Origin of the sequence: Vibrio sp. 10N.286.51.C3, from assembly GCF_003050065.1 — a bacterium.
GTDB lineage: Bacteria > Pseudomonadota > Gammaproteobacteria > Enterobacterales > Vibrionaceae > Vibrio > Vibrio crassostreae.
On sequence record NZ_PIGC01000024.1, the window covers coordinates 1 to 57,671 of the forward strand.

Consider the following 57,671-nt stretch of genomic DNA (forward strand, 5'->3'; position numbering starts at 1 on the left):
AGATCTAGCCAATGCAATCCGCGCACTTAGCATGGACGGTGTTCAACAAGCAAATTCAGGCCACCCAGGCGCACCTATGGGCATGGCTGACATCGCTGAGGTTCTTTGGCGTGGCCACTTGAACCACAACCCAGCAAACCCAGAGTGGGCTGACCGCGACCGTTTTATTCTGTCTAACGGCCATGGTTCAATGTTGATTTATTCTCTGCTTCACCTTGCAGGTTACGAGCTTTCAATTGAAGACCTGAAAAACTTCCGTCAACTGCACTCTAAGACTCCAGGTCACCCTGAGTACGGTTACGCTCCTGGTATCGAAACAACGACTGGTCCTCTAGGTCAAGGCATCACTAACGCTGTTGGTATGGCAATGGCTGAGAAAGCACTGGCGGCACAGTTCAACAAAGAAGGCCACGACATCGTAGACCACTACACTTATGCATTCATGGGTGATGGCTGTCTGATGGAAGGTATCTCTCACGAAGCATGTTCTCTAGCAGGTACGCTAGGTCTTGGTAAGCTGGTTGCTTTCTGGGATGACAACGGCATCTCTATCGATGGTGAAGTTGAAGGTTGGTTCTCTGACGATACACCTAAGCGTTTTGAAGCATACGGCTGGCACGTAATCCCAGCAGTAGATGGTCACGACTCTGACGCTATCAACGCAGCGATTGAAGCGGCTAAAGCGGATCCTCGTCCTACGCTTATCTGTACTAAAACTATCATCGGTTTTGGTTCTCCAAACAAAGCGGGTACGCATGACTGTCACGGTGCTCCACTAGGTGCTGATGAAATCACAGCAACTAAAGCAGCATTGGGTTGGGAACACGGTCCTTTCGAAATCCCAGCAGATATCGCAGCTGAGTGGAATGCGAAAGAAGCAGGCGCAGCGAAAGAAGCAGCGTGGAACGCGAAGTTTGACGCATACGCAGCGGCTTACCCAGAGCTAGCAGCTGAATTCAAACGTCGTACTAACGGCGAGCTACCCGCTGAGTGGGAAGAGAAAGCAAACGCAATCATTGCTGATCTTCAAGCTAACCCAGCAAACATCGCTTCACGTAAAGCATCTCAAAACGCACTAGAAGCGTTTGGTCAAATGCTTCCAGAATTCATGGGCGGCTCTGCTGACCTTGCGCCTTCTAACCTGACTATGTGGTCTGGTTCTAAGTCTCTTGAAGCAACTGACTTCTCTGGTAACTACATCCATTACGGTGTACGTGAATTCGGTATGACGGCTATCATGAACGGTATCGCTCTGCACGGTGGTTTCGTGCCATACGGCGCAACGTTCCTAATGTTCATGGAATACGCGCGTAACGCAATGCGTATGGCTGCTCTGATGAAAGTTCAGAACATCCAAGTTTACACGCACGATTCTATCGGCTTAGGCGAAGATGGCCCTACTCACCAACCGGTTGAGCAGATCGCTTCTCTACGTCTGACTCCAAACATGAGCACATGGCGTCCATGTGACCAAGTTGAGTCTGCTGTTGCTTGGAAACTGGCTATTGAGCGTAAAGATGGTCCTTCATCTCTAATCTTCTCTCGTCAAAACCTTGCACAACAAGATCGTAATGCTGAGCAAGTTGCTAACATCGCTAAGGGTGGTTACATCCTGAAAGATTGTGAAGGCAAGCCAGAGCTAATCATCATTGCAACTGGTTCTGAAGTTGAGCTTGCAGTTGAAGCTGCTGCACAACTAACCGCTGAAGGTAAAGCAGTACGCGTAGTATCTATGCCTGCAACTGACGCGTTCGACAAGCAAGACGCTGAATACCGTGAGTCTGTACTTCCATCTGACGTTACAGCGCGTATCGCAGTAGAAGCTGGCATCGCTGACTTCTGGTACAAATACGTTGGCTTCGGTGGCAAGATCATCGGTATGACAACGTTCGGCGAATCTGCACCAGCAGGTGAGCTATTCAAGATGTTCGGTTTCACTACTGAAAACGTAGTAAACACAGCGAAAGAGCTTCTTGCTTAATCATTGACTGATGGCCTTGTGCTAACAGTTAAATGAAGGAAAAAACCGAGCGCTGAGCTCGGTTTTTTGTATCTGGGATTTGTTTCTTCTAGGCTTATCTCTACAAGCAACAGATTAACCTGTCTTAACTAAACGGCGTTATTCAAGTAATGCCTTTTGGGTAGGATTCAGTTATCATCTGTTGCACGAAATTTTGGTTAGATGTACGGAACTATGCTAAAAGTCGCGATAAACGGATTTGGAAGAATAGGGCGTAATGTATTACGCGCTGTCTATGAAAGTGGCAAAAGCCAACAAATCAAAGTAGTAGCTGTTAATGAGCTTGCTCAGCCTGACGCTATGGCTCATCTATTGCAATACGACACTAGTCACGGCCGCTTCGGCAAGAAAATCTCCAACGATCAAGAGCACATCTATGTCCATCACGGCATTGGTGCGGAAGATAAAGGTGAGTTCGATACCATTCGTATCTTACATCTTGCTGGTATTGAGCTGTTGCCTTGGCGTGACCTAGAAGTGGATATTGTTCTCGACTGTACCGGAGTTTATGGTTGCCGAGATGACGGCCTAGCGCACATTGCTGCTGGGGCAAAAAAGGTACTGTTTTCTCACCCTGGTGCCAATGACCTCGATAACACCATTATCTATGGTGTGAATCACGATACCATTGAAGCGGACCACCGAATCGTTTCCAATGGCTCATGCACCACCAACTGTATTGTCCCTATCATTAAGGTTCTTGATGACGCCTTTGGCATTGAGTCCGGTACTATTACGACTATTCACTCTTCAATGAATGATCAACAAGTTATCGATGCGTACCACAGCGATTTGCGTCGTACTCGAGCGGCAAGCCAATCGATCATTCCTGTCGATACCAAGTTGCATAAAGGTATTGAAAGAATCTTCCCGAAATTTTCCAACAAATTTGAAGCTATATCTGTGCGTGTGCCGACGGTAAACGTAACAGCGATGGATTTAAGTGTCACAATTAATGCAAATGTGAAAGTTAATGACGTAAATCAAACCATTGTTAATGCATCCCAGTGTACATTACACAATATAGTTGACTATACTGAAGCGCCGCTCGTTTCCATCGACTTTAATCACGATCCCCATAGCGCAATCGTTGATGGTTCACAAACTCGAGTGAGCAACGGCCACTTAGTTAAAATGCTAGTGTGGTGTGACAATGAATGGGGCTTTGCGAACCGAATGCTAGATACGGTTCTTGCAATGCAAGCTTCTGAAGGCAAGAAGTAAGACCTAGAAGCAAATGTGCGGATTATTTATTTTTTAGCTTGAAATAAATACTAAGAGTCCACATATTATTGGTAGTGAAAGAATTACCAGTTGAATAATTTATAGGCTTAGCAGGGTTGCTGAGTTTCCAAAACTTTATATTTATTTAAATTTGAGAGGACAAATCATGTCTGTGATCAAGATGACTGACCTGGAACTTGCAGGTAAACGCGTATTTATCCGTGCTGACCTAAACGTACCAGTAAAAGACGGTAAAGTAACTTCAGATGCACGTATCCTTGCATCTCTACCAACTATCAAACTTTGCCTAGAAGCTGGCGCAAAGGTAATGGTTACTTCTCACCTTGGTCGTCCTACTGAAGGCGAATACAACGAAGAGTTCTCTCTAGCTCCTGTAGTTAACTACCTAAACGACGCACTAGACTGCGAAGTTAAACTAGCTAAAGATTACGTAAACGGCCTAGAGCTAAACGCTGGTGAACTTGTTGTTCTTGAAAACGTTCGCTTTAACAAAGGCGAAAAGAAGAACGAAGAAGCGCTTTCTAAGCAATACGCTGCACTATGTGACATCTTCGTAATGGATGCATTCGGTACAGCTCACCGTGCTCAAGCTTCTACACACGGTGTTGGTACTTACGCTCCTGTAGCATGTGCTGGCCCTCTTCTAGCTGCTGAGCTTGAAGCGCTTGGTAAAGCAATGGACAACCCAGCTCGCCCACTAGTGGCTATCGTTGGTGGTTCTAAGGTTTCTACTAAACTAACAGTTCTAGAATCTCTTTCTAAAATTGCTGACCAGCTTGTTGTTGGTGGTGGTATCGCGAACACATTCATCGCTGCTGAAGGCCACAACGTAGGTAAGTCTCTATACGAAGCTGACCTAGTTGAAACGGCTCAAAAACTAATGAAAGAGTGTGCTATCCCAGTAGCGACTGACGTTGCATGTGCTAAAGCATTCGACGAAAACGCAGAAGCTGAAATCAAGCACGTTTCTGAAGTTCAAGACGACGACATGATCTTCGACCTTGGTCCAGATTCAACTGCGGCACTAGCTGAAATCATCGGCAACGCTAAAACTATCCTTTGGAACGGCCCTGTAGGCGTATTCGAATTCAAAAACTTCGAAGCGGGTACAGCTGGTATCTCTAAAGCAATCGCTGAGTCTGCAGGCTTCTCTGTAGCAGGTGGTGGTGACACGCTAGCAGCTATCGACAAGTTCGGTATCAAAGCTGACGTTTCTTACATCTCTACTGGCGGTGGCGCTTTCCTTGAATTCGTTGAAGGTAAAGTACTTCCTGCAGTAGCAATGCTTGAAGAGCGTGCTAAAGCATAATTGATTTAGAAAGGCGAGATGTGAATCTCGCCTTTTAACGTTTGCTGCATATCACACTTTTTTGCTAGAATGACATAAGTTGTGAGCAAACGATTGCAAGTTTTTGAACTTAAGTTTTTTAATCTTAAAACGATAGAATAAATAGGACTATTTCCATGTCTAAGATCTTCGATTTTGTAAAACCTGGTGTAATTTCTGGCGATGACGTACAGAAAGTATTTGAAATCGCAAAAGAGAACAAGTTTGCACTTCCTGCTGTAAACGTTGTTAACACTGATTCAATCAACGGTGTTCTAGAAGCAGCTGCTAAAGTTAAAGCTCCTGTTGTTGTTCAGTTCTCTAACGGCGGTGCTGGTTTCTTCGCTGGTAAAGGCGTTAAACTTGAAGGTCAAGGCGCACAAATCCTTGGCGCTGTTGCTGGTGCAAAATACGTACACGCTGTTGCTGAGTCTTACGGTGTTCCAGTTATCCTGCACACTGACCACGCTGCTAAGAAACTTCTTCCATGGATCGACGGTCTACTAGACGCTGGTGAAGAGTTCTTCGCACAAACTGGTAAGCCTCTTTTCTCTTCTCACATGATCGATCTTTCTGAAGAGTCTCTAGAAGAGAACATCGAAACATGTGCTAAGTACCTAGAGCGCATGGCTAAAATGAACATGACTCTAGAAATCGAACTAGGTTGTACTGGTGGTGAAGAAGATGGCGTTGATAACTCTGATATGGACGCATCTGAGCTTTACACTTCTCCTGAAGATGTAGCTTACGCTTACGAAATCCTAAACGCAGTTAGCCCTCGTTTCACTATCGCGGCTTCTTTCGGTAACGTACACGGTGTTTACCAAGCTGGTAACGTTGTACTTACTCCAACTATCCTACGTGACTCTCAAGCATACTGTGCAGAGAAGTTCGGTATTGCACCTAACGCTCTAAACTTCGTATTCCACGGTGGTTCTGGTTCTTCTGAAGCAGAAATCCAAGAGTCTATCGGCTACGGTGTTATTAAAATGAACATCGATACTGATACACAGTGGGCAACTTGGGATGGTATCCGTACTTACTCTGCTGAAAACTTCGATTACCTACAAGGTCAAATCGGTAACCCTAAAGGCGAAGACCAACCAAACAAGAAGTTCTACGATCCACGCGTATGGCTACGTGCTGGTCAAGCTTCAATGGTTACTCGTCTTGAGAAAGCATTTGCTGACCTTAACGCTATCGACGTACTATAATTCTTTGAATTAGGTACTCTTTAAGTTTTAAAAACCCGCTCATTGAGCGGGTTTTTTTATGTCTGATAAAAACTTGTATTAAATATGTGAAAAACCTAGCGTGTGGTGAATAAATTTCCTAGGATTGAGTTATCGGTATTTGTATTTATTGGTAAGTTTCAATAATTCAAAAGCTTACATAAATATGACTTTGCAATCTGTCAAAGATAGGATATCGTGCCGAAAAACTGAACTTGGTTCAGTTTATAAAAAGGACTTGGCTTTAATTTACTTTGAACACAATGACTTAACGGTCATTAAACTGTTTATTATATTGTAGAGTAAATTAGGCTTAAGGCAGTTTAGCCCATAGCATATTATATAGAGGATGCACATTATGGCTGAGAGTTCGACAGCGGTTGAGACTCCACTTGTGGATGGTTTGTCTCAAGCAGAGCAGTGGTTAACAAATAATTCAGATTTATTTATCCAATATGGCGTAAATATCATTTCAGCACTGATAATTCTATTTATTGGTAACCTTATTGTTAAAGCAGTAGCGAATAGCGTGTCTAAGGTTCTTCAGAAGAAGAAAATGGACCGAGCGGTTGTGGAATTTATTCACGGCTTAGTTCGCTACCTATTGTTTGTTATTGTTTTAATTGCTGCACTAGGTCGATTAGGTGTTCAAACGGCATCTGTAGTTGCTGTTATTGGTGCGGCTGGTTTAGCCGTTGGTCTTGCATTACAAGGCTCACTATCTAACTTTGCTGCTGGTGTACTTATCGTTGCATTCCGTCCATTTAAGTCTGGTGACTATGTGGAAATTGGTGGTGTAGCAGGTTCAGTGGATTCAATTCAGATCTTCCAAACGGTTCTAACAACGCCAGATAACAAAATGGTAGTGGTACCAAACGGTAGCGTTATTGGTAGCCCAATTACTAACTACTCTCGTCATGACACACGTCGTATCGACCTAATGATCGGTGTTTCTTACGGTGCTGATCTACAAAAGACCAAAGAACTTCTGACTAAGATCTGTGAATCTGACGAGCGCGTGTTGAAAGAACCAGGCGTTCAAGTGGGTGTTCACACACTTGCTGACTCTTCTGTTAACTTCGTGGTTCGCCCATGGGTTAGCACCGCAGAGTACTGGAATGTTTACTTCGACCTGATGCAAGCAATCAAAGAAGGCTTGGATAAAGAAGGTATCGAAATTCCATTCCCACAAATGGATGTTCACATGAACAAAGTTGAGGGCTAATAAAGCTTCGACAAGTTGAATAAAAAGGCGGATAACTTAGGTTATCCGCCTTTTTTGTTGTCTTCAATATCATTCCTTTTACTCGTTAGTTGTTGTTACTGCTTAGCTTCTTTTCTTTGTATATCCCTATTTCGTGTTCTACTCGACGTCGGCCACAACGATGTTTTTAACATCGCATATAAGGGCTTTCTTACTTCTTGTCCTCCCAAAATAGCCAATAAACATAAACCGCCAGGAATCAGAATCATCATCAGTAGCGGTCGAAGTAGATAAGAGAAGCAAAAGATCGTGGGCAGAAAAATCAGCACTTGTCCCAGTCGGTTTAATATATTCATCATGTCCGTATCTCCAAAGTTAAATTGAGCGCGCTCATTTTATAATTGAGCGCGCTCAATTTGTCAAATTAGAGCACTAAGAGTATGATCAAGCTTGATTAGAGAAGGATGTATTTTCGTGAGTAAGAGAGAGATAACGAAACAGAAGATCTTAGCGTCTGCTTGGGAGTTGTTTGGGGAAAATGGTTATGACAACACCACAACTCGACAGATCGCTCGCCACGCGGGTGTGGCAGATGGCACGGTGTTTAGTCATTTTGAAACCAAGCTGACTATTCTTCGAGAAGGAATGCTATCACAGTTGGAAAAGATTGGTCAGGAGGTGTTAGCGGCTGAGCAAGATAAACGTGCTGTGGATATCGGTATCTCGCTAATTGGACACTACTACAGCTATTATTTTGATAATGTTGAGTTAAGTCGAGCGTTACTCAAAGAGGTCATTTGGGATCTAGACTATTACCGTACCTTTGATCAGGCACTCTTTCAGACTGTTAATGTCGATGCATCTATTTCTGAAAAAATGCCATTGATTATGGATAGCTATTTCATGACCTTGATAAATCACTTGAGCCAACCGGAACCAAGCCTTGAAGCTGCGCTGAGTGAACTTAACAGTAAAATTCGAGTCATTCTAGCGTAACTCATTATATTAATGAGTTACTGATGTCATCTTTGGCTTGGTCGACAGTCTTTGTTCTTTAATTGCTTACCAGTATTGCTCAACCAGTCCATTGGTAAGCACAGCAGCAATTGCGAACATCATAGTTGCTACAGCGATATCAATGCCTTTCTTAACATTCGGTTTAGATAGCGTTGGGCCTAGCTTTGCCGCGCCCAGTGACAAAGAGTAAAACCAAACAAATGAAGCCAAGATGGTTCCCATAGCAAAAGCAATTCTGTCGTTACCTTCAAACTGCCCGCCAATCGACCCAAGAATCACCACCGTATCTAAGTAGAGATGTGGGTTTAACACAGTAACCGCCAATGCGCCCAAAATAACGGTGCGCTTACCACGAGCCAGTATCTCTCCTTTTGACTCCTCGCTTGAGGGCGCTTTAAAGGCACTGCGTAGTGATAACAAACCATACACGGTTAGAAAAGCGATGCCGCCTAACGTGACCGAGGTGAGTAGCAATTCATTTTGCGACAGAATCGCACCGCCACCAAAGATACCCAATGAGATAAACAGAGTGTCGAGCAGGCTACAGATTGTTGCAGTGGTTAAATGGTGGTTGCGCTTTATCCCTTGATTTAGGACGTACGCATTCTGAGCGCCAATAGGGATAATCATGCTTGCCCCTAGACCAAAACCTTGTAATAAAACCCAAAAACTCATTTTAACCTCCACTTATTTAACGATATTTACGTGCTATATGGCGAAGATACTCCGACCCTTTAAATAAGTATAATTAATGATTTTAATCTATTATTAGAGTTGCTAATGTGGCATTGAGTTAGCTTAAAAAGGAAGCAAATTGATGCGTGGATTGGATTATAAGTGGATAGAAGCACTGGATGCCGTAGTAAAACAACGTAGCTTCGAAAGGGCTGCTGAGCAGTTATATATCTCCCAGTCGGCGGTATCTCAGCGCATCAAACAGCTGGAAAAGTGGTTGGCTCAGCCTGCCTTAGTGAGAGAAAGCCCGCCTAGGCCAACGCCTGCGGGTAAAAAATTACTGGGCTTATATCGTCGTGTTCGTTTGTTAGAGCACGAACTTGTGCCTGAGTTGATGAATGAAGAGGGAACTCAGCCACTATCGATATCCATAGCCACCAACGCTGATAGTTTGGCGACATGGCTGCTACCGGCTTTGTCGGATGTGATGAAATCTCGCCAAGTCGAGTTGAACCTCGCGATTCATGGTGAGTCGAGAACCATTGAAAAGATAAAAAGTGGCGAGGTGGCCGGTGCAATCAGTTTGGAGTCTCAAGCGATTCCAGGCTGCAGTGCCGATTATCTCGGTAGGATGGATTATGTTTGCGTGGCTAGCCCTGATTTTCATCAGCGTTACTTTTCAGAGGGCGTAAATTACGCCACGTTAAGCAAGGCGCCTGCGGTTTCCTATGATCAATACGATGACCTGCATAAGAAGTTTTTGCATGATCATTTTAACGTCCCGAGAGACAGTGTGATTAATCATACTGTCGGCAGCTCGGAAGCATTTGTGCGTTTAGCGTTGTCGGGTGTTGCCTATTGCTTGATTCCTCGATTGCAGATTATCGATGAGCTAGAGTCTGGTGATCTTATTGACATTACCCCTGGCTTTCTGCTGTCTTATCGCATTTATTGGCACCATTGGCAGCTCGAGAGTGGGGTGTTAAAAGAGGTATCCCAAGCGGTATTAAGTTTTGCTCACAATCACTTGCCTCAGTAAGCTGTTGATTTTTTCAGCGTCAAAGTTCTGTTAGAAGTGCGTGCTCTGGATTGGCTAAACGATAAATTGCTCTATGATGAAAGTACATTTGTTTAGCATAGGTCATACCTAATGAAGCTTGTACCAAAGATGTTAGCAACGTCTCTTACTCTTACTGCGGCCTTGAGTGCTGTGAGTTTTCCATCATTGGCAGACTCTCCATCCTTTCCTCATATTTCAACGACAGGCTATGGTGAAGTGATCGCGACACCTGATATGGCGACATTCTCTGTGAGAGTCGTGGAATCTACGATGACTGCTGAACAGGCTAAAAATACCGTTGATAAAGTCGTGACAGGCTTTCTAAATAAGTTGCATCAAGCTGGTGTTGATGAGGCGAGTGTTCACAGCTCGAACCTGTACCTATCTCCTCAATACCATTATCCAAAAGATGGTAAACCTGAACTGGTTGGCTACCGCGCCTCACGTAATGTGACCGTTCAAGTTAATGAGCTAGCGAACCTTAATGAATACATGGATATTGCTATCGGGCAGGGCATTAATCAGATCGATAACATTCAGCTGCAAGTTCGCGACCAAGCTAAGTATCAAGAGCAAGCGCGCTTAGAAGCTATTAAAGATGCGACATCAAAAGCCAAATCATTAGCGAGTGGTTTTGAGCGTGAGCTAGGTGATGTTTGGCGTGTTGATTACAACGCACAATCTTCTCAGCCTGTGCTCATGCGTTCAATGGCGATGGATGCGAGAACTGAATCGAACTCTTATGAAGACTCAACGATCACCATTCGCGATCGCGTTAATGTGATCTACCAAATCGAAGAGTAATGACATCGCTATAGAGGCTTTTGGATCATGATGATCTAATTACCTACGATAGGCCAAATACTAAAAAGGCTCTCATAATGAGAGCCTTTTTGTTTTTACTAATATCGAGTTCGATGATTAGTGAAGTAGACGAGCACGGATTGTGCCTTCGATCTCTTTCAGTTTAAGCAATGCTTCTTCTGAACGATCCGCTTCTACATCGATAACTACATAACCCATATCAGCCGCAGTCTGTAGGTACTGACCCGCGATGTTAATGCCTTCTTCAGCGAAGATGGTGTTGATCTGAGTTAGGATACCTGGGCGGTTTTCGTGAATGTGCAGCAAACGAGACGTGCCCGTGTGTAGCGGTAGAGATACCTCTGGGAAGTTAACACTTGATAGCGTAGAACCGTTATCAGAGTATTTCGCTAGCTTGCCAGCCACTTCAACACCGATATTCTCTTGTGCTTCCTGAGTTGAACCACCTACGTGAGGTGTAAGAATCACGTTGTCGAACTGCATCAATGGCGACTCAAACGGGTCTGCATTGGTTTTTGGTTCTGTTGGGAAAACGTCGATCGCTGCACCTGCAAGGTGACCAGAATCTAGAGCGCCACACAGAGCTGGAATATCTACCACTGTGCCACGTGCTGCATTGATAAAGATAGAACCAGGCTTCATGCGCTCGAACTCTTCTTTACCCATCATGTCTTTTGTTTCGTTGGTTTCAGGGACGTGTAAAGAGATCACATCACACTTATTCAGCAGTTCGGTCATGGTATGAACTTGCGTTGCGTTACCCAAAGACAGTTTGTTTTCAATGTCGTAGAAGTAAACACGCATGCCAAGGTTTTCAGCAATAATACCCAGTTGAGTACCGATGTGACCGTAGCCAATAATACCTAAACGCTTACCTCGGGCTTCGTAAGAGTTGTCTGCACTCTTTTTCCAGATGCCACGGTGAGCAAGAGCGTTCTTTTCTGGAATGCCGCGTAGTAGTAGTAAAACCTGGCCAAGAACAAGTTCAGCAACGCTTCGAGTGTTTGAGAACGGTGCGTTGAACACAGGGATACCGCGTTTTGCTGCTGCTTGAAGGTTGACTTGATTAGTACCAATACAGAAACAACCAACGGCAACCAGTTTTTCAGCTGCATCAATAACTTCTTGGGAGATGTTAGTGCGAGAACGAATACCAATGAAGTGAGCATCTTTAACTGCTTCAAGAAGTTCATCTTCCGGTAGCGAGCCTTTGTGGTACTCAATGTTTGTGTAACCAGCGGCTTGCAGTACTTCTACAGAAGAAGGGTGAAGACCTTCTAGAAGTAGAATTTTTATTTTTTCTTTTTCCAGTGAAACTTTGGCCATTGTTCTCGTCCTTAAAATGGAAAGGTTGGGCAAATGCGGCGCACGTGCTACAAAATGGCTGAAAGGGGAACAAATTCACCACTTTGTTAGGAGACAAACGTTTTCCCTGTGCGTCTTCTGAACAATAAAGTAACAAAAAAAAAATGTTTTGGGTAAGAAAATTACGGAATAAGACATAATTTTACAGCAATAAAGCAAAAAAAACGGCGCCCTAGGGCACCGTATGTAATGAAGTAACAGAAAAACTCAATCTTCCATTATTTATTCTTCGATTTTTGCACCTTCAGGCGTGCCAGTGATAACCACATCAGCGCCACGGTGAGCGAACAGACCAACCGTCACCACACCAGCAATACCATTGATGATATCTTCTAGTTGTTTCGGGTTTTCGATCGCCATGCCGTACACATCTAGGATCACGTTGCCATTATCGGTTGTGCAGCCTTCGCGGTAAACTGGGTCACCACCAAGCTTAACTAACTCACGAGCAACGTACGAACGTGCCATTGGGATTACTTCAACAGGCAGTGGGAATTTGCCCAACACATCAACTGCTTTAGTACCGTCAACAATACACACAAACTTATCAGAGATAGCCGCTACGATTTTTTCACGAGTCAAAGCAGCGCCGCCGCCTTTGATCATATCGCGTGAAGCGTTAATTTCGTCTGCACCATCAACATAGATGTCTAACTTGAATACGTCGTTGCACTCAAATACTTTGATTTCTAGTGCTTCTAGTTTTTCAGTAGAGGCTACAGAGCTTGAAACCGCACCTTTGATTTTGTCTTTCATTGTGCCAAGTGCGTCGATGAAGTGATTTACTGTTGAGCCAGTACCTACACCTACAATGCTGCCTTCTTCAACATATTGAAGTGCTGCCCAGCCAGCTGCTTTTTTCATTTCATCTTGAGTCATGCCATTCTCCTGAATAAGGTCTTGCGCTTTGAATTAATCGTTCGCGTATTGAAGTTAACGTTTATATATCGAGGTTAACGTTTGCGGCGCGATTATAGCGCTTTAATGGTTGTTTTCCCATTGCCAAGTTTTACTTGGAGTCACGATTTTAGGTAACGGAATGTCCCATTCTTCAATCGGTAGGGTATCAACATGTTGGCAATCATGAGCCAAACCAATAGGAGTTGCGCCTTCGCCCGTTTCGAACCACTTCGCCAAGGTGCGATCGTAATATCCGCCGCCCATACCTAAACGATGGCCATGAGAGTCAAAGCCGACAAGGGGCGTAAGAATGAGATCGAGTTGCTGGCAAGGTTTAACCAGCATTTGATTAAGTTGGGGTTCAACGATTCCGTACTTATTCAAAACAGTGGGTGTGGTTGGAGAATAATGTAGAAACAACAGGTGTCCGGCAGAGAAGGGGTGTAATACTGGTAAATAAGTTTGCTTACCTTGCGCCCATAACCATTCGATCAAAGGCTGGGTATCGAGTTCGCCATCGATAGAGATGTAGAGGGCAATATGTTGAGCTGACTGAATCTCATTGAGCTGAGAACACTGCTTAACTAAGTCTATACCGGATTGAGTTTGCTGGTCGCCAGATAAGGCATTGCGTTTGATACGGATCTGTTTGCGAAATTCGCTGCGTGTGAGCGTCTTCATAAGAAGGGATACCCCAAAGTGCCGTTGAGAATAGATGGCCCTTGAACCAGCGAGTTCAAGGCGGATCAGCAATGATTACCGTAGGCTTCTCGGCGGACCGAGCATGCTCAATAGCACTCAAGTACTAACCCTTAGGGATTGCTTATCGGCTCGGGGACGTGAATCCTCTGACAAACACTCCAGGGTAAATTTTGTGTACGCTATTGCTGTCCGTGCTTAACTTTACTGAGGACATCTGAAAGTGATGTCGTGAGCTGTTCCATTCGCTCGGTCAGTGCGTTTTGTTCATCATTTGCTTCAAACTTCTTGGTTTGTAATTCGTAGCAAATATTCAGAGCTGCGATAGTCAGCAGCTTCACTTCATTGGTTACCTTAGTACGTTCAGCCATCTCTTTCAATCGATTATCAAGATCGGCCGCCGCTGCAATCAATGACTCTTCTTGCCCTGGTGGACAATTCACTCGAGTCAGTTTTCCTAATATTTCAACGTCTACCGCTTGATTACTCATGATGGATGAACTCTTTAACGCGCTATTTTAAGGCTATTGCCCTTCGCCATTTTTTGAGAAAGAAAAAGTGCAAGTACCGATGAGGAAGCAATCTCCTCTGAGGGAGAAACTATAGGTAAACCGCTATTAAGATTCAAGCTTTTCAGAGTGACTGTTTGTAAATGAGAGCTTGAGCACACAGTAATTCAGCAAATTGAACAATTGGTAGTCAGTCATCCTTCAATTGCTGGGGATCGATGCTTACCAGAATTGGGGTGAAGTGGTACGATTATACTATCGATATAAAGAATAACTGAGCGAGCTATCTGATGAGCGAAACTACTTTACCTGATTACCTAACGGTTGCGACTGAACTTCAATCGGCAAGTTTAGCCGTAACCCCTGCTGAGATGCATGGTTTATTAACGGGTATGTTAAGCGGAGGCTTAAGCCTAGCAGATAAGAGTTGGCAACCGCTGATCTTTGATTACACCAACGAAGGTATGGGCTGGCCAGATAGCGCGTTAACGCTAGCGGAAGCGACATTGAAAGTAACGACCAGTGAAATCACAGGTTCAGGCATGGAATTGTCTATGTTGCTGCCTGACGAAGACGCAAGCGCAAGCCTGTTTGACTTGGCTGACGGTGTGTCTGATTGGATTAACCATTTCATCTCTGGTTTAGGTCTTGTTGGCGCTCAATTGAACAAAGCGTCTGAAGGCACGAAAGAAGCGTTGGCTGATCTTGAAGAGATGGCAAAGCTAGGCATTGATGAAGAAGATGATCTGGAAGAACAAGCACAACTTCTAGAGCACGTTATTGAGCACGTAAAAGCGTGTGCATTAACGATTCATGCTGAATTTGGTGCACGCCCATCTGAAGATGCGGCGCCAACCATTCACTAATCGTTTGTCGGTTTGAGGTTATGATGGCTCAATATGATGTTGTAATTGCTGGTGGTGCAATGGCGGGGGCGACGTTAGCCCTTGCTCTGAACCGCCTAAGCCAAGACTCGTTGTCGATTGCGGTGGTTGAGCCTTATCAGGTTGATCATCAAGCTCATCCTGGGTTTGATTCTCGTTCGATCGCTTTGTCTTATGGCACGGTACAGATCCTTGACTCTCTGCACCTGTGGCAGTCTATCGCTCCGGTAGCGACCCCGATTAAAGATATCCATGTATCGGATCGTGGGCATGCAGGGATGACGGATATCTATAGTGAAGAACTGGCTGTAGATGCACTTGGCTATGTAGTCGAGTTAGCCGATGTTGGTCGAATTTATCAGCAGAAGCTGGAATCAGAAGCGGCAATTACGATGTTGTGTCCGGACTCGGTAGCGAAAGTTGAGCGAAGTGAGTCACTGACAACTATCGAACTCAACAGTGGGCAAACCATAACGACTAAGTTACTGGTTGCGGCTGACGGTGCAATCTCAACCTGTTGTCAGCAACTCAATATCCCACTGAATGAACATGACTTTGAACAGGTTGCTGTGATTGCCAATATCGTGGCGAGCGAACCCCATCAAGGTCGCGCATTTGAGCGCTTTACCCATCATGGGCCAGTCGCTCTATTGCCGATGAGTGATAACCGTTTGTCTCTGGTTTGGTGTTTACCGCCGGAGCAAATCGATAAAGTTATGGCTTTTAACGACGACGAATTCCTTGAGCAGCTTCAGAGCGATTTTGGTTGGCGACTTGGCCGATTAGAGAAAGTCGGCAAGCGTGCGAGCTATCCACTGATTCTTCGTCACCGACAGCAAAATATCTCTCATCGATTTGCCATTGTTGGTAATGCTGCTCAAACGCTTCACCCCATTGCGGGGCAAGGCTTTAACCTAGGTATCCGAGACGTGGCTTCCTTGGCAGAAGAGTTGTGTACTCAGTTGGATGATGTGGGTCGTTACCGTGGTCTTGTTAACTTTAGAAAACGTAGAGAACAAGATAGAGACGCAACGATCACGTTGACTTCAAGCCTAGTTCACCTGTTCTCAAACGATTTTATGACCGCTCGCATTGGGCGTAATCTTGGGTTAGCCGTAATAGATAACCTTCCACCACTTAAAGGTCCACTTTTGCGTCATACGCTTGGCCTAGTAGAAAGATAAGGTAATAAATAATGATGCAAAGTGTTGATATCGCGATTGTTGGTGGTGGCATGGTTGGCTTAGCGCTTGCTGCTGCCCTGAAAGACAGTGACCTAAGAATTGCTGTCATTGAAGGTACAGCTCCCAGTGAAGGGCTTAGTGAGCTGCCTGACGTACGTGTATCCGCGTTGAGTCGTTCTAGTGAAGTGATTCTTCGCAACTTAGGTGCATGGCAAGGTATCGAACAAAGACGTGCAGCACCGTATCAAGCGATGGAAGTGTGGGAGCAAGACAGCTTTGCCCGTATTGAGTTTGACTCGACACGCTTGGCTCAGCCGAACTTGGGTCATATCGTTGAAAACCGTGTGATTCAATTAGCGCTGCTTGATCAGGTTAAGAAGCAAGACAACGTCAGCCTGTATATGCCTGCAACGTGTAAAACGATGGCGATTGGTGAAAGTGAAGCTTGGTTAACATTGGACAATGGCCAAGCGCTGACAGCTAAGTTAGTTGTTGGAGCAGACGGCGCAAACTCTTGGGTTCGTAAGCAGCAAGATATCCCATTAACACATTGGGATTACGGACACAGTGCGATTGTCGCGAACATCAAAACCACAGAGCCGCACCACAGCGTTGCTCGTCAAATATTCACACCTCAAGGCCCATTGGCATTTCTACCAATGCAACCAAGCCACATGAGCTCGATTGTTTGGTCTACGGAACCAAATCGTGCCGAGAAGTTGGTATCCATGTCGGATACTGATTTTAATAAGCAGCTAACGGCAGAGTTCGACTCAAAGCTTGGATTATGCGAAGTGGTTGGTGACCGTTTTGCATTCCCACTACGCATGCGTTATGCACGTGACTTTGCGGTAGAGCGTGTGGCTTTGGTTGGTGATGCTGCTCATACCATTCATCCATTAGCGGGGCAGGGCGTTAACCTTGGCCTATTAGACGCAGCAAGCTTAGCACAAGAGCTGTTAAAGCTATGGACTGCGGGTGAGGACATTGGCACCAAGCGTAATCTTCGCGGCTACGAGCGCTGGAGAAAAGCAGAGGCGGCGAAAATGATTGCTTCAATGCAGGGCTTTAAAGACCTGTTTGAAGGCGATAACCCAGCTAAGAAGCTGATTCGTGGTATCGGTATGAAGCTAGCAGGTCAATTACCGGGTGCGAAAGATGAGATCATGAAGCGCGCACTGGGTTTATCTGGCAATCTTCCTGATTTAGCTAAGCGTCCAGTGACTCATCGATAGTGACATAGTGTTCTGGTGATTTATCGAATCATCATTGATACGAAAAAAGGGTTGGCATAATGCCAACCCTTTTTGTTTTTAATTCTGTAGATAATCAGGTCATGCGTACGCGCAGCGCAGTTTCATGATTTCACTATTTATTTCTTTCACTGTTTGAAAGTGACGCTTTTCTGCTCGGTCTGGTAGCACTAGCTTACCGTTATCAAACTCAAATTTTCCTACGCCGTAAATGTAGATTCGTCCTTTGAAAAGTCGACTTACATGTTTAGCTATCATACTCGGTGTATAGCGCTTAAACAGTCTCATTTTTTATTATCCTTATATTTACCTAGCCTGCATATTATAGAAAAACTCCGAGATAATAATTGTGATAAGCATGGAGTAATATGCAGTAGAGTTGACGTTAATTAGATATTTGTGCTGTTCTAAGCACTTTCTTCAGTAAATATCTATTTTTACGTGAGCTCCTCCCCAAAATAATACTGAGTAGTGAACTGCCGTGAACTTTCCTGTTCGGTATTAAGCAGTCATAATGTTACAAGTATAAGAATAGGCGGGATTTTTTTGTTTGTGTAATCAAATTGTAAATTTCTGACAAAAAAAAGCCCGTCTAAAACGGGCGAATAGTCACAGATGCATTACACAAAAGTGGATACTGATGTTACTCAGTGGATTCACTTGTACTGATTTGCTTAATAGCTAGTCAGTAAATTTACAATAACGCAAATTTAACTTTGTGACTACTTATGCTTTTATTTTGAGTAAGTATTTACTGGTGATGTGTTCTTCTTATGACGAAGTTCACACAAAAAATGTACTCAATGAAATATTCAAATGAAGTTTGCGAAGCATGATCTGATCGAAACGATCATCGACTGATATCTGCGACGGTCGGTGCACATAGCGCCATAAGATCATTGAGATCCAACGCAACGCCAGCCATTCGAACACCCGAGCTAATGGTTACGGTCGAGTTGTTCTGAATGGAAGGATCAAAAATGATCGGCATGTGTCTCTTGAGAGCGAGCGGACCAACGCAACCCACTTTAAAGCCAGTGACCGCTTCAACATCAGTGAGCGACACGCAGGTCATCCGACGGCAATTCAGCACCGAGCGTACTTTCTTGGGGGCGACAGAACGATCGCCAGCAGTACAGGCCAGTGCATACTGATTACCCATATCCTTGAGCAGGATGCACTTGACCATTTGAGATGGGTCAATGCCTCGCTCTTGCGCGGTTTCTTCGATGCTGGTGGTGGGTTTACTTTGCATCAGCAGGCGATACTTCACCTGCTGTTGATCCAGCCATTGTGTAATCAGTGTTTCCACGTGGTTACTCGTCTTCGAGGCTGTAAGGCAGTGGCAGGATATTCCACACTTGATCAGGCTGCGCAGTCAATCGAAGCTGAACATCGTCATCCAGGTTGTTTGGCAATACCATTAAACCAATCGCTTGGTTATCAGCAAATTGATATACGTTTAATAGTCGGCCTGCGCCACGCCAGTTTTCACCTACGCTACGCTCTAGTTCAATAGGGTTCTCTAGTGTTAGCACTTCCCCAGTTGGGCCAGAAACAATACGCATCTCACGCTTGTTCATGCCGCGGTACTTAGCACGAGCAACCGTTTCTTGACCTGTGTAACAGCCTTTTGAAAAGCTGATACCGCCAATCGCTTGCAGGTTAAGCGCTTGAGGGATGTGCTCGTTTTGCTCAGTTTTCGATAGATTCGGCTGAGCATCAATAATTTCATGATATTGCCAAAGTGCTTCTGATACTTTCTCAGCAGAGCTGTTGGTGACTAAAGCTTCTGCAGCTTCTTCTGTCACAAGTAAAGCCCAGCGGTTGTCTGATACTAAAACGGCCGTACCGCCAGAAATCGCACGCACATTACCTTGGCTTTCTGAAATCGAATCAATGTATTGATTTGCAGACGCACCCATCACACCGATAACAACGTCAGACGTTTGCTCGATATCGACCTTAGAGAACACTGCGTACTTTTTGATTTCAACGAGCTCGACTTCAATCGCAGATTTAGGTTGCATGAGTGCGTAGCCACCGTTGTGGTGGAACAAACGAAAGATACTCCATACCTTTCCTTTTGCATCACAGTGCGCGCCTAATGTGGATTCATCATTAGGAAGAGTCACCACGTCGCACGTTACTTGACCTTGCAGGTACGACTTTTTGTCATCGCCTATCATGGTGATTGCACTCCAGTCTGACGCGTGTGTCATCATCAGTTCTGGAAGCGATTCATTTTGTGTATGAGCGAGTGGCTGAAATGTGTTTTTCCAATCCATTTTATCTTTCCTAAGAATTTTATTTGGCTCTATGTTAATCCGGTTCTGTTTCTTTGTCAGCTTAGGTTTTTTTTGTGAGCTGAGATAGGGACTGTGACTCACATAGTAGTTGCAGGGCGTATGACTTGTTACACTCCGAGAAAGAAAAATTATAGGTGAGGATAGCCAATGTACACTGCAGAGCAGAAAGCACGAATTAAATGGGGTTGCCGTCGCGGCATGTTAGAACTTGATGTAGTCATCATGCCATTTTTCGAAGAGTGTTTTGATTCATTGCAAGAGCAGGAACAGCGTGAGTTTGTTTCTCTACTAGAGTGTGATGACCCAGATTTGTTTACTTGGGTGATGGGACACGGACGCAGTGAAAACCTAGGTCATGCATCAATGGTTGATAAAATTGTCGCACACAACCTCAGCAAGGTTCGTTAAGCTCCAGCTTAACCCTTCATATTCCGCATTATTCGCAAAAGGCACTGTTTTCGGGTGCCTTTTGTTTTTCATCGTCCTATCTTCTATTCCACTTGCCGCCAGCCTTTATTGTTTAGCACTGCTGATCCATCTGTTTAAAACCAACCATCTGATTTTGAATAGTGCTCATGGTCGTTTTGATTATAAAGAAGATGGTGAGATCCGATTGAATGACCGACGTTATATTCTAAAGTCCGTGGATAAGATCTGGGCGCAGTTCTTTGTTAAATTGCAGTTTGAGTGTGGGTACTCGGTATTGCTTTGGCGCGACAGCTGTTGCGAGAATGAATATCGTCACTTTCTGGCAAACTTACAACGAGCGTGTTAGGTCAGCCAAAGTATTAGATAAAAGAAAGCATTAGACAAAAGAAAAGGGAGCACTCGGCTCCCTTTCGTTTAATTACTTTTCGCTGACGACTAATTAGCTAAGCACGCTTAACCCATAATTATGATTGGCGCTTTTCTGGCGTCAGAATCGTTGGGCCGCTGTCTTCTGCAAGTTCTGGATAGTCCAACGTGTAGTGTAGGCCGCGGCTCTCTTTACGTTGCATTGCACAGCGAACCATTAGCTCAGCCACTTGTAGCAAGTTACGCAGTTCTAATAGGTTATTCGAAACTTTGAAGTAGCTGTAGTACTCATGAGTCTCTTGCTGCAACATCTGAATACGGCGCAGTGCACGTTCAAGGCGCTTATCCGTTCGAACAATGCCCATGTAATCCCACATGAATAGACGTAGCTCGTGCCAGTTATGCTGAATGATAACTTCTTCATCACTGTTGGTTACTTGGCTTTCATCCCATGCAGGCAGTTCAGCACACAATTGAGATTGGTCGATGTTCTCAACGATATCTTTTGCTGCTGCCCATGCGTAAACCACACACTCAAGCAGTGAGTTAGAAGCCATACGGTTTGCACCGTGTAAGCCGGTATAGCTCACTTCGCCAATCGCATACAAGTTAGTCAGGTCGGTTTGACCTTGCTTATTAACCATGACACCACCACAAGTGTAGTGAGCAGCTGGTACGATAGGGATTGGCTCTTTGGTCATATCGATGCCCAAGTCCATCAAGCGAGTATGGATCATTGGGAAGTGCGTTGTGATGAATTCTTCAGGCTTGTGGCTGATATCAACATACATGCAGTCGGCACCCAAGCGCTTCATTTCGAAGTCAATTGCCCGAGCAACCACATCACGTGGAGCCAGCTCACCGCGCTCATCGAAGTCCTTCATAAAACGAGAACCATCTGGGCGGCGCAAGTAAGCACCTTCACCACGCAGTGCTTCCGTCAGTAGGAAGTTACGCGCTTCTGGGTGGAATAAACAAGTTGGGTGGAACTGATTGAACTCAAGGTTTGCCACACGACAACCCGCACGCCAAGCGATAGCAATACCATCACCTGAAGAAACATCTGGATTAGAGGTGTATTGGTAAACCTTTGAAGCTCCACCTGTTGCTAATACAACAAATTTAGCGCGCACGGTTTCAACGTGTTCTTGGTTACGGTTCCAAATGTAGGCACCGATCACCTTGTCTTTTGAACCACCAATCTTATCTTCAGTGATCAAATCCAGCGCATTGTGGCGCTCGAAGATCTCGATATTTGGGTGGTTGTTGACGTTATCTTGTAGTGAGGTTTGCATCGCCATGCCAGTTGCATCGGCAGCGTGCAGAATTCTGCGGTGACTGTGGCCACCCTCACGAGTGAGGTGATATTTTGGTTGGCCTTCGGTGCTGTTTTCATCTTTATCAAATGGAACACCACCATCAATCAGCCATTGCACACATTCTTTCGCATTTTCAGCAATGAATTGAACTGTATCTTCTTCGCATAACCCAGCCCCAGCAATTTGAGTATCCTCTACATGAGACTCAATACTGTCCGACTCATCGAACACCGCGGCGATACCACCTTGTGCGTAATACGTCGATCCTTCGCTGCGTGGTCCTTTGCTTAATACAATTACTTTTGCATGTTCTGCTACGCGTAAGGCTAATGACAAGCCTGCCGCACCACTTCCTACCACTAATACATCACACTGATGTTCACGGTTTGCGTTCATAAAACTTATTAAATCCCGGGCTATAGTCGAGTTGTCCACTCTCAATTGACTTTGTCTTGTTTTAGGAGTTTGGGTAAGACTGTTATAATCTCTCCAGAGTCATCCTTAAACGCTATGCAAAATCAATATATAGACAGCTATCTAGAAATATTTAATTGCTCAATACCATTGCTTTTGCTCAAGTTTCCCCAAATTGATAGGGATAGCTATTTTTATTACATCACATTGTGAAACAATAATGGCAAATAATTTTAAGAAAGTTGGAACTTTCGGTATTTGGCTTAGTCACAATAGTGCTCTTGTAGACGGTGGTGTCAATACTACATTTCGCATAATTAGTACCCATATCTGCGAAGGTAAGGGTTATAACAATAGGAGTACCCGCTCGAATGAACGAGCAGCTAACCGATCAAGTGTTGATTGAGCGAGTTCAGAGTGGAGATAAGCAGGCATTTAACTTACTAGTGGTTAAGTATCAAAACAAAGTTTGTAATCTTATCTCTCGATACGTGAATAATTCCGGTGATGTACCTGATGTAGCACAAGAAGCTTTTATTAAAGCTTACCGCGCGATACCTAACTTTCGTGGCGAGAGTGCCTTCTATACATGGTTGTACCGAATTGCCGTGAACACCGCTAAAAATCATATCGTTGCCCAAAGCCGTAGGCCGCCAGCAACCGATGTAGATGCAGAAGATGCAGAATATTACGAAACAGGCAGCGCGTTAAAAGAAATATCGAACCCTGAGAACTTAACGCTGTCAAAAGAATTGAAACAAGTCGTTTTTGGAGCGATTGAAGCGTTACCAGAAGACTTAAAAACTGCAATGACGTTGCGTGAGCTCGAAGGTTTGAGCTACGAAGAGATTGCAGAAGTAATGGATTGCCCTGTAGGAACCGTACGTTCGCGTATTTTCCGAGCTCGTGAAGCAGTGGAAAAGAAAATCAAACCTCTTTTGCAACGCTAGAACTTGTAATAATTATGGTGAAAATAATGGCTGATAAAGAAAAGCTTTCGGCACTCATGGATGGTGAAACGATCGATAAAGCTCTCATTGTAGATCTTGAATCTGATCAAGAAAGCATGGATACCTGGCAGAGTTACCATTTAATTGGTGATGTTATGCGTGGGGATGCGCCAGAAACTCAAGATTGGAACATTGCTAACAATGTGGCAGCAGCGCTTGAAGCTGAGCCTGCACATAGTGCAATGCCGAACCTGCACCAAGTGAATGTTGAACCTACTGTTGCTCCAATTGAAGAGCAGCCTAAACCTCAGCAAGCGAAGCGTCAGCTTCCGGCTTGGTTACAACAGTTTGGACAAGTTGCCGTAGCTGCGTGTGTTTCATTGGCGGTTGTATTAGGTGTTCAACAATATGGTGGCAGCGACCCTGCAGCTCCAGAGCAGTTGCCTGTACTCCAGACGATTCCATTTGCGGGTTCTGCGGAACCAGTAAGTTTAACGCGTGACTCCGTTGAGAAGCCGGCATCGGAAGCTAACTTGCAAGAGCAGCGTAAACGCGTTCATGCAATGCTAGAAGATTATGAGCTTCAGCTAAGACTAAACAGTGATGCATCGCCAATGCAAGATGCACATCTAGAATCGGACATTGAATGAAGAAAATCCTGGTCAGTGCACTGACACTGTTCAGCTTGATGTCTCCAACAGCCTTTGCAGAGGAAACCACTGCAAAGGCCTTGTTGCATCAAATGAACGAGGCCAGTCAGCATCTAAATTACGAACTCTCCTACATATTGATAAAGAAGAGCAGTATTGAACCTCTTGTTTATCGCCATGCAGTTAACGACGACCAACAACTTGCACACCTTGTTTACCTAAGCGGCCCTGTTCGTGAAGTCATTCGACGTGGCAATGAAGTTAGCTACATCGAACCGGGTACAGAGCCATTTACGATTCAGTCTGGCAGTATGGTTGCACCTGTTATTCCGATGATTAATAGAGATATCGAATCACTGAATCAGTACTACGACTTCGTAAAAGTTGGGCGCTCTCGTGAAGCGGGCAGCACTACTCAAGTACTGCGGGTCGTGCCGAAAGATGGCCTTCGCTATTCTTACGTGGTTTGGGTAGACGAGAAAACAAGCCTTCCTTTGCGTGCCGACCTTTTGGACCGTGATGGCGAAGTGCTTGAACAGTACCGCACGATCTCTTACGTGGTGAACGACAAGATTGCTGAGGCGATGGGTGGCTTGAACCAAGCTCAATTACCAAAAGTCTTATCACTGCCGGAAGGCTTAGTGAGTGAAACTAACTGGCAAGCGTCTTGGATTCCTGAAGGGTTTAAGTCAAAAGAGCTTAGCCGCTATCAAATGGCTGCGACCGATAAAATGGTTGAAAGTCAGCTTTTCAGTGATGGATTGTTTAGCTTTTCGGTTTATATCGCCGATAAAGACGAACATTCATTGAAAGGGCAATTGGTACGTCAAGGACGCAGAACCTTACACAGCTTAGTGATTGGCGATAAAGAAATTTCTGTGGTTGGTGATATTCCGCCAGCAACCGCCAAACGTATTGCTCAATCAGTTACGTTTAATAAATTGGAACCAGCGCAATGATGACCGCGCTGGCGACCGTTAGCTCGGTTGAACAAAAAGGTAAGCAATATTTTGTTCAACTGAGCTGCGAGCAACAAACCAGTTGCAGCAGTTGTTCTTCTCAAAAAAGCTGCGGAACAGGTATTGTGACTAAGGCTGTTGGCAATAAATCTTTGTTTTGGCAGCTTAAAACCAAAAGCTTAGTCAAAGCAGGACAAATCGTAGAAATTGGCTTTCCAGAAAAAAGCCTACTTCAGTCGGCGGCGATCGTTTATCTGATCCCACTTTTCATGTTGATGATTGGTGCTGGTTTTGGACAACTCTTGTTGCAACCCTTACTTCAAGGGGGCGAGGGCATTGTTATCTTAAGTGCAGCACTGTTTACTGCTGGTGGGATTGCCTTAGCGAAGCGGCTAGCCAAACCCATGGAAGACAAATCCAAGCAAGAAGTCGTCTTGATTCGAATCCTTGGTGAGTCTCTCGTCTAATTTATGATGCTTCTTGCCCTTAAATTGGGTAGAATCTGCCAACTTGATTGAAATGCCGCCACCAATGCTGACTGTAGATTGGACGTGTCGCGGCTTTCTTATTATCCCTATTCAAAGAGTTTAGTCACACCAAGCCTATGAAGCACATTCGTAATTTTTCGATTATCGCCCACATCGACCACGGTAAGTCGACCCTTTCTGACCGCTTAATCCAAGTTTGTGGAGGATTAAGTGAACGTGAGATGGCAGCTCAAGTCCTCGATTCTATGGATATAGAACGCGAGCGTGGTATTACAATTAAAGCGCAGAGTGTGACTTTAGATTACAAAGCTAAAGATGGTGAAACTTACCAGCTTAACTTTATCGACACTCCTGGACACGTAGACTTCTCTTACGAAGTATCTCGTTCTCTAGCGGCTTGTGAAGGCGCACTACTTGTAGTGGATGCAGGCCAAGGTGTTGAAGCACAAACTCTAGCAAACTGTTACACAGCAATCGAAATGGAGCTGGAAGTAGTGCCAATCTTGAACAAGATTGACCTACCAGCTGCTGAACCAGAGCGTGTTGCTGAAGAGATCGAAGAGATCGTTGGCATCGATGCGATGGAAGCGACTCGCTGTTCTGCTAAAACAGGTTTAGGCGTAGATGATGTTCTAGAAAACATCGTAACGGCTATCCCACCACCGGAAGGTGATCCTGAAGCGCCTCTACAAGCGTTGATCATTGACTCTTGGTTCGATAACTACCTTGGCGTAGTTTCTTTGGTTCGTATTAAAAACGGTAAGCTGAAGAAGAACGACAAGATTCGAGTAATGTCGACAGACCAAGTTTGGGGTGTTGACCGTCTAGGTATCTTCACGCCTAAGCAAATCGACACCACTGAGCTAAATACTGGCGAAGTAGGTTGGGTTGTTTGTGGTATTAAAGACATCCTAGGTGCACCAGTTGGTGATACGTTGACGCTTGCAAAAGGCGGCAGCACTGAACGTCTGCCTGGTTTCCAAAAAGTGAAGCCTCAGGTATACGCAGGTCTATTCCCTGTATCATCTGATGACTACGAAAACTTCCGTGACGCGTTAGGCAAGCTAAGCCTGAACGATGCGTCATTGTTCTTTGAACCAGAAAGTTCAGCAGCACTTGGTTTTGGTTTCCGTTGTGGCTTCTTAGGCATGCTTCACATGGAGATCATCCAAGAGCGTCTAGAGCGTGAATACGACCTAGACCTAATCACGACTGCACCAACAGTAGTGTATGAAGTTGTAAAAACAGATAAAACGGTTCTTTACGTTGATAGCCCGGCTAAACTGCCAGCGGTTAATGACCTAGAAGAAATTCGTGAACCAATTGCACGCTGTAATATCCTGGTACCTTCGGATTACCTAGGTAACGTAATCACACTGTGTGTAGAGAAGCGTGGCGTACAAGTAGACATGGTTTACCACGGTAATCAAGTTGCTGTGACGTACGATCTTCCTATGGCTGAAGTAGTTCTCGACTTCTTCGACCGTCTGAAGTCAACGTCTCGCGGTTACGCATCATTGGATTACAACTTCCAACGTTACGAGCCATCAAACATGGTACGTGTAGACGTATTACTGAATGGCGAAACGGTTGATGCTCTAGCGATCATTACGCACAAAGATATTGCTCAGTCTCGTGGTCGTCTACTGGTAGAGAAGATGAAAGAATTCATCCCTCGTCAGATGTTCGATATCGCGATTCAAGCAGCGATTGGTAACCACATCATTGCTCGTTCTACAGTAAAACAACTGCGTAAGAACGTAATCGCAAAATGTTACGGTGGTGATATCAGTCGTAAGAAGAAACTTCTTAAGAAACAAAAAGAAGGTAAGAAGCGTATGAAGCAGATCGGTAACGTTGAACTGCCTCAAGAAGCTTTCCTTGCAATCCTTCACGTTGGAAAAGACTAGGTATCAATCGCACTAACTATCTGCTGAATATTACTGGTTAAAATCGTTTATTTCTTTGTTGCAAAGATTGCAATTAGGCCCACTAGTCACTGCACTTTGCGCCTCGAACTAAACGATTTTTCCTGCGTAATCTTCCCAGCATTTAGTCAGCATGATTGATACAAATTAGAAATATTAAGCAGAGTGAAAGAGTTATGCTCTTTCACTTTCGTTATTTTTAAAGAAATGAAATTTAAGGGATATCAATGGCTAATACATTTTCGCTTATCTTAGTGATCGTAACTCTAGTGACCGGCATTGTATGGGCGTTGGAAAAGTTTGTGTGGGCGAAGAAGCGCCAGCAAAAGCTTGCTGACGTTGAAGCACAATCGAATGGCCTAGACGCTGAAACCAGCGCAAAAGTTACGGCTCAGCCTTGGTGGGTTGAGAACAGTGTGTCCATTTTCCCGGTAATTGCATTTGTTTTGATCTTGCGTTCATTCATCTATGAACCGTTTCAAATCCCATCAGGCTCGATGATGCCAACCCTTTTGGTTGGTGATTTTATCTTGGTAGAGAAGTACGCGTACGGTCTAAAAGACCCAGTATGGCGCACTCAATTGGTAGAAACAGGCAAGCCAGAACGCGGTGATTCAATCGTATTTAAGTACCCACCTCAGCCAAACATCGACTACATTAAGCGTGTTGTTGGTATGCCAGGTGACACTATTCGCTACAGCAGTCGTAAAGAGATCTGTATTCAGGCGAAGGGTACAAGTAGCTGTGAACCAGTGAAACTAAGTCACGTTGAAGAGAGCCAATTTATTCAAGATGGTGTGCCTCTGATTCAGCTGAATGAACAGCTTGGAGATGTTGAGCACCAAATTTTAGTTAACCCATTACGCCGTGATCGTGTGCAAGCATATCAGCCTCGCAATGGTGTTAACGAGTGGGTCGTTCCAGAAGGCCAGTACTTTGTGATGGGTGATAACCGTGATAACAGTGCTGATAGCCGTTACTGGGGCTTTGTCCCTGAAGCAAACCTTGTTGGTAAGGCCGTTGCTATTTGGATAAGCTTCGAATTCGAACGCGGTTCAGACAGTGTACTTCCAACATGGATTCCTACTGGTGTGCGTTTTAATCGCATCGGTGGGATTCATTAATCGATCAATTAACACATCGAGAGAGCATGAATTCTCCAATTGATAAACTAGAGAGAAAGATTGGCTATCAGTTTAATGATGCCGATCTTATCCACTTGGCGCTGACTCACCGCAGCGCCGCAGGTAAACATAATGAACGTCTTGAGTTTCTGGGCGATTCAATTTTAAGTTTTGTTATCGCTGATGATCTTTACCACCGTTTCCCTAAAGTAAACGAAGGTGATATGAGCCGCATGCGTGCAACATTAGTACGTGGTCATACATTGGCAGAACTAGGTCGTGAATTCGAACTAGGAGATTACTTAAAATTAGGTCCAGGTGAGTTGAAGAGTGGCGGTTTCCGTCGTGATTCTATTCTAGCGGATGCGGTTGAAGCGATCATCGGTGCTGTCTATTTAGATAGTGATACCGAGACGGTTCGCGGCATTATTTTAAGCTGGTACCGATCTCGCCTAGATGCTATTCAGCCTGGAGTATCTCAAAAAGATCCGAAAACTCGCCTACAAGAGTTTTTGCAAGGTCGAAGAAATCCTCTGCCTGTCTACACAGTGACTAATATTAAAGGTGAAGCACACAACCAAGAGTTTACGGTTGAGTGTGAAGTGGCAGGTGTGGATAAACCTGTTATCGGTAAAGGCACTAGCCGCCGCAAGGCAGAACAAGCGGCTGCTGAAACAGCATTAGAGCAACTAAGCAATGTCTGATAACAACCAAGATTTCGATATCGATGCATTCTTTTCATCTGATAGCAAAAAAACAGGCCTACCGGAAAACCAACACTGTGGCTTCATCGCTATTGTCGGTCGCCCAAACGTAGGTAAGTCGACGCTTCTGAACCATATTCTGGGTCAGAAGATTTCTATTACATCACGTAAACCACAGACGACACGTCACCGTATTATGGGCGTTGAAACTGAGGGTGATTACCAAGCGATCTTTGTTGATACTCCTGGACTTCATATTGAAGAAAAGCGTGCAATTAACCGCTTGATGAACCGTGCGGCGAACAGCTCACTGAGTGATGTGAATCTAGTATTCTTCCTTGTTGATGGTACTCACTGGACTGACGACGATGAGATGGTTCTGAACAAACTGAAGAAGACTGACTTCCCAGTTGTACTTTGCATTAACAAAGTAGATAACGTTCAAGACCGTACTAACGTGATGCAGCACATGATGGAAGTCTCTAAGAAGATGGACTTCATTGACGTTGTGCCAATCTCAGCGAAGCAAGGTAAAAACATTGATGTACTGCGTAAGCACGTACGTGAACATTTACCTAAAGCGACACACCACTTCCCGGAAGAATACGTGACAGATCGCTCGCAACGTTTTATGGCCTCTGAAATTATCCGTGAAAAGCTGATGCGCTTTACGGGTGATGAGCTACCGTACTCGGTAACGGTTGAAATTGAACGTTTCGATTACAACCCAGATAATGATGGCTTCCATATCAATGCACTGATTCTTGTTGAGCGTACAGGTCAGAAGAAAATGGTGATTGGTAAAGCGGGCGAGAAGATCAAAACGATTGGTCGTGAAGCGCGTATCGATATGGAAGAACTGTTCGGCCGTAAAGTTTACCTAGAGACTTGGGTCAAGGTTAAATCTGGCTGGGCTGATGATGAGCGTGCACTTCGCTCGTTAGGCTACATCGACGATCTATAATATATTGAACGTCACTTTCTGAGATTAAGAAAGTTGAACTGAAGATAAATCCAAGAGAGAGTGCGAACTCTCTCTTTTTGTATCTGTAATAAGGGTAAGTGATTGAGCGAAGGGTTACAGCGATGCTTTGTGTTGCACCGTCGACCATACAGTGAGTCGAGCCTGATCTTGGACGTCTTCAGTGAAGAGTTCGGTCGGGTGACGTTGATGTCTAAAGGCGCTCGCAGCAAGCGTTCCAATTTGAAAGGTGCACTACAACCTTTTACGCCGCTACTGCTTAAGTGGTCTGGTAATGGTTCGATGAAAACCTTACGCCAAGCTGAACCTATTAGCTTGGGGCTTCCTCTCGCCGGTATCAATCTGTATTCAGCCATGTATGTGAACGAGCTAATCGGTCGTGTATTGATGGCGGAAGTGCCGATGCCTGCACTTTTTCACGACTATCTTCATGCTTTAACAGAGCTGGCGCATAATGAGAATCCTGAGCCAGCACTGCGTCGCTTTGAGTTGGCTCTGTTATCCGCTATGGGTTACGGCGTCGACTTTTTACACTGCGCGGGCACTGGCGAAGCGATTGACCCGAGCATGACTTATCGCTATCGAGAGCAGAAAGGTTTCATCGCTTCGGTGCGTCGAGACAACCTGACCTTTATGGGCGATGAACTTATCGCAATCAGTGAACGTAGGTTTGTCACTAAAGAGCAGTTAAAAGCGGCAAAACGCTTTACACGCATAGCCTTAAAGCCGTATCTTGGCGGCAAACCATTAAAAAGTAGAGAGCTATTTATGCCAACAATAGCCCTCTCTAGAGCACGGAGTATTGGAAAATGAGCTCAATCCTTTTAGGCGTTAATATCGACCATATTGCAACACTACGTAATGCACGTGGTACTAAATACCCAGATCCAGTACACGCAGCTGAAATTGCTGAACGTGCGGGTGCTGACGGTATTACTATTCACCTGCGTGAAGACCGTCGTCATATCGTTGACCGCGATGTGCGTATTCTAGCTGAAACACTTCAAACTCGTATGAATTTGGAGATGGCAGTAACGGACGAGATGGTTCAAATTGCCCTCGATACTAATCCTGAGTTTGTTTGTCTGGTTCCAGAGAAGCGTGAAGAGCTGACCACTGAAGGTGGCTTGGACGTGGTTGGTCAACTTGAAAAGATCAAAGCGGCGACGGAAAAACTGTCTGCTGCTGGCATTAAAGTATCTCTGTTTATCGATGCTGACCGTGAGCAAATCGACGCAGCAAAAGCGTGTGGCGCACCGTTCATTGAACTGCACACTGGCCATTATGCCGATGCTAAAACAGAAGAAGACCAACAAGACGAGCTGAAAAAGATTGCTGCAGGCGCAAGCTACGCGGACGATCTTGGTATCACAGTCAATGCGGGTCATGGTCTGACTTACCACAACGTCGCACCGATTGCGGCTCTTCCAGAGATCTACGAGTTGAACATCGGCCACTCAATCATGGGACGTGCAGTGTTTGATGGTTTGAACAAAGCCGTTGCAGACATGAAAGCCGTGATGGAAACAGCACGCAACAACGCTTAGTTTTCTAAACAGTAAGTGTTAAGTCTTAAGCGACTAATTAGTAGAATTAATAGATAGAAGTTTGGTAATAGGGTAAACATGGCTGTTGTTGGATTAGGTACAGATATCGCAGAAATTGAACGTGTTGAAAAGGCATTGTCACGAAGTGGTGACGCTTTTGCTCAGCGTATTTTGACCGATTCTGAATTTGAAGTATTCCAGCAACTGAAGCAAAAAGGGCGTTACCTTGCAAAACGTTTTGCTGCCAAAGAAGCGGCATCTAAGGCGTTAGGCACGGGGATCGCGCTGGGTGTGACCTTCCACGACTTTGAGATTTCAAACGATGAGCATGGTAAGCCAGTTCTGAGCCTGCATAAAAAAGCGCGTGAAATCGCAGAGGCGAATGGCACAACATCGATTCATCTGACTATCTCGGATGAGCGTCACTACGCTGTGGCAACGGTATTACTCGAATCGTAAACAGATTATCGCTACTTTATATCTAGTGCTCTTGGCTCTAGACAGAAAAAAGCAGAGCTTGTGAGCTCTGCTTTTTTATTGCCTTGAGTTTGAGGCTAAATCAATCTAGTCACTAGTTGGTTTCAAGTAGTGAATGGCCGTCGCTTGAACCTTATCTAGCTCATCTTGAAGCTCGAAAAGCTCCGGCTCAATGTCTTCAACAGAAGTACCAGAACGCAGCTCTTTCTCTATCGTCGCACATACCGACTTTAGCCTTGGTACGCCACTGTACGAACTGCTGCCATGCATCTTGTGGATAATGTGTATCAGCTCTTCAACTGGGTAGTCACTGTCTTCTATCGCTTTGTCTGCTGCCTCATAAACCTCCGGAATAAAGTCGACGAGCATTTGTAGCATATCGCGTGCGAGGTCTTCTTTATTGGCGGCTTGTCTCATCGCAGCTTGCCAATCAATGATGATGTTTTTGTGTACGCTGGCTTCAGTTTCTGACACTGGGCCGTTATCGATTTCAGCAGAAACAGCAGGGTGGTCTGGATCTATTTTTTCTATGTGCTCAACCTCAGAGGTTGGGCTCCAATGAATCAGTACCTGCTGCAAAACATGTTCTTCAATGGGTTTGGTTAGATAGTCATCCATGCCCGCTTCGAGTAGTCGGTCACGTTCGCCAATCATTGCATGCGCGGTCACGGCAATCACAGGTGTGTTCGCATTATTAGCTAGCTTCTTAATGTTCTTACAAGCCGTCACACCGTCCATCTGTGGCATTTGAATATCCATGAAGATGATATCAAATTGAGTATCTGTCGCCTTGTCTATCGCCTGCTGACCACTGGTACAACTGATGACGGTTTCTACACGTTCTTTGAGCAGCGCAGTGATCAGTTTAAGGTTGGCAGGGTTGTCGTCGACCGCCAATACCGTAAGCGGAAGCTTCTCTTCTGAGTGTGTTTCAATCGCTGGTGCAATCAAGGTTGGCGCCTGATTCGATACCAGAGTTTGCAGTAACTTCTTGCGAGAAAGAGGTTTAGTGATGCATTGAACATCGACCTCTTTCATTAGTTGCTCACCCAACGCTAGCTCGGTACTTGGTGTACCAATAATCACGTTTTGGGCAATCTTCTTCGCACCGATCGCCCAACCACTCACGGTATCAAATTGATATTCTTGGTTGGCGGCTAGGTTAAGCAAAACGTAGTCATACGAGGTGGTCTCGTCTGGCATTACTGAACGATACGTTACCACTAAGCCTTCTTGAGTTAGGATTTGCTGAGTAATCGATGCCGCTTGCATGTTTGGTTCGATCAGCAGCAGTTGTTTGTCTTGTAGACACTGAGTCTCAATCAGCTCTGTCATTGGCATATCAGTCGTTGATAGTCTCAACGTAAACCAGAAGGTTGACCCTTGATGTAGACGACTGGTTAGGCTGATCTCTCCGCCCATTTGGCTGACCAGTTTTTGGGTTATAACTAGACCTAAGCCTGTACCACCATAACGACGAGAGATACTTGCGTCGGCTTGGCTGAAGGCTTGGAACAGCTGAGCTTGTTGACGCTCCGAAATACCAATACCCGTATCGCGAACCATGAATTGCAGCTCAATGTTGTCTTCGCTTTGTGAGCGAAGCTCAACGCTGATATCAATGTTGCCGCGCTCGGTAAACTTGATTGAGTTGCCGACTAGGTTGGTTAGGATCTGTTGAATACGCAGTGGATCGCCCACCACGCCTGGCGGAACTTTAGGATCGATCTTCAGTGTCAGCTCAAGGCCTTTCTCATGAGCGTTGGTTGCTTGAAGGTTTACTACTTCTTCAAGGCTAGCTTGGAATTCAAATGGGATGTTTTCTAGAGCCAGTTTACCGGCTTCAAGTTTCGAAAAGTCCAAGATATCGTTAATGATGCTAAGCAGGTTATTTGCCGATCGTTCAATGGTTTGTAGGTAATCGGTTTGGCTGTTCGATAGGTGAGTCTTAAGCATTTGACGAGTGAAGCCAATCACACCATTCAGAGGTGTTCTTAGTTCGTGAGACATATTCGCCAGGAATTCAGACTTAACACGAGCTGCTTCTTGAGCTCGTTTCTTCGCTATGTCTAACTCAACGTTTTGAATCTCTAATTGCTCAAGGGTTTCTCGCAAGTCTGATGTGGCTTGGTCGATACTGTGCTGCATCTCGACGTGATACTCTGACAACGATACCGCCATCGCGTTGATGCCATTTTTCAGTGAGTCTAGCTCACCATGCATTTTGCCTTCGATACGTACATCTAGGTGGCCTCGACGAATTCGGTCGACCATGTTTTTCATGTGTGTGATCGGCTGGGTTACGTCATGCATCAAGCGGAAAGCAAAGACACCAGACAACCCAAGCCCGAGAATCAGAACTAAGAAGGCAGAGAACACTTCTTGATATTGCTGCAATCGAAGAGAAGATAGGTCTAATTCAATCGCAATATAACCGATTGCTTGGTTGGCTTGAGACTGACCGTTGGCTGAATTGATGTATTGGCCTTCGGCTATGATCGGCGTCCGCAGAATCAGCGTGTTATCGAGCAGGTTCGATGAGCTTAAATGCGGGATCGGTTTATCTTTCGGATAGGTTAGGCTTTCAAAGTCGGGGTGGAAGTTTGAGGTTACAAACAATTCATGACGTTCATCAAACACCGCGATACTACGCACCAGCTTAGAATTCTTTCGATGCGCATAGCTAATAAGCTGACGAACAGACTCTCGACTTTCGAGCTTCATGCCTGATTCACTCGCAATCGCAAGTGGTTCAATGATGCTAGTACCAGTGTTAACCACTTGCCCCTCAAGGTCTTGATAGCGGTTAAATGAGAAAAATGCACTCAATAGCAACCCAATAATCAGGGTTGGAGCTAGAGTTAAGGTAATTACACGGGCTCTTAAGCCATATCTGGTCATGTTCTTTAATTACATCGAGGTCTGGATATGGGAAAATAACGCACACAATGGCGGTTAAGTGAACGGTAAGCTTAATCAAAGCCGTGACGTTCGACAATGATTCCAAGACATAATAGTGAGTCCTGGATACCAATTACTTATTAAAAGATACATTAGGCACAAGCAATGGCACGTTTTTTCCAACCAAAAAAGAAAACTCAACTCGAGACCAAGCATCAATCGGTTTTGGTTGAACGAATGGATCACAATGGCGCTGGCATCGCTTATCAGAAGAATAAACCGGTTTTCATTGATGGCGCATTGCCAGGTGAGCAGGTGGTCATTCAACTTACTGAGAGCAAAAGTAAGTTTTCGCGAGCAAAGCTCATCAAATTGTTGAAGCCGAGCGAGCAGCGTTTAAAGCCATTTTGTAAGCACTTTAATCAGTGTGGTGGTTGTCACCTTCAGCATCTCGGTTATTCTTCTCAGGTTGAGCATAAATCGCAATCTCTGACGCACCTGATGAGCCAATACCAAACGGCTAATACTGAAGTTGCACAACCTATTATTGGTGATGAAACCGGTTATCGACGTCGCGCACGTATCAGCCTATTTGTTGATAAGAAGACACAGCAGCTTCAATTCGGTTTCCGTAAGAAGCAGAGTAAGCAGATTGAAAACATCACCGACTGTGCCGTGCTTGATCCTCGCCTTAATGTATTGCTGCCAAAACTGAAAAATTTACTCAACACTTTCAACAGCCTTACGTCTTTAGGACACGTTGAATTGGTATTGGGCGATACTGGTCCTGTTATGGTGCTACGTCACCTTAAGCCTTTGGTTGAAAAAGATGAACAAGCGCTGATAGCGTTAGCAAAAGAAGAAGGCGCGACGCTGTACTCAATGCCTGAAAGCGATAAGTTGGTTCGTTTGGTTGGTGATGCACCAGCCTATAGCGAAACTGGCGTGACGTTACCGTTTGAGCCAAACCACTTTATCCAAGTAAACCAGAAAGTGAATCAGCAGATGGTGGCTCAAGCTATTGAGTGGCTAGAACCTCAAGCGGATGAACGGGTACTAGACCTGTTTTGTGGTCTAGGTAACTTCAGTTTGCCTATCGCAAAACAATCGGCGTTTGTGGTTGGTGTGGAAGGCGTTGATGAGATGGTTCAGCAGGCCACATTGAATGCCCAATTGAACCAGTTGAGTAACACCGAGTTTTACCAAGCGAACCTTGAAGAAGACTTATCTACACAAGCTTGGGCAAAAGAGAAATTTGATAAAATCTTACTGGACCCAGCTCGTGCTGGAGCGAGTGGTGTTGTTGATCAAATTTCAGCGTTAGGAGCGAAGCGTGTGGTTTATGTTTCGTGTAATCCTGCTACTCTAGCTAGAGATTCAGAGAGCTTAGAAAAGCAAGGCTACCAATTAGCCAAACTTGGTATGTTGGATATGTTCCCACACACCAGCCATTTAGAATCGATGGCTCTCTTTATCAAGGCTTAAAGGCCCGTAAATAAGGCTTAAAAATGAATGACAAAGGCGCAGGGACACCTGCGCTGATATCAATATGGTCGAACTAACTTGGAACCAGTTAGTCATATTGAATTGGGTATAAAACATAATAACTAGGAAGGCATGATGGTTGCGGTACGAAGCGCACATTTAAACCCAAGCGAACAGTTTGAGCTAGAAAGTTGGATTGCGTCACTGAATCAAGACGCAAAAACCTCGAATAAACTGATCAAGGTTTATCGTCACTGTGAAGAGCTATTAAAAGATCACGAGCAAGCATCGCTCTTGCTTTGGCGTGGCCGCGAGATGATCGAAATCTTGGTTACGCTGTCCATGGACCGTGCCACTTTAATTGCCGCGCAACTTTTCCCCGTCGTCTCAAGCGGCGTTTTTGAGCGCGAAGCGTTTGAAGAAAGCTACGGTAAAGAAACCGTAAAGTTGATTGATGGCGTTGAAGAAATGGCGGCTTTAGGCCAGTTAAACGTGACTCTTGAAGGCAGTGCTGCCTCGGGACAAGTTGATAATGTTCGCCGCATGCTACTGGCGATGGTGGATGATTTCCGCTGCGTAGTTATCAAACTCGCTGAGCGAATCTGTAACCTTATTGAAGTAAAAAAAGCGCCTGATGCTGTACGTCGCGCGGCAGCAAAAGAGTGTTCTAACATCTACGCTCCGCTCGCTAACCGTTTAGGTATTGGTCAGCTTAAGTGGGAAATCGAAGATTACGCATTCCGCTACCAGCAGCCAGACACCTACAAGCAGATAGCTAAACAGCTGTCTGAGCGTCGTATCGTACGTGAACAATACATCACCGATTTCGTTGACGACTTAACGGCTGAAATGAATCGTTCAAGCATCAATGCGGAAGTGAGCGGTAGACCAAAACACATCTACAGTATCTGGCGTAAGATGCAGAAGAAAGGCTTGGACTTCGATGAGCTTTTTGACGTGCGAGCGGTACGTATCATCGCAGATCAGCTTCAAGACTGTTATGCCGGTCTAGGTGTGGTTCATACCAAATACAAACATCTACCAAGTGAATTTGATGACTATGTGGCGAACCCTAAGCCAAATGGTTACCAATCGATTCACACGGTGGTTCTGGGCCCAGAAGGCAAGACCATTGAGATTCAGATCCGTACCAAGCAAATGCACGAAGACTCTGAGTTGGGTGTGGCTGCGCATTGGAAGTACAAAGAAGGCGCTTCGAGTGGACGCAGTGGTTACGACGAGAAAATCACTTGGTTGCGTAAACTTATCGATTGGCAAGAAGAGATGTCGGATTCTGGCGAGATGCTGGATGAAGTTCGTAGCCAAGTATTCGATGATCGCGTATATGCCTTTACACCGCGTGGTGATGTGGTCGATTTACCTATGGGGGCAACCCCGTTGGATTTCGCTTACCACATCCACTCGATGGTTGGACACCGCTGTATCGGTGCCAAAGTAGCAGGCCGTATCGTCCCATTCACTCATAAATTATCGATGGGTGATCAGGTTGAAATTATCACTCAGAAAGAGCCGAACCCATCTCGTGATTGGCTGAACCCAACCACAGGCTTCGTTCACTCTGGACGTGCTCGTGCGAAAATCAACGCTTGGTTCCGCGCGCAAAGTCGTGAGAAGAACCTAGAAGCGGGTCGTGACATTCTTGAGGTTGAATTAGCGAAGGTTGGTGCAACTCTAAAAGATGCCGACCAATACGCGCTAAGACGCTTTAACGTCAACACGCCAGATGAGCTTTATGCTGGTATCGGCAGTGGCGACTTGCGCATTAACCAAGTGGTTAATCACATCAATGCGTTGGTCAACAAGCCTACGGCGGAAGAAGAAGACAAGAAAGCGCTAGAGAAACTGCTTGAGTCGGAAAACAAACCAGCACAACAGAGTCGTCCAAAGAAAGACGCGGTAGTGGTTGAGGGCGTTGATAACTTAATGACGCACCTAGCTCGTTGCTGTCAGCCAATCCCTGGTGATGTGATTAAAGGTTACATCACTCAAGGTCGTGGTATCTCAGTTCACCGTGCTGACTGTGAACAGTTGAGTGAGCTAAGCCTGCACGCACCAGAGCGTATTATTGATACAGTCTGGGGCAATGGCTTCGTCGGTTCTTACATCCTAACGCTGCGTGTTGAAGCACTGGAGCGTAATGGCTTGCTGAAAGACATCACCTCACTGTTCTCGAACGAGAAGATCAGCGTGACGACAATGAAGAGCCGCATCGACTATAAACGTCAGCTATCGGTAATGGATTTCGATTTGGAAGTGACCAATATTGAAATCTTGAGTCGCGTGACCAGCCGAGTCGAGCAAATCAAAGATGTAATGAGCGTCAAACGCTTGGGCTAAAATTCTCGTCATACTTGAAGCTGATGGCGTTGTTGATTGCGCGCACTCGCTCAATCACATAGGCAAGCTATGCTCAGGAGTCTCGCTTGCTTGTCGCCTAGCCACAGTTTCAATTATTTAGAGAATTAGACAGTATCAAGAAAGGTGAGTGGTTTTAGCTGCTCGCCTTTTTTAGTTTTAACAGAAGTATTAAATTTAAAAATCAAAGACAGTGAATAGGAAGAAAACGATGAACCACCCGATTGAACAACTTGAACAGATTATGGCTAAGCTGCGCGATCCTGAAGGTGGTTGTCCTTGGGATTTGAAACAAAATTTTGAAACAATTGTGCCGCATACTATCGAAGAAACTTATGAGGTGGTGGACGCGATTCACAACAAAGATTGGCCGAACCTACAAGAAGAGCTAGGTGACCTGCTGTTTCAGGTGATTTTCTACAGTCAGCTCGCGAAAGAGCAGGGGCTGTTTGAGTTTTCTGATGTGGTTGATGGCATCAATGAGAAGCTAACGCGCCGTCATCCTCATGTATTTTCTAATACCGAGTTTGCCAATGATGAAGAAATTAATGCCAACTGGGAAGCTGAAAAAGCCAAAGAAAAAGCACAGGCAGGCAAAACTCAAGAAAGTATTCTAGACTCAATACCAAACTCTCTACCCGCACTTTCTCGTGCTACAAAGATTCAAAAACAGGTAGCGAAATATGGCTTCGATTGGGACTCTATTGGCCCAGTGGCTAATAAGGTTTTAGAGGAAGTCGATGAGGTGCTAGAAGAAGCGCTTCAAGTCACGCCAAATGAAGATTTGGTTGAAGAAGAGTTGGGTGATTTGCTGTTTGCGACGGTCAATTTGGTGCGACATTTGGGTAAAAATCCAGAGTCGGCTTTAAATAAAGCCAATCTGAAGTTCTCACGTCGCTTTAAAGGGGTGGAACAAAAAGTTCGTCAGCAAGATAAAATTTTGACCGATTTTTCACTACAACAGCTTGATTCCATGTGGGATGAAGTCAAAGTGGCGGAGAAAAGATAACCAAAGCTTTTATCATGAATTGATTTGAAGCAAAAAATAAAAAATAGCAGTGTGATAGATTTCACGTTGTGGCGATAAGGGGCTTCTGGTATATTTTCATCCCGTCCAGAAGTAGTCCATTTCCCTCATTCAACCAATTTCAGGTTAAACATGACGACAAATTACATTTTTGTTACTGGCGGGGTTGTATCCTCTCTAGGTAAAGGTATTGCTGCAGCATCTCTTGCGGCTATTTTAGAAGCTCGTGGTCTTAAAGTGACTATGATGAAGCTTGACCCTTACATCAACGTTGATCCAGGCACTATGAGCCCGACTCAGCACGGTGAAGTGTTCGTTACGGAAGATGGCGCTGAAACTGACCTTGACCTTGGTCACTATGAGCGATTCATTCGCACCAAGATGACTAAGCGTAACAACTTCACTGCAGGTCGTGTTTACTCAGACGTACTCGCTAAAGAGCGTCGCGGTGATTACCTAGGTGCAACTATTCAGGTTATCCCACACATCACTAACTCTATCAAAGAGCGTGTAATTTCTGGCGCAGCTGGCCACGATATCGCGATCGTTGAAGTTGGTGGTACGGTTGGTGATATCGAATCTCTACCATTCATGGAAGCGATTCGTCAGCTAGCAGTCGAACTAGGCCGTGAACGCGCAATGTTCATGCACCTTACTCTAGTGCCATACCTAGCAGCTGCGGGCGAAGTGAAAACTAAGCCGACGCAACACTCTGTAAAAGAGTTGCTGTCTATTGGTATTCAGCCAGACATCCTAGTTTGTCGTTCAGACCGCAACATTCCTTCGAACGAGCGTAAGAAAATTGCTCTGTTCTGTAATGTGCAAGAAAATGCAGTTATTTCTATGCGCGATGTTGACTCTATCTACAAGATCCCTCAGCTTATTAAAGCTCAAGGCACTGATGAACTTGTATGTAAGCGTTTCGGCATCACAGCTCCAGAAGCAGATCTGTCTGAATGGGAACAAGTAATTTACGAAGAAGCTAACCCAACGGGTGAAGTGACGATTGGTATGGTTGGTAAGTACATTGAACTACCAGATGCATATAAATCAGTAAATGAAGCGCTAAAACACGCAGGCTTGAAAAACCGCCTAAGCGTTAATATTAAATACGTAGATTCACAAGACGTTGAGTCTCGTGGCGTAGAAGTTTTAGAAGGCCTAGATGCAATCCTAGTTCCTGGTGGCTTTGGTGACCGTGGTGTTGAAGGTAAGATTCTTGCTGCTCAATACGCTCGTGAAAACAAAGTACCGTACTTAGGTATCTGTCTAGGTATGCAAGTAGCGCTTATCGAGTACGCTCGTAACGTTGCGAAAATGGAAGGGGCACACTCTTCTGAATTCTGTACTGAAACTAAGTACCCAGTAGTTGGTCTTATCACTGAGTGGACTGATGGCGAAGGTAAAGTTGAAGAGCGTACAGAATCATCTGACCTAGGCGGCACAATGCGTCTTGGTTCACAGCTTTGTCACCTAGCGAAAGGGACTAAAGCTTACGAATTATACGGTAGCGCGACGATCCATGAACGTCACCGTCACCGTTACGAAGTGAACAACAATCTTCGTCCACAAATCGAAAAAGCGGGCCTAAAAGTATCGGGTCTATCTGCGGACAAGAAACTGGTTGAAGTTATTGAGAACCCGAACCACCCATGGTTTGTTGCTGCTCAATTCCACCCAGAGTTCACTTCAACACCTCGCGATGGTCACCCATTGTTTGCAGGTTTCGTTAAAGCGGCTGGTGAGTTCCAGCGCGGCGAGTTAGAAAAGTAAAAAGGAATACAGGTAGCTGCGTAAGTTGTGCTGCTACCTTTAAATTTGACATTTATATATTCAACGAGAAGGAAACATTCAATGTCTAAGATCGTTAAAGTTCTAGGTCGTGAAATCATCGATTCACGTGGTAACCCAACTGTAGAAGCTGAAGTACACCTAGAAGGCGGTTTCGTAGGTATGGCTGCTGCTCCATCTGGCGCATCTACTGGTTCTCGCGAAGCTCTTGAGCTACGTGACGGCGACAAATCACGTTTCCTAGGTAAAGGTGTTCTTAAAGCTATTGAAGCTGTAAACGGCCCAATCGCTGAAGCTCTAGTTGGTACTGACGCTAAAGCACAAGCTGACGTTGACCAAATCATGCTTGACCTAGACGGTACTGATAACAAGTCTAAGTTCGGCGCGAACGCTATCCTAGCTGTATCTCTAGCTAACGCAAAAGCTGCTGCTGCTGCGAAAGGCATGCCTCTATACGAGCACATCGCTGAGCTAAACGGTACTGCTGGTCAGTTCTCTATGCCTCTACCAATGATGAACATCATCAACGGTGGTGAGCACGCAGATAACAACGTTGACATCCAAGAGTTCATGATCCAACCAGTTGGCGCTAAAACTCTTAAAGAAGGTCTACGTATCGGCGCTGAAGTATTCCACAACCTAGCTAAAGTTCTTAAGTCTAAAGGCTACAGCACTGCAGTTGGTGATGAAGGTGGTTTCGCTCCTAACCTTAAGTCTAACGCTGAAGCTCTAGAAGTTATCGCAGAAGCTGTTGCAGCTGCTGGTTACGAACTAGGTAAAGACGTTACTCTTGCTATGGACTGTGCAGCATCTGAGTTCTTCGACAAAGAAGCTGGCATCTACAACATGAAGGGCGAAGGTAAAACTTTCACTTCTGAAGAGTTCAACCACTACCTAGCTGAGCTAGCGAACAACTTCCCAATCGTTTCTATCGAAGACGGTCTTGACGAGTCAGATTGGGATGGCTTCAAGCACCAAACTGAACTTCTAGGCGACAAGCTTCAAATCGTTGGTGACGATCTGTTCGTTACAAACACTAAGATTCTTGCTGAAGGTATCGAGAAAGGCGTAGCTAACTCTATCCTTATCAAGTTCAACCAAATCGGTTCTCTAACAGAGACTCTAGCTGCTATCAAGATGGCTAAAGACGCTGGCTACACTGCAGTAATCTCTCACCGTTCTGGCGAAACTGAAGATGCAACTATCGCTGATCTAGCGGTAGGTACAGCTGCAGGTCAAATCAAAACTGGTTCTATGAGCCGTTCTGACCGCGTTGCTAAGTACAACCAACTTATCCGTATCGAAGAAGCTCTAGGTTCTAAAGCTCCTTACAACGGTCTTAAAGAAGTTAAAGGTCAATAATTCGTCCTATTTGGCACTGTAGCTGCGTTAACTGCAGAAGATTCACTAAGTCACATAGGAAACTATGCTCCATAGCTGAATCTTCTTTGTTGCCTTGCTACAGCACCAACTAGTTAGAATTATGCACTAATGCTTTTAAATGCCTCGCTTATGCGGGGCATTTTTTTGTCTGCAAAAAGGTGAAGAAAAGAAGCTCTAGGTTATATAGCTTTCTTTTTGATACCGAAAGTTCGTCATTCCCTAGACTGACGAAGGAAGGAGTAGGGAATCTCATTGTTGTCCTTACCTATCCCGACAATAATTCCCCGACTTATTGATTCCCTGACACCACATATCTCGCACCAATAAGCTCATTATGGTATATATGTGCCTTATTCTAGTTCCTTCTTTTTCAACCGGCGAAAGGTGTTATGCGAATTTTTGCTTTAGTACTGCTCATAGTGTTTGGCTGGCTACAACACACACTGTGGCTCGGTAAAAATGGTATTTCTGATTACTACGGTGTGAACAACGAAATCCAAGTTCAACAGCAAGTGAATGAAAAGCTGCATATTCGAAATGCAGAAATGTTTGCTGAAATTGACGATCTACGCCAAGGCTTAGACGCGATAGAAGAACGCGCACGTCATGAGCTTGGAATGGTCAAAGAAGGCGAAACGTTTTATCGCATCATTGGTGAGGAATCCCATTAATGTCGACTCAACTTCAAAGCGTGATTGCTGTTGTACCTGCAGCGGGCGTCGGTAGCCGAATGAAGGCAGACCGCCCTAAGCAATACCTCGAGATTCACGGCAAAACAATTTTAGAGCACACCGTTGAGAAATTACTGTCTCACCCTCAAGTCGCTCAAATTGTCGTTGCGATCAGTGATGATGACCCATACTACCCTGAGCTAGCACTCAACCAGAATCCACAAGTGATCAGAGTGTCAGGCGGAAGCGAGAGAGCAGACTCTGTACTCTCTGCGCTAAACTATATCGCTGAGCAGCAGCTTAGTGATTGGGTAATGGTTCACGATGCGGCAAGGCCGTGTGTTCAGCTAAGTGATATCGACAAGCTAATTTCCGGCGCGATGAGCCATGATGTCGGGGCTATTTTAGCGGCTCCAGTTCGTGACACGATGAAGCGAGGTGCTCAAGGGCAGATCGAGCATACCGTTGAGCGAGCGGATTTATGGCATGCACTTACGCCGCAAATGTTCAGAGCAAAGCCTCTGTGGAAGGCATTAAGTGAGGCGTTGCAACATGGCGCTTCAATTACTGATGAAGCTTCAGCCTTTGAATGGAAAGGTTTATCGCCGGCTTTAGTGGCTGGGCGCTCAGATAATTTTAAGATTACTCAGCCTGAAGATTTAGCGCTTGCTGAGTTCTATTTAAGTCAGAATAAGGAATAATGATGATTCGTATTGGCCATGGCTTTGATGTACATAAGTTTGGTGGTGAAGGTCCGGTAATTATTGGTGGTGTGAGCATCCCTTACGAACAAGGTCTTATCGCACATTCAGATGGTGACGTTGCCCTTCATGCTTTGTGTGACGCTCTGTTAGGTGCGATCGCAGCGGGCGATATTGGTCGTCATTTCCCTGATACTGATGACGAATGGAAAGGCGCGGATAGCCGTGAACTACTGAAAGATGTTTACCGTCGAGTAAAAGAACAAGGTTACGTGATTGGTAATGCCGATATTACTATCATGGCGCAAGCTCCAAAGATGGCCCCTCATATAGACTCTATGTGCCAAGCTATTGCTCAAGACCTAGAAACCAGCATTAGCAATGTGAATGTAAAAGCGACGACTACTGAGCGTTTAGGTTTTACTGGTCGCAAAGAGGGCATCGCATGTGAAGCGGTGGTCCTAATAACTAAAAGTGCGTAAGCACCAACACGAAAAGAACAGCATGTCAGATATTTTATCTTCATTGGCTTATCTAAACGGTAAACCAACTGCGAAAGCAAAACTAAAAGCAAAAGCCGAACACTTTGTCGTTAATGAAGACTTGGGTTTTGAGTTTACTGGTGAAGGCGAGCACCTAATGGTTCGTATTCGTAAAACTGGTGAAAACACGAGTTTCGTAGCAAACGAGCTGGCTAAAGCTTGCGGTGTTAAGTCGAAAGACGTGAGCTGGGCGGGTTTGAAAGACCGTCACGCTGTGACAGAGCAGTGGTTGAGCGTCCACCTACCGAAAGGTGAGCCTGACTTTTCAGCGTTCTTAGCACAATACCCAAGTATTGAAATCCTAGCGACAGCACGTCATAACAAAAAGTTACGTCCGGGCGATTTAGTTGGCAACCAATTTGAGTTGACCTTGTCTGAAGTAACGGATTGTGAAGATGTGGTAAAGCGTTTGGAAAAAGTCGCTCAAGTGGGCGTGCCAAACTACTTTGGTGCTCAGCGTTTTGGTAATGAAGGTAACAACCTATCTGAAGCTCGTCGTTGGGGCCGCGATAATGTTCGTACTCGTAACCAGAATAAACGCAGCTTGTATCTTTCTGCGGCTCGCTCGTGGATTTACAACTTGATCCTTTCAGACCGTATTGAGCAAGATGTGTTTGCATCGGCATTGGTTGGCGATATCGTGGTGAAAGACGGTGCTCAACTAACGGTAACGGCTGAAAACCTTGAAGCTGTAAAGCAAGATATCGCGAATGGTACTGCATTGGTGACTGTGGCTTTGGCCGGAGATAACGCTTTGCCAACAACAGATGAGTCTCAAGCTTTAGAGCAGAAACACCTTGATGCTGAACCGGATTTGATGGCTCTAATTCGTGGTAATCGCATGCGTCATGACCGCCGTGAAGCGTCACTGAAACCTACTGATCTAACGTGGGAAGTGAGTGAAGATAATGTCACTCTGAAGTTCTCTCTTGATGCAGGCTGCTTTGCGACGGCTATCGTTCGTGAATTGGTTGAAGAAGTACACGTAGAAAGAAGCTACGAGCAGTAATGATTCTGCTTGGCACTAAGTGACTTAATATTGGAATTTAAGTCACTTAGCACTGGAATATGAAGAAAGGATACAGAATGAAGATTTTACTCAGCAACGATGATGGTGTGCATGCTCAAGGTATTCATGAGCTAGCAGATGAACTACGTGATCTTGCTGAAGTTATCATTGTGGCACCTGACCGTAATCGTTCAGGCGCTTCAAATTCATTAACTTTAGAACAGCCTTTACGCGTTCAAGAGATTGCTGAAAATACCTATTCGGTACAAGGAACACCGACCGACTGTGTGCATTTTGCGTTAAACGAACTGCTAAAGAATGACATGCCTAATCTGGTATTAACGGGCATTAATCACGGTGCTAACCTTGGTGATGACGTGCTTTATTCAGGTACGGTAGCAGCAGCAATGGAAGGGCACTTTCTAGGCGTTCAATCGGTGGCGTTTTCGTTGGTGGGTAAAAAACATTTTAAGACAGCGGCAGCGATTGCTCGTCGTATTGTCGAACAACATTTAGCAAACCCAATCCCGACCAATCGCTTATTGAACGTGAACGTTCCTGATTTAGCCTTAGAACAACTGTCTGGTACTCAGGTGACACGCTTAGGTGCTCGTCATCACTCTGAAGATATGATTAAGCAAAAAGACCCTCGTGGTCACGATATCTATTGGCTCGGCCCTCCGGGCAAAGAGCAAGATGCCGGCGAAGGTACCGATTTTTACGCAATCGAGCATGGCTTTGTATCGGTAACACCGTTACAAGTTGATCTAACGGCACACGAGTCGTTAGGTGCGATGACAACATGGTTAGGGGAGAAGTAAGTGAGCAATCCACAAGCCGAGCGCTTAATTACTTTTCTGATTGAAAATGGCATCCGAGATCAAAAGGTTCTTGATGCTATTTACCAACTGCCGAGAGAGAGCTTTTTATCACAGGCGATGTACCATCAAGCTTATGACAATAATGCGCTGCCGATCGGACAGGGTCAGACAATCTCCCAACCATACATTGTTGCCAAAATGACAGAGCTGCTTGAGTTACAACAAGATAGCCGCGTTTTGGAGATCGGAACGGGTTCTGGCTACCAAACCGCGGTATTGGCTCAGCTTGTTGATCATGTCTATTCGGTTGAAAGAATAAAGTCGCTACAATGGGATGCTAAACGCAGGTTGAAGCAACTCGATTTCTACAATATTTCAACTAAGCACGGTGATGGTTGGCAAGGGTGGTCTTCAAAGGCGCCTTTTGATGCGATTATTGTTACCGCTGCTGCAGAGTCGATTCCTCAAGCGCTTCTGCAACAGCTGAAAGATGGCGGTCGTTTACTGATTCCTGTTGGGGATGATGAACAACAACTGTTGAAGATAGTTCGTCATGGCGATGAATTTTTGTCGAGTGTTATCGAAATGGTGAGATTTGTACCTCTTGTTCCTGGTGAACTAGCTTAATAACAAGACTAATGGTGTAGGTGGATAGAGAGTCGATGCGTTCGAAGTTGTTTAAAGGAAGTACTTTACTGCTTAGCTGTGCCCTTGTTGGGTGTGCAGCGAATTCGCCTGCGCCGGTTTCAAGCCTTAACAAGAATTATTCATCGATTGATCGTGGTAGTTATCGCGGTAGTTACTATGAAGTGAAAAAAGGCGATACGCTTTATTTTATCGCTTATGTGACTAATAAAGACGTTAAAGACCTCATTGGTTATAACAAGTTGTCTGCGCCTTACACTATCCACCCAGGGCAGAAGCTTAAGTTATGGCGTCCTAGTTACAACGCGCCAGCGTATGGTAAGTCAACGGTAGCGGTAGCAGCTGTTGCTGCGCCTGTCGCGGCATCGACAACGTCATCTGTGGCAAGTAAACCGAAAATAACGCCGCAAAAGAGTAAAAACTCTAAACCTGCTCCAACTCAAACTACCACCAAAGTGGCGAAAAAAGATCCACCAAAGAAGGTTGAACAATCCAAATCAAAGGAGTATGTTGGTTCTAAAGGTAAACAGAATGTTACACCGTCCACCAAACCAACAAGTGATAAAGTATCCAAATGGTTATGGCCAACTAAAGGGAGAGTAATCAAGAATTTCTCTGTAGGCGAACAAGGAAATAAAGGCATAGACATAGTAGGACAGCGAGGTCAGCCAATAGTATCTACTGCAGGGGGAACGGTTGTTTATTCGGGTAATGCACTACGAGGCTACGGCAATCTAGTGATTGTGAAGCACAATGATAATTACTTAAGTGCATACGCGCATAACGACCGACTATTAGTATCTGAAGGGCAAAGTGTGAAACCAGGGCAGAAGATTGCAACAATGGGAAGCTCTGGAGCCAGCAGTGTTAGGCTGCACTTTGAGATTCGTTACCAAGGTAAATCCGTTAATCCAAAACGATATTTGCCTTAAATACAATATGAACGATTAACGTATTGTATTGAGTGACATAGTCATTTAGCGACATATGAAGTTGTAATGTCATGCTAATTTCGCCAGGGGGAGGCGTTATGAGTATAAGCAATGCAGTAACCAAAGAAGAGTTCGATCTTGACCAAGCAACCACGGAACCGGAAGCTCTTGGAAAAGCAAAACGAACAGTCACTAAGAAAACCGAAGCGAAAGAAGAAGTTGAAGTTACGTCTAAAAGCTTAGATGCCACTCAACTGTATCTAGGCGAAATCGGTTTCTCACCACTACTAACCGCAGAAGAAGAAGTGCTTTACGCACGTCGAGCTCTACGCGGTGATGAAGCAGCACGTAAACGCATGATCGAAAGTAACCTGCGTTTGGTGGTAAAAATCTCTCGTCGTTATAGCAACCGTGGTTTGGCACTTCTCGATCTAATCGAAGAAGGCAACCTAGGCTTGATTCGCGCCGTAGAGAAATTTGACCCAGAGCGAGGCTTCCGCTTTTCAACTTACGCAACATGGTGGATTCGTCAAACCATTGAACGTGCGTTGATGAATCAGACTCGCACTATCCGTTTGCCAATCCATGTTGTGAAAGAGCTGAACATCTACCTACGTACTGCAAGAGAACTATCACAAAAGCTTGACCACGAACCAACAGCTGAAGAGATCGCTTCTAAGCTAGATAAGCCGGTTGGTGATGTGAGCAAGATGCTTCGTCTAAACGAAAGAGTGAGTTCTGTAGATACGCCAATTGGTGGTGACGGTGAGAAAGCACTGTTGGATATTATTCCAGACATCAACAATTCAGATCCTGAGGTTTCAACTCAAGATAGCGATATCAAGAACTCACTGATCTTCTGGCTTGATGAACTGAATCCTAAGCAGAAAGAGGTACTTGCACGTCGATTTGGACTACTGGGTTATGAACCGTCAACGCTAGAAGAAGTTGGTCGTGAAATCAGCCTGACTCGTGAGCGAGTTCGTCAAATCCAAGTTGAAGGTCTTCGTCGTCTACGTGAGATTTTGATCAAGCAAGGTCTGAACATGGAAAACCTGTTCAACGTTGAAAACGACTAAACGATATTCCACGATATCGAAATAAAAAAACGCTGACCTAATGTCAGCGTTTTTTAGTTTTAGCTTCTGGTTTAATTTTGACTTCAGCTAGAAACCACAGCGCTTGGCTATTTAAAATAGAGTGCTTCTTAAGTTAGAGTAGCTTCTTCAAGCGGTAGAGCTCTTCTAATGCTTGGCGAGGGGTTAGATCATCAGGATCAACATTCGCTAGTGCTTGCTCCACCTCACTCGGTTCAGGGATCAGGCTAAGTTGGTTCGCGATATCAACACCACTTGGCTTCGATGTTGGCGACTCCATACTTAACGCTTCTAACTGAGTCAGCTTCGCACGAGCATTCTTGATCACGGCTTTCGGTACGCCAGCTAAACCTGCAACCGCTAGACCGTAAGATTTACTTGCTGCACCTTCTTGAACCGCGTGCATAAAGGCAATGCTGTCACCATGCTCAACCGCATCTAAGTGTACGTTTGCTAAAGTTGGAAGTTGGTTAGGCAGTTCAGTTAGCTCAAAGTAGTGCGTTGCAAACAGTGTCATCGCATTGATTTGATTGGCTAGCCACTCTGCACTTGCCCAAGCCAGAGACAGACCATCGTAAGTACTGGTACCACGACCGATTTCATCCATTAGCACAAGGCTATTTGGTGTCGCGTTGTGCAGAATATTGGCGGTCTCTGTCATCTCAACCATGAAAGTTGAACGACCAGAAGCCAAATCATCGGATGCGCCAATACGCGTAAAGATACGGTCGATAGAGCCGATGGTTGCGCTTTCTGCAGGTACATAACAACCGATATGAGCCATCAATGCGATGAGTGCCGTTTGGCGCATGTAGGTCGATTTACCACCCATATTTGGACCTGTGATGATCAGCATCTTACGTTGATCATTCAGGTCGATAGGGTTAGCAATGAAAGGTTCGTCCATCACTTGTTCTACTACTGGGTGACGACCTGCTTGGATCTGTACACCCGCGGCTTCTGTCATGGTTGGACGACAGTAATCAAGAGTATCTGCGCGCTCAGCTAAGTTCTGTAGTACATCAAGTTGAGATACTGAAGAAGCGATGTTTTGTAGGCGCTCTAGATATGGCAGTAGCAAATCAAACAACTCTTCCCAAAGCTGTTTCTCGATAGCGAGTGCCTTCGACTTAGAGTTAAGCACTTTGTCTTCGTGTTCTTTCAGCTCAGGAATGATATAGCGCTCAGCGTTCTTCAGCGTTTGGCGACGAACATAATGTGGTGGCACAAGGTGGCTTTGCCCACGGCTCACTTGGATGAAGAAACCGTGTACGTTGTTGTAGCCAACTTTTAGCGTGTCGATGCCATGGCGTTCACGCTCTTCTTGCTCAAGCTTATCCAGAAACTCGGTTGCGCCCGCAGCAAGGTCACGCCATTCATCTAGCTCGGCGTTGTAGCCTTCAGCAATCACACCGCCATCGCGGATAACCACGGGTGGGTTCTCTTTGATTGCACGCTCAAGTAGCTCAGAAACCTCATCCACAGGAGAGGCATACTGAGCAAGTTGAGTCAGGTATGGGTGTTTCAGCTGCGTCAGTGTTTCAGCTAGCTCTGGTAAATATTCCATCGCTTGGCGAAGTCGTGCCATATCACGTGGACGAGCAGAACGAAGAGCAAGACGAGCAAGAATACGCTCGATATCACCAATCTGCTTTAAGGTTGGCTGTAGCTCTGTGAATAGAGCCAAATCTTTCATCTCACCAATCGCATCTAAGCGCTGATCGAGTGCAGAGATATTGCGCATTGGTTGATGTAACCAGCGCTTGAGCATACGACTGCCCATCGCAGTTGCGGTGTGATCAAGCACTTCAGCAAGAGTGTTATCTGTGCCACCGCCAAGGTTTTGCGTGATCTCTAGATTGCGGCGAGTCGCAGCATCGAGGATCACTGAGTGATCTTGCTTATCCATCGTCAGTGAACGGATATGAGGAAGGGCTGTACGTTGGGTATCTTTCACGTATTGGATCAAACAACCAGCCGCACATAGACCCAGTTTTGCGCTTTCTACGCCAAAGCCAACCAGATCGCGAGTACCAAATTGTTTATTTAATTGCTGCTTAGCGGTATCTAATTCAAATTCCCATACAGGGCGGCGGCGGTTGCCATTACGGCTCGCCATTAGATTTACAGGTTCGAAATCTTCAGGGAACAGTAGCTCACGTGGTGAGGTTCTCTGCAGTTCTGCGGCCATTGCTTCTTCGGTTTCTGGCTCGCAAAGTTGGAATCGACCGGAGGTAATATCCAGTGTCGCGTAACCAAACTTACCGTTGTGATGGTAGATGGCTGCAATCAGGTTATCAATACGCTCAGAAAGCAATGCCTCATCGGTCACGGTGCCGGGTGTGACGATACGTACAACAGCACGTTCAACAGGGCCTTTTGAAGTTGCTGGATTACCAATCTGTTCACAAATTGCTACGGATTCACCAAGTTGCACTAACTTTGCAAGGTATCCTTCAACGGCATGGTATGGAACACCCGCCATCGGAATCGGTTCACCATTTGATGAACCGCGTTTAGTCAGTGAAATATCGAGGAGTTGAGAAGCTTTTTTAGCATCATCGTAGAAAAGCTCGTAGAAATCGCCCATGCGGTAGAACAGCAGAATTTCTGGGTTTTCTGCTTTCAGTTTTAGGTACTGCTGCATCATAGGAGTATGAGACGTTTTTAACTCTTTGTTTTTAGTGGTGTTTTTTGTCATTTAATTATTTCAAATCAATTAGTTACGAGATTTCAGGAATCTCTACAAGTCCCACTAAGTATCAAAGGATTTCACTACAGCGCGGTCATTAGTGTAGGTAAAAGTGTAGTTTTTTTATTTCCTACACTAGATAATGAAATTGCCGCACCATACTGCGATAAGGGACCCCAATAAATGGCTGAGAAGAAGAGTATCAAATCTATAACGAATAAGACACTTGAGGCGTTAACTGCTAAGAAAGGTGTTTTGTCTGACACTGGTGAAAATCGTGGTCTGAGAATCGCTTGTGGTAAGACAGGGAGGAAAACCTTTACCTACCGTTATAGGAGCCCTGAGTCTGATGGAAAACTCGTTCAGATTAAACTAGGGACGTTTCCTGACATGTCTTTAGAGCAAGCTCGCATCAAGCTTCGAGAAATGAAGGCTATGAGAGATGGTGGGGTGTGCCCTAAGGCTGATTTGGAGAGGAAAGAAGCGGATAGGCTCAAGTTGGTACAAGCGGATAGTGTAAATCAAATTACCGTTAAGAACGTTGTAGACCACTATTTAGAAAAGTATATACAAGATAGGGTTACAGCTTCAGGAAGCATCATTGCAGGTGCTAGGAAACCCAAAGGGCAGAAAGAAGTTAGACGTACCCTGTATGTTGACGTAGTCAATGTTATTGGAGACCGTTCAATCATGACGGTTTATAAAAGTGACATAACTAACTTAATCCAAGGCATTATTGATAGGGGCTCGTCAGTGCAGGCGGGTTCGGTTTTACGTGAGCTTTCCAGCGCTTATGATTATGCTATTGGCATGGATTACCTTCCTGAAAATTTTGTAAACCCCGCCCTGCTAGCCATCAATATGTTTAAGAAAAGTAAAGTTAAGCTTACCAATGGTAAAGGTAAAAGGGTATTGGACCATTCGGAGTTGTATCGCTTTATGGAATGGTTGCCAAATTCGAGCTTCTCCAAAAATATTAAAGGTATTTTAAGGATGACTCTATGGACTGGATGTCGGACTGGAGAGATATGTAACTTAGAATGGACACAGATTGATTTTGATAGAAAGACCATTTATTTAGCGGAAACAAAAAATGGTAACTCTCGCTATGTCCAACTTCCTTCTCAAGCTATTCGATGGTTGCGTAAATGGCAAGAGACTAAATTGCACCCGAATTCTGCCTATGTTTTCTCATCTCAAAGAGGGAGTAGCCACGTAATTCAAAAGCAGCTCACACAGTACACATGGCGAATGCGTAGAGATGGTTTAATGATTGATATGCCTTTATGGACCCCTCATGATTTAAGACGCACAGTGCGCACTGAGTTAGCTCGTATGGGATGCCCTACAGAGGTCGCTGAGGCTGTCTTGGGCCACAGTGTTAAGGGTATCGAGGGGACCTATAATCTACACCGATATGAAGTGGAATGTAGGGATTGGCTCCAACGTTGGTCCAATGAATTAGACTCGATAGCAAATGCAAATAGCAACATTGTTCAGTTTCCTGAAGTCGTTTGATTTTATTTATCATGTGACTTTTCTTGGGATGTAAAGTCCGGCATATGCTTTAAAAATACGTCATAATTAGGTTCGTGTGTAGAGTTGTCTTTCGGGGGCGAGATTTCATTTTTTGAATGAATATTCACTGTGTTGACTTCATCTTGTAGCTGCTTTATTAACTCTTCTTTGTTTGTTAATTGCTCTTTTAGGCTCTCAATTTCTTGGTTGAGGGCTTCATTTTTTTCGGCATTTCCTTTCCTTGTTGTTGCTGTTTCAAAAGATTCAGACTGACCTTTATCTTGATTGTAGACCTCAATTAAATCGGCTAGTAATTCGGCTTGCGTGACCTTGTGGAACTTGGCTAACTTAGAGAATTGAGTCTTTAGTGTTGATGGAATATCAACAGAAAGGTTCTTTGTTTCTTGATTTTTCCTGCTTTGGGTTTTGTCCCAAGCATTGCGTAACTTTTGGATTTTAACCTTTCGTTCGTACTCATCTAACCAGAATCGGTGAGCTAACTTTTTAAAGTTTTCACAATAACTCTTGTCATTTAAAGAGTTGGTAGTCAACTTTCTATCTATACCGGGGTGGCGTTTAGCCATGTGTTGCTTGAACCATTTTGCTTGTGTTTTGTTGGATGGTTTTAACCAGTTTAGTGAAGACATATTAAAGCCTAATAAGCATGCATTTAATTGATAGTATAGCGGACTAATAACTGTAGCTTTGTGATATCTGACACAGTCAGTGTGACAGGTTTTATTTGATAATAAATACAGGGTGTATTTGTAGGGAAATGGCGTGAAAGATATTGCTTTCTTGTTGCGAAATGAAATGGATATTGCTGGTCCGGAAGAGAAGTATGCCGTGATTAGAATGCTACATATGTCTAAAAGGAATGAGGTCAAATCTGAATCTCTTAAGGAGCTAGCATCAGAGCTTTGTATTTCAGTTCAATCTTTGGTTTCTGCTGCGGACTATTTGGAATTGAATGGTTTCGTTAAGCTTAAAGGGGACTGGATAAAAAAGAAGGGAGGGGCAGATGTGTCGTATCAATTTACGTCTGAGTTTCCTCGATGTACAACCAATGGTAAGACTCAATCGAAACCCGTTTCGAATTATGTATGTAGTCGACTTGAGCTTTTGCTGAAATCGGATGCACTGAATGGACTATCCTCTAGAGCTGCCGTGAAGCTGTTCTTGCTGACACTGTTGGCACATTCTGATTGCAATGGTGTTGTTCGTGATATGTCACTGAAAGATTTTGAGCGATTGTTGGGGCGCTTTTCAAAGGACCGACATCGCTCCCAATTAGCACGATTAAAACGGGATAAATTCATTCTCGAATATGATGCTGGAATGTCAGGGAGTACACTTTTTGGTAAGCTGAAAAGTGAATATCTAGTCAATGTGTTTCACCCTGTTTTTTCTGATGCCCAGCTAATCCCAGCTAACTTCCACCGAATCTTTAAGGCGTTGCCTGATGGCTTTTATATGGCTGAGCGCTTCTCGCGATTGGCTGTGAAATTGAGAGGAGAAGTGTTCGTTACAAAGGAGAGTATTGATGTTGATGGTGGCTTTCATTTACTCAAATCTGACTACGCAAAAATACAATGGATACAGATGAAGCTGGAGCCAAAAAATGAGCGTCTTTTTTGGTTAGCTTCGATGCAATCAGATGCTGCTTTTGATGGTGATGTTAAAGGGTTTCAGTTGCAGCGATATTGTTTGAAGTTGGCATTTTTGATTTTGAGAGATAGCGAAAGTAGAGATGTAAATGAGGAGCTATCCAATCGAATATTGGTTGAAGAGTTATTCTCTGAGAAATATATCAATGAAGTATCCAAAGCTATTGGTGTGAAATTTACAGGGACGCTGATTGAGCAAATGGAGCAATTCAAAGAAGTGAAGAGTGAGTCAGGTGATGTGAAACTCATTATCACTCAGGTGTCTGCAATTACTTGGTTTGTTGGTCGCTTTATCTTGGATGGTTATAAGCAATTGAAGTCACTGTTAGATAGGGAGGGCATACGCCTATCGCATGACTGCTATCTTGAACTATACGAGAATGGCGGGAAGAATGCGCTGTATATATTTAACGGGAATGGTGAAAATAAGTAGCCTCATTTAAAATTGGCCTCTAGTTTAACGTGATGACTGAGTATGGCGTAAATGCTATGTGCTTGGTCATTTTCAACTGTAGGTTTTAGATATATAAGTATCTACTCATTTACCTTTCTACTCGAATCATCCACCAGCCTTAAGCTGGGTGAAATAATAAATTTCAATCATCTCTTGTGTCTAACAATCACAGGAGAGAGAACAATGTACGAACATCCCCACGAAGGAAATTTATTCAACGGTTTACCTATTAATCATAAATACTCAATGAGCGAACGTTACCTAGAGGGAACTCATGCGGTTTATCGAAACGCCCTTACTCGCTACTCCAAAATATTCATGTTCCATGTCACGTTGAGATTCCCTGAGAACTACAGTGCTTCATCTAAAGGTGTAATGACGGCTTTTACTCGTGCTTTGAAGCTTAGAGTAAAGAGAGACTTAGCAAGGCGTCGTAAGCGCGTAGCTAGAGTGCACGATACAGAGGTGCATTATGTCTGGTGTCGAGAGTTCAGTAAGAAACACAAGGAGCACTACCACATGTTTATCATGGTCAATGCAAACACCTATCGAGCGCTAGGTGACTTTGATGAGCCCATTCGCCATCAGTTAGCTGGAATGGTGTCTGAGTCATGGGCTACTGCATTAAGGTTGAGTTTGTCTAAATCAAAAGGACTTGCCCATTTTTCAGGTGATGTGATGCTGATATCAACAAGGCAGATTCCAGAGAAAGTGCGAACATCCAAAGATGGTACTTGCCATAACCTGTATGAAGCTGGATTCTTTTGGCTTAGTTACCTGTGCAAACTGACAACTAAAGAGTACGGGAGAGGAGGGAGAAATTTTGGTTGCTCAACGGTTACGTGAATCGATATTTGAAGCATCAAGCTAAAATTGGACAGAGTAGGAAATAAAGTCCCAATTTTTTTATATATCTTATGAGACTAGGTGATTCCCTGTGGCGCTAGATATCTTGGCGTCCAAGGGAGTCATTGTTTTTTACAACTGTAGATAGTGAGGTCATCATGAGATTAATTCGATTAAGAGAAGTGCTGGATAGGGTGAATATTAGCAAAGCAACGTTGTACCGATTGATTGCTGTTGGTGAGTTTCCTGCAAGCATTCAAATATCTTCTCGTACTGTCGGCTGGGAAGAATCCTTGGTTGATGAGTTCTTAATGAGAAAGGTGAGTCAAAGCAACTTTAAGCGAGAGCAGGCTGAAATAAAAAACAGCCCACATTACGTCACCCCTGAGAAACGAGTTAATCCTTTCGCTTCGTATTGAAGCAAAAAAAGGAGCGTTACGCCCCCTTCCTAATAATCGACAAGCTACAAGCCTAAGGCTTTCGCTGTCTGTTTGTGTTCTTGCTCTATTTGAGATTCCACTAATTGTCGCCTTGCCTCAATAGGCGCTCTATCAGAGATGTTCTGAGCGCGTGAACCAACTTGTTTTAGTTGGTTCTCTTTCCACTGGTTGAGGGATTGTTGAATCTGCTCAGGTGTAAGAGTGGCTTTAATCGATTCGATACTGAGCGCATCAATAGCGCTGGTAGCACTCACGTTCATTGAAAGGGTTAAAGCAGCTAGTGTGATGATTTTAGTAATGATTGATTTCATGATAATTCTCCAATTGAGATGTATGTATTAGTTAGGTAAAACTCAACGAAGTGACGACAGGTGAGATAAACGCAAATGGCCTAGATATCGGTTTTTATTGGATAATATGCGTTTCAGATAAGGTGGTTTCGACATGACCATACTAAGGGGGGCGGACGTCCCCCTTTACATTGCTCGTCTTAGCTAGAGACGTTTAATGGCGCAGCCAATCGTAAAGGCACAGCTCTGCCTTGCACACTAACCTAATGGAGTTTTGTAAGATTAGTGTCCTGTGCTTTACTTTGATTGCGCTATGGCTCAATGAAACATGAAAGGGA

The 57,671-nt window shown here is 44.7% G+C and carries 54 protein-coding genes and 1 other RNA gene; 41 read left to right on the plus strand and 14 right to left on the minus strand.

Annotated elements, in window-relative coordinates; genetic code table 11:
* From tkt to CWO27_RS20715, 6 genes are all read left to right on the plus strand, one after another.
* Positions 1 to 1,981 (plus strand): transketolase (tkt, locus tag CWO27_RS20685; RefSeq protein ID WP_107899443.1); only part of this gene is annotated, 1,981 nt, incomplete at its 5' end.
* 213 nt (positions 1,982 to 2,194) lie between these two features.
* Positions 2,195 to 3,244, plus strand: coding sequence for an erythrose-4-phosphate dehydrogenase (epd, locus tag CWO27_RS20690; RefSeq protein WP_107899467.1), 1,050 nt, complete (start codon positions 2,195 to 2,197; stop codon positions 3,242 to 3,244).
* A gap of 166 nt (positions 3,245 to 3,410) precedes the next feature.
* Entirely contained in the window at positions 3,411 to 4,574 is a 1,164-nt protein-coding gene (locus CWO27_RS20695; protein ID WP_017059064.1) for a phosphoglycerate kinase, read from the plus strand.
* A gap of 155 nt (positions 4,575 to 4,729) precedes the next feature.
* A complete protein-coding gene (gene fbaA, locus CWO27_RS20700) occupies positions 4,730 to 5,806 on the plus strand; it encodes a class II fructose-bisphosphate aldolase (RefSeq protein ID WP_060982706.1) in 1,077 nt (358 codons plus the stop codon).
* A 376-nt stretch (positions 5,807 to 6,182) separates the two neighbouring features.
* Positions 6,183 to 7,049 carry a small-conductance mechanosensitive channel MscS gene (gene mscS, locus CWO27_RS20705; protein WP_102431282.1) on the plus strand — a complete coding sequence of 289 codons (867 nt, stop codon included), beginning with the start codon at positions 6,183 to 6,185 and terminating at the stop codon, positions 7,047 to 7,049.
* 453 nt (positions 7,050 to 7,502) lie between these two features.
* Entirely contained in the window at positions 7,503 to 8,024 is a 522-nt protein-coding gene (locus CWO27_RS20715) for a TetR/AcrR family transcriptional regulator (RefSeq protein WP_102431280.1), read from the plus strand.
* Between the two features lie 66 nt (positions 8,025 to 8,090).
* Here CWO27_RS20715 and CWO27_RS20720 read toward each other — a convergent pair whose 3' ends face one another.
* The gene (locus CWO27_RS20720) at positions 8,091 to 8,720 is read right to left on the minus strand and encodes a LysE/ArgO family amino acid transporter (RefSeq protein ID WP_102431279.1); all 630 of its coding nucleotides are present in this window, start codon (positions 8,718 to 8,720) and stop codon (positions 8,091 to 8,093) included.
* A 142-nt stretch (positions 8,721 to 8,862) separates the two neighbouring features.
* On the opposite strand from CWO27_RS20720, the gene CWO27_RS20725 reads away from it, so the two are divergent.
* Positions 8,863 to 9,759 carry a LysR family transcriptional regulator ArgP gene (locus tag CWO27_RS20725; protein ID WP_102478912.1) on the plus strand — a complete coding sequence of 299 codons (897 nt, stop codon included), beginning with the start codon at positions 8,863 to 8,865 and terminating at the stop codon, positions 9,757 to 9,759.
* 111 nt (positions 9,760 to 9,870) lie between these two features.
* Positions 9,871 to 10,584 (plus strand): oxidative stress defense protein, encoded by a 714-nt coding sequence (locus CWO27_RS20730; RefSeq protein ID WP_048611414.1) that lies wholly within the window; start codon positions 9,871 to 9,873, stop codon positions 10,582 to 10,584.
* Positions 10,585 to 10,701: 117 nt separating this feature from the next.
* Here CWO27_RS20730 and serA read toward each other — a convergent pair whose 3' ends face one another.
* The 5 genes from serA to zapA all read right to left on the minus strand — a co-directional run bounded on the left by serA (position 10,702) and on the right by zapA (position 14,060).
* On the minus strand, positions 10,702 to 11,931 hold the full coding sequence (gene serA, locus CWO27_RS20735; RefSeq protein WP_055319631.1) for a phosphoglycerate dehydrogenase: 1,230 nt from the start codon (positions 11,929 to 11,931) through the stop codon (positions 10,702 to 10,704).
* Positions 11,932 to 12,192: 261 nt separating this feature from the next.
* Complete coding sequence (gene rpiA / locus CWO27_RS20740) at positions 12,193 to 12,849, minus strand: ribose-5-phosphate isomerase RpiA (protein ID WP_048605825.1); 657 nt, start codon at positions 12,847 to 12,849, stop codon at positions 12,193 to 12,195.
* A gap of 102 nt (positions 12,850 to 12,951) precedes the next feature.
* Positions 12,952 to 13,551: a 5-formyltetrahydrofolate cyclo-ligase gene (locus CWO27_RS20745; RefSeq protein ID WP_102431719.1), complete on the minus strand. Its 600-nt coding sequence runs from the start codon at positions 13,549 to 13,551 to the stop codon at positions 12,952 to 12,954.
* Positions 13,552 to 13,557: 6 nt separating this feature from the next.
* Positions 13,558 to 13,740, minus strand: a non-coding RNA gene (ssrS, locus tag CWO27_RS20750) — 6S RNA.
* Between the two features lie 11 nt (positions 13,741 to 13,751).
* Positions 13,752 to 14,060: a cell division protein ZapA gene (gene zapA / locus CWO27_RS20755; RefSeq protein ID WP_004735366.1), complete on the minus strand. Its 309-nt coding sequence runs from the start codon at positions 14,058 to 14,060 to the stop codon at positions 13,752 to 13,754.
* Between the two features lie 308 nt (positions 14,061 to 14,368).
* Between zapA and CWO27_RS20760 the strand changes: the two genes are divergently transcribed.
* The 3 genes from CWO27_RS20760 to CWO27_RS20770 are packed head-to-tail and all read left to right on the plus strand — an operon-like array spanning position 14,369 to position 17,381.
* Positions 14,369 to 14,944 carry a YecA/YgfB family protein gene (locus tag CWO27_RS20760; protein WP_107899444.1) on the plus strand — a complete coding sequence of 192 codons (576 nt, stop codon included), beginning with the start codon at positions 14,369 to 14,371 and terminating at the stop codon, positions 14,942 to 14,944.
* A gap of 23 nt (positions 14,945 to 14,967) precedes the next feature.
* Positions 14,968 to 16,146, plus strand: a complete 1,179-nt coding sequence (gene ubiH, locus CWO27_RS20765) for a 2-octaprenyl-6-methoxyphenyl hydroxylase (RefSeq protein WP_107899445.1) — start codon at positions 14,968 to 14,970, stop codon at positions 16,144 to 16,146.
* 11 nt (positions 16,147 to 16,157) lie between these two features.
* Entirely contained in the window at positions 16,158 to 17,381 is a 1,224-nt protein-coding gene (locus CWO27_RS20770; RefSeq protein WP_107899446.1) for an FAD-dependent 2-octaprenylphenol hydroxylase, read from the plus strand.
* Between the two features lie 99 nt (positions 17,382 to 17,480).
* Here the strand turns inward: CWO27_RS20770 and CWO27_RS20775 are convergent, their stop codons facing one another.
* From CWO27_RS20775 to ygfZ, 3 genes are all read right to left on the minus strand, one after another.
* Positions 17,481 to 17,687, minus strand: a complete 207-nt coding sequence (locus tag CWO27_RS20775; RefSeq protein WP_009847660.1) for a DUF1107 domain-containing protein — start codon at positions 17,685 to 17,687, stop codon at positions 17,481 to 17,483.
* Positions 17,688 to 18,249: 562 nt separating this feature from the next.
* The gene (locus CWO27_RS20780; protein WP_107899447.1) at positions 18,250 to 18,711 is read right to left on the minus strand and encodes an aminoacyl-tRNA deacylase; all 462 of its coding nucleotides are present in this window, start codon (positions 18,709 to 18,711) and stop codon (positions 18,250 to 18,252) included.
* Between the two features lie 4 nt (positions 18,712 to 18,715).
* Complete coding sequence (ygfZ, locus tag CWO27_RS20785) at positions 18,716 to 19,687, minus strand: tRNA-modifying protein YgfZ (RefSeq protein ID WP_102530114.1); 972 nt, start codon at positions 19,685 to 19,687, stop codon at positions 18,716 to 18,718.
* 168 nt (positions 19,688 to 19,855) lie between these two features.
* On the opposite strand from ygfZ, the gene CWO27_RS20790 reads away from it, so the two are divergent.
* Together CWO27_RS20790 and CWO27_RS23935 are read left to right on the plus strand one after the other, a co-directional pair.
* The gene (locus CWO27_RS20790; protein WP_004735374.1) at positions 19,856 to 20,116 is read left to right on the plus strand and encodes an FAD assembly factor SdhE; all 261 of its coding nucleotides are present in this window, start codon (positions 19,856 to 19,858) and stop codon (positions 20,114 to 20,116) included.
* On the plus strand, positions 20,064 to 20,483 hold the full coding sequence (locus CWO27_RS23935; RefSeq protein WP_307862880.1) for a protein YgfX: 420 nt from the start codon (positions 20,064 to 20,066) through the stop codon (positions 20,481 to 20,483). The genes CWO27_RS20790 and CWO27_RS23935 overlap by 53 nt, the downstream gene beginning before the upstream one ends.
* 118 nt (positions 20,484 to 20,601) lie before the next feature.
* On the opposite strand, the gene nadB is transcribed toward CWO27_RS23935, so the two are convergent.
* Positions 20,602 to 22,218, minus strand: coding sequence for an L-aspartate oxidase (gene nadB / locus CWO27_RS20800; RefSeq protein ID WP_019826282.1), 1,617 nt, complete (start codon positions 22,216 to 22,218; stop codon positions 20,602 to 20,604).
* 389 nt (positions 22,219 to 22,607) lie between these two features.
* Here nadB and rpoE point away from each other — a divergent pair, with 389 nt between their 5' ends.
* The 11 genes from rpoE to acpS all read left to right on the plus strand — a co-directional run bounded on the left by rpoE (position 22,608) and on the right by acpS (position 32,027).
* The gene (gene rpoE, locus CWO27_RS20805; protein WP_008223963.1) at positions 22,608 to 23,186 is read left to right on the plus strand and encodes an RNA polymerase sigma factor RpoE; all 579 of its coding nucleotides are present in this window, start codon (positions 22,608 to 22,610) and stop codon (positions 23,184 to 23,186) included.
* Between the two features lie 26 nt (positions 23,187 to 23,212).
* A complete protein-coding gene (locus CWO27_RS20810) occupies positions 23,213 to 23,836 on the plus strand; it encodes an RseA family anti-sigma factor (protein WP_048659401.1) in 624 nt (207 codons plus the stop codon).
* The gene (gene rseB, locus CWO27_RS20815; RefSeq protein ID WP_048659400.1) at positions 23,833 to 24,795 is read left to right on the plus strand and encodes a sigma-E factor regulatory protein RseB; all 963 of its coding nucleotides are present in this window, start codon (positions 23,833 to 23,835) and stop codon (positions 24,793 to 24,795) included. Before CWO27_RS20810 ends, rseB begins: the two co-directional genes overlap by 4 nt.
* Positions 24,792 to 25,262: a SoxR reducing system RseC family protein gene (locus CWO27_RS20820; protein WP_048605807.1), complete on the plus strand. Its 471-nt coding sequence runs from the start codon at positions 24,792 to 24,794 to the stop codon at positions 25,260 to 25,262. Before rseB ends, CWO27_RS20820 begins: the two co-directional genes overlap by 4 nt.
* A gap of 137 nt (positions 25,263 to 25,399) precedes the next feature.
* Complete coding sequence (lepA, locus tag CWO27_RS20825) at positions 25,400 to 27,193, plus strand: translation elongation factor 4 (RefSeq protein WP_048615653.1); 1,794 nt, start codon at positions 25,400 to 25,402, stop codon at positions 27,191 to 27,193.
* Positions 27,194 to 27,438: 245 nt separating this feature from the next.
* Complete coding sequence (gene lepB, locus CWO27_RS20830; RefSeq protein WP_048659399.1) at positions 27,439 to 28,335, plus strand: signal peptidase I; 897 nt, start codon at positions 27,439 to 27,441, stop codon at positions 28,333 to 28,335.
* A gap of 26 nt (positions 28,336 to 28,361) precedes the next feature.
* Positions 28,362 to 29,039 carry a ribonuclease III gene (rnc, locus tag CWO27_RS20835; RefSeq protein WP_102478258.1) on the plus strand — a complete coding sequence of 226 codons (678 nt, stop codon included), beginning with the start codon at positions 28,362 to 28,364 and terminating at the stop codon, positions 29,037 to 29,039.
* On the plus strand, positions 29,032 to 30,003 hold the full coding sequence (gene era, locus CWO27_RS20840; RefSeq protein WP_017059042.1) for a GTPase Era: 972 nt from the start codon (positions 29,032 to 29,034) through the stop codon (positions 30,001 to 30,003). The genes rnc and era overlap by 8 nt, the downstream gene beginning before the upstream one ends.
* 102 nt (positions 30,004 to 30,105) lie before the next feature.
* Positions 30,106 to 30,834: a DNA repair protein RecO gene (recO, locus tag CWO27_RS20845; RefSeq protein WP_107899448.1), complete on the plus strand. Its 729-nt coding sequence runs from the start codon at positions 30,106 to 30,108 to the stop codon at positions 30,832 to 30,834.
* A complete protein-coding gene (pdxJ, locus tag CWO27_RS20850; RefSeq protein WP_048664490.1) occupies positions 30,831 to 31,568 on the plus strand; it encodes a pyridoxine 5'-phosphate synthase in 738 nt (245 codons plus the stop codon). The genes recO and pdxJ overlap by 4 nt, the downstream gene beginning before the upstream one ends.
* Before the next feature lie 78 nt (positions 31,569 to 31,646).
* Complete coding sequence (gene acpS, locus CWO27_RS20855; protein WP_017059039.1) at positions 31,647 to 32,027, plus strand: holo-ACP synthase; 381 nt, start codon at positions 31,647 to 31,649, stop codon at positions 32,025 to 32,027.
* 105 nt (positions 32,028 to 32,132) lie between these two features.
* On the opposite strand, the gene barA is transcribed toward acpS, so the two are convergent.
* Positions 32,133 to 34,946, minus strand: a complete 2,814-nt coding sequence (gene barA / locus CWO27_RS20860; RefSeq protein WP_048659395.1) for a two-component sensor histidine kinase BarA — start codon at positions 34,944 to 34,946, stop codon at positions 32,133 to 32,135.
* Between the two features lie 165 nt (positions 34,947 to 35,111).
* On the opposite strand from barA, the gene rlmD reads away from it, so the two are divergent.
* The 13 genes from rlmD (at position 35,112) to rpoS (ending at position 49,408) form a co-directional block, all read left to right on the plus strand.
* Complete coding sequence (rlmD, locus tag CWO27_RS20870; protein WP_102530113.1) at positions 35,112 to 36,431, plus strand: 23S rRNA (uracil(1939)-C(5))-methyltransferase RlmD; 1,320 nt, start codon at positions 35,112 to 35,114, stop codon at positions 36,429 to 36,431.
* Positions 36,432 to 36,566: 135 nt separating this feature from the next.
* Complete coding sequence (gene relA, locus CWO27_RS20875) at positions 36,567 to 38,789, plus strand: GTP diphosphokinase (RefSeq protein WP_055319624.1); 2,223 nt, start codon at positions 36,567 to 36,569, stop codon at positions 38,787 to 38,789.
* A 229-nt stretch (positions 38,790 to 39,018) separates the two neighbouring features.
* A complete protein-coding gene (mazG, locus tag CWO27_RS20880) occupies positions 39,019 to 39,816 on the plus strand; it encodes a nucleoside triphosphate pyrophosphohydrolase (protein WP_107899449.1) in 798 nt (265 codons plus the stop codon).
* Positions 39,817 to 39,966: 150 nt separating this feature from the next.
* The gene (locus CWO27_RS20885) at positions 39,967 to 41,607 is read left to right on the plus strand and encodes a CTP synthase (protein ID WP_017629586.1); all 1,641 of its coding nucleotides are present in this window, start codon (positions 39,967 to 39,969) and stop codon (positions 41,605 to 41,607) included.
* Between the two features lie 81 nt (positions 41,608 to 41,688).
* The gene (gene eno / locus CWO27_RS20890; RefSeq protein WP_017059033.1) at positions 41,689 to 42,987 is read left to right on the plus strand and encodes a phosphopyruvate hydratase; all 1,299 of its coding nucleotides are present in this window, start codon (positions 41,689 to 41,691) and stop codon (positions 42,985 to 42,987) included.
* A gap of 410 nt (positions 42,988 to 43,397) precedes the next feature.
* Complete coding sequence (ftsB, locus tag CWO27_RS20895; RefSeq protein ID WP_010435786.1) at positions 43,398 to 43,679, plus strand: cell division protein FtsB; 282 nt, start codon at positions 43,398 to 43,400, stop codon at positions 43,677 to 43,679.
* Positions 43,679 to 44,380: a 2-C-methyl-D-erythritol 4-phosphate cytidylyltransferase gene (gene ispD / locus CWO27_RS20900; protein WP_107899450.1), complete on the plus strand. Its 702-nt coding sequence runs from the start codon at positions 43,679 to 43,681 to the stop codon at positions 44,378 to 44,380. Before ftsB ends, ispD begins: the two co-directional genes overlap by 1 nt.
* Positions 44,381 to 44,382: 2 nt before the next feature.
* The gene (gene ispF / locus CWO27_RS20905) at positions 44,383 to 44,862 is read left to right on the plus strand and encodes a 2-C-methyl-D-erythritol 2,4-cyclodiphosphate synthase (RefSeq protein ID WP_004739053.1); all 480 of its coding nucleotides are present in this window, start codon (positions 44,383 to 44,385) and stop codon (positions 44,860 to 44,862) included.
* Positions 44,863 to 44,884: 22 nt separating this feature from the next.
* On the plus strand, positions 44,885 to 45,931 hold the full coding sequence (truD, locus tag CWO27_RS20910; RefSeq protein ID WP_048659390.1) for a tRNA pseudouridine(13) synthase TruD: 1,047 nt from the start codon (positions 44,885 to 44,887) through the stop codon (positions 45,929 to 45,931).
* 77 nt (positions 45,932 to 46,008) lie between these two features.
* A complete protein-coding gene (gene surE, locus CWO27_RS20915; RefSeq protein ID WP_102478263.1) occupies positions 46,009 to 46,752 on the plus strand; it encodes a 5'/3'-nucleotidase SurE in 744 nt (247 codons plus the stop codon).
* Positions 46,753 to 47,379, plus strand: coding sequence for a protein-L-isoaspartate(D-aspartate) O-methyltransferase (locus tag CWO27_RS20920; protein WP_019826319.1), 627 nt, complete (start codon positions 46,753 to 46,755; stop codon positions 47,377 to 47,379). It abuts the gene before it with no gap.
* A 35-nt stretch (positions 47,380 to 47,414) separates the two neighbouring features.
* A complete protein-coding gene (gene nlpD / locus CWO27_RS20925) occupies positions 47,415 to 48,329 on the plus strand; it encodes a murein hydrolase activator NlpD (protein ID WP_107899451.1) in 915 nt (304 codons plus the stop codon).
* 98 nt (positions 48,330 to 48,427) lie between these two features.
* The gene (gene rpoS / locus CWO27_RS20930) at positions 48,428 to 49,408 is read left to right on the plus strand and encodes an RNA polymerase sigma factor RpoS (RefSeq protein WP_017059027.1); all 981 of its coding nucleotides are present in this window, start codon (positions 48,428 to 48,430) and stop codon (positions 49,406 to 49,408) included.
* Positions 49,409 to 49,541: 133 nt separating this feature from the next.
* Here rpoS and mutS read toward each other — a convergent pair whose 3' ends face one another.
* Entirely contained in the window at positions 49,542 to 52,127 is a 2,586-nt protein-coding gene (gene mutS / locus CWO27_RS20935) for a DNA mismatch repair protein MutS (RefSeq protein WP_107899452.1), read from the minus strand.
* Between the two features lie 174 nt (positions 52,128 to 52,301).
* Here mutS and CWO27_RS20940 point away from each other — a divergent pair, with 174 nt between their 5' ends.
* Positions 52,302 to 53,636: a tyrosine-type recombinase/integrase gene (locus tag CWO27_RS20940; protein ID WP_107899453.1), complete on the plus strand. Its 1,335-nt coding sequence runs from the start codon at positions 52,302 to 52,304 to the stop codon at positions 53,634 to 53,636.
* Positions 53,637 to 53,638: 2 nt separating this feature from the next.
* On the opposite strand, the gene CWO27_RS20945 is transcribed toward CWO27_RS20940, so the two are convergent.
* Positions 53,639 to 54,283: a hypothetical protein gene (locus tag CWO27_RS20945; RefSeq protein WP_107899454.1), complete on the minus strand. Its 645-nt coding sequence runs from the start codon at positions 54,281 to 54,283 to the stop codon at positions 53,639 to 53,641.
* A gap of 133 nt (positions 54,284 to 54,416) precedes the next feature.
* Between CWO27_RS20945 and CWO27_RS20950 the strand changes: the two genes are divergently transcribed.
* The 3 genes from CWO27_RS20950 to CWO27_RS20960 all read left to right on the plus strand — a co-directional run bounded on the left by CWO27_RS20950 (position 54,417) and on the right by CWO27_RS20960 (position 57,022).
* Positions 54,417 to 55,736, plus strand: a complete 1,320-nt coding sequence (locus tag CWO27_RS20950) for a hypothetical protein (RefSeq protein ID WP_107899455.1) — start codon at positions 54,417 to 54,419, stop codon at positions 55,734 to 55,736.
* A gap of 204 nt (positions 55,737 to 55,940) precedes the next feature.
* Positions 55,941 to 56,603, plus strand: coding sequence for a YagK/YfjJ domain-containing protein (locus CWO27_RS20955; protein WP_170960810.1), 663 nt, complete (start codon positions 55,941 to 55,943; stop codon positions 56,601 to 56,603).
* Between the two features lie 158 nt (positions 56,604 to 56,761).
* Positions 56,762 to 57,022 (plus strand): helix-turn-helix transcriptional regulator, encoded by a 261-nt coding sequence (locus tag CWO27_RS20960; RefSeq protein WP_240699556.1) that lies wholly within the window; start codon positions 56,762 to 56,764, stop codon positions 57,020 to 57,022.
* A gap of 44 nt (positions 57,023 to 57,066) precedes the next feature.
* Here the strand turns inward: CWO27_RS20960 and CWO27_RS20965 are convergent, their stop codons facing one another.
* A complete protein-coding gene (locus CWO27_RS20965; RefSeq protein ID WP_107899457.1) occupies positions 57,067 to 57,354 on the minus strand; it encodes a hypothetical protein in 288 nt (95 codons plus the stop codon).
* Positions 57,355 to 57,671 lie beyond the last annotated feature (317 nt).

Bases quoted from the DNA above. Each gene is read 5' to 3' on its own strand.
- epd (WP_107899467.1), top strand. From the start codon at position 2,195: ATGCTAAAAGTCGCGATAAACGGATTTGGAAGAATAGGGCGTAATGTA.
- CWO27_RS20695 (WP_017059064.1), top strand. From the start codon at position 3,411: ATGTCTGTGATCAAGATGACTGACCTGGAACTTGCAGGTAAACGCGTA.
- fbaA (WP_060982706.1), top strand. From the start codon at position 4,730: ATGTCTAAGATCTTCGATTTTGTAAAACCTGGTGTAATTTCTGGCGAT.
- mscS (WP_102431282.1), top strand. From the start codon at position 6,183: ATGGCTGAGAGTTCGACAGCGGTTGAGACTCCACTTGTGGATGGTTTG.
- CWO27_RS20720 (WP_102431279.1), bottom strand. From the start codon at position 8,720: ATGAGTTTTTGGGTTTTATTACAAGGTTTTGGTCTAGGGGCAAGCATG.
- CWO27_RS20725 (WP_102478912.1), top strand. From the start codon at position 8,863: ATGCGTGGATTGGATTATAAGTGGATAGAAGCACTGGATGCCGTAGTA.
- CWO27_RS20730 (WP_048611414.1), top strand. From the start codon at position 9,871: ATGAAGCTTGTACCAAAGATGTTAGCAACGTCTCTTACTCTTACTGCG.
- serA (WP_055319631.1), bottom strand. From the start codon at position 11,931: ATGGCCAAAGTTTCACTGGAAAAAGAAAAAATAAAAATTCTACTTCTA.
- rpiA (WP_048605825.1), bottom strand. From the start codon at position 12,849: ATGACTCAAGATGAAATGAAAAAAGCAGCTGGCTGGGCAGCACTTCAA.
- CWO27_RS20745 (WP_102431719.1), bottom strand. From the start codon at position 13,551: ATGAAGACGCTCACACGCAGCGAATTTCGCAAACAGATCCGTATCAAA.
- zapA (WP_004735366.1), bottom strand. From the start codon at position 14,060: ATGAGTAATCAAGCGGTAGACGTTGAAATATTAGGAAAACTGACTCGA.
- CWO27_RS20760 (WP_107899444.1), top strand. From the start codon at position 14,369: ATGAGCGAAACTACTTTACCTGATTACCTAACGGTTGCGACTGAACTT.
- ubiH (WP_107899445.1), top strand. From the start codon at position 14,968: ATGGCTCAATATGATGTTGTAATTGCTGGTGGTGCAATGGCGGGGGCG.
- CWO27_RS20770 (WP_107899446.1), top strand. From the start codon at position 16,158: ATGATGCAAAGTGTTGATATCGCGATTGTTGGTGGTGGCATGGTTGGC.
- CWO27_RS20775 (WP_009847660.1), bottom strand. From the start codon at position 17,687: ATGAGACTGTTTAAGCGCTATACACCGAGTATGATAGCTAAACATGTA.
- ygfZ (WP_102530114.1), bottom strand. From the start codon at position 19,687: ATGGATTGGAAAAACACATTTCAGCCACTCGCTCATACACAAAATGAA.
- CWO27_RS20790 (WP_004735374.1), top strand. From the start codon at position 19,856: ATGTACACTGCAGAGCAGAAAGCACGAATTAAATGGGGTTGCCGTCGC.
- CWO27_RS23935 (WP_307862880.1), top strand. From the start codon at position 20,064: ATGCATCAATGGTTGATAAAATTGTCGCACACAACCTCAGCAAGGTTC.
- nadB (WP_019826282.1), bottom strand. From the start codon at position 22,218: ATGAACGCAAACCGTGAACATCAGTGTGATGTATTAGTGGTAGGAAGT.
- rpoE (WP_008223963.1), top strand. From the start codon at position 22,608: ATGAACGAGCAGCTAACCGATCAAGTGTTGATTGAGCGAGTTCAGAGT.
- CWO27_RS20810 (WP_048659401.1), top strand. From the start codon at position 23,213: ATGGCTGATAAAGAAAAGCTTTCGGCACTCATGGATGGTGAAACGATC.
- rseB (WP_048659400.1), top strand. From the start codon at position 23,833: ATGAAGAAAATCCTGGTCAGTGCACTGACACTGTTCAGCTTGATGTCT.
- CWO27_RS20820 (WP_048605807.1), top strand. From the start codon at position 24,792: ATGATGACCGCGCTGGCGACCGTTAGCTCGGTTGAACAAAAAGGTAAG.
- lepA (WP_048615653.1), top strand. From the start codon at position 25,400: ATGAAGCACATTCGTAATTTTTCGATTATCGCCCACATCGACCACGGT.
- lepB (WP_048659399.1), top strand. From the start codon at position 27,439: ATGGCTAATACATTTTCGCTTATCTTAGTGATCGTAACTCTAGTGACC.
- rnc (WP_102478258.1), top strand. From the start codon at position 28,362: ATGAATTCTCCAATTGATAAACTAGAGAGAAAGATTGGCTATCAGTTT.
- era (WP_017059042.1), top strand. From the start codon at position 29,032: ATGTCTGATAACAACCAAGATTTCGATATCGATGCATTCTTTTCATCT.
- pdxJ (WP_048664490.1), top strand. From the start codon at position 30,831: ATGAGCTCAATCCTTTTAGGCGTTAATATCGACCATATTGCAACACTA.
- acpS (WP_017059039.1), top strand. From the start codon at position 31,647: ATGGCTGTTGTTGGATTAGGTACAGATATCGCAGAAATTGAACGTGTT.
- barA (WP_048659395.1), bottom strand. From the start codon at position 34,946: ATGACCAGATATGGCTTAAGAGCCCGTGTAATTACCTTAACTCTAGCT.
- rlmD (WP_102530113.1), top strand. From the start codon at position 35,112: ATGGCACGTTTTTTCCAACCAAAAAAGAAAACTCAACTCGAGACCAAG.
- relA (WP_055319624.1), top strand. From the start codon at position 36,567: ATGGTTGCGGTACGAAGCGCACATTTAAACCCAAGCGAACAGTTTGAG.
- mazG (WP_107899449.1), top strand. From the start codon at position 39,019: ATGAACCACCCGATTGAACAACTTGAACAGATTATGGCTAAGCTGCGC.
- CWO27_RS20885 (WP_017629586.1), top strand. From the start codon at position 39,967: ATGACGACAAATTACATTTTTGTTACTGGCGGGGTTGTATCCTCTCTA.
- eno (WP_017059033.1), top strand. From the start codon at position 41,689: ATGTCTAAGATCGTTAAAGTTCTAGGTCGTGAAATCATCGATTCACGT.
- ftsB (WP_010435786.1), top strand. From the start codon at position 43,398: ATGCGAATTTTTGCTTTAGTACTGCTCATAGTGTTTGGCTGGCTACAA.
- ispD (WP_107899450.1), top strand. From the start codon at position 43,679: ATGTCGACTCAACTTCAAAGCGTGATTGCTGTTGTACCTGCAGCGGGC.
- ispF (WP_004739053.1), top strand. From the start codon at position 44,383: ATGATTCGTATTGGCCATGGCTTTGATGTACATAAGTTTGGTGGTGAA.
- truD (WP_048659390.1), top strand. From the start codon at position 44,885: ATGTCAGATATTTTATCTTCATTGGCTTATCTAAACGGTAAACCAACT.
- surE (WP_102478263.1), top strand. From the start codon at position 46,009: ATGAAGATTTTACTCAGCAACGATGATGGTGTGCATGCTCAAGGTATT.
- nlpD (WP_107899451.1), top strand. From the start codon at position 47,415: ATGCGTTCGAAGTTGTTTAAAGGAAGTACTTTACTGCTTAGCTGTGCC.
- rpoS (WP_017059027.1), top strand. From the start codon at position 48,428: ATGAGTATAAGCAATGCAGTAACCAAAGAAGAGTTCGATCTTGACCAA.
- mutS (WP_107899452.1), bottom strand. From the start codon at position 52,127: ATGACAAAAAACACCACTAAAAACAAAGAGTTAAAAACGTCTCATACT.
- CWO27_RS20940 (WP_107899453.1), top strand. From the start codon at position 52,302: ATGGCTGAGAAGAAGAGTATCAAATCTATAACGAATAAGACACTTGAG.
- CWO27_RS20945 (WP_107899454.1), bottom strand. From the start codon at position 54,283: ATGTCTTCACTAAACTGGTTAAAACCATCCAACAAAACACAAGCAAAA.
- CWO27_RS20955 (WP_170960810.1), top strand. From the start codon at position 55,941: ATGTACGAACATCCCCACGAAGGAAATTTATTCAACGGTTTACCTATT.
- CWO27_RS20960 (WP_240699556.1), top strand. From the start codon at position 56,762: ATGAGATTAATTCGATTAAGAGAAGTGCTGGATAGGGTGAATATTAGC.
- CWO27_RS20965 (WP_107899457.1), bottom strand. From the start codon at position 57,354: ATGAAATCAATCATTACTAAAATCATCACACTAGCTGCTTTAACCCTT.